General features: G+C 68.0%; 46 protein-coding genes and 1 riboswitch (1 of these 47 only partly in view). Of the genes, 21 read left to right on the forward strand and 25 right to left on the reverse strand.

The window, feature by feature from the left end; genetic code table 11:
- The first annotated feature begins 193 nt into the window (after window positions 1–193).
- Window positions 194–1,084: a VOC family protein gene (locus TSH64_RS11035; RefSeq protein ID WP_109096779.1), complete on the forward strand. Its 891-nt coding sequence runs from the start codon at window positions 194–196 to the stop codon at window positions 1,082–1,084.
- 107 nt (window positions 1,085–1,191) lie between these two features.
- Window positions 1,192–3,147, forward strand: coding sequence for a PAS domain-containing protein (locus tag TSH64_RS36600; protein WP_282188103.1), 1,956 nt, complete (start codon window positions 1,192–1,194; stop codon window positions 3,145–3,147).
- Window positions 3,148–3,170: 23 nt separating this feature from the next.
- On the opposite strand, the gene TSH64_RS11045 is transcribed toward TSH64_RS36600, so the two are convergent.
- Window positions 3,171–5,660, reverse strand: coding sequence for an ATP-binding protein (locus TSH64_RS11045; RefSeq protein ID WP_247872873.1), 2,490 nt, complete (start codon window positions 5,658–5,660; stop codon window positions 3,171–3,173).
- 300 nt (window positions 5,661–5,960) lie between these two features.
- On the opposite strand from TSH64_RS11045, the gene murJ reads away from it, so the two are divergent.
- From murJ to TSH64_RS11060, 3 genes are all read left to right on the forward strand, one after another.
- Window positions 5,961–7,547, forward strand: coding sequence for a murein biosynthesis integral membrane protein MurJ (murJ, locus tag TSH64_RS11050; protein WP_109096781.1), 1,587 nt, complete (start codon window positions 5,961–5,963; stop codon window positions 7,545–7,547).
- A 34-nt stretch (window positions 7,548–7,581) separates the two neighbouring features.
- Window positions 7,582–7,661, forward strand: a riboswitch (SAM riboswitch).
- 80 nt (window positions 7,662–7,741) lie between these two features.
- Window positions 7,742–8,950 (forward strand): O-succinylhomoserine sulfhydrylase, encoded by a 1,209-nt coding sequence (gene metZ, locus TSH64_RS11055; protein WP_109096782.1) that lies wholly within the window; start codon window positions 7,742–7,744, stop codon window positions 8,948–8,950.
- 85 nt (window positions 8,951–9,035) lie between these two features.
- Entirely contained in the window at window positions 9,036–9,551 is a 516-nt protein-coding gene (locus TSH64_RS11060) for a phasin family protein (protein WP_109096783.1), read from the forward strand.
- Window positions 9,552–9,555: 4 nt separating this feature from the next.
- On the opposite strand, the gene TSH64_RS11065 is transcribed toward TSH64_RS11060, so the two are convergent.
- Window positions 9,556–10,578 carry a cation diffusion facilitator family transporter gene (locus TSH64_RS11065; RefSeq protein ID WP_247872874.1) on the reverse strand — a complete coding sequence of 341 codons (1,023 nt, stop codon included), beginning with the start codon at window positions 10,576–10,578 and terminating at the stop codon, window positions 9,556–9,558.
- Window positions 10,579–10,741: 163 nt separating this feature from the next.
- Between TSH64_RS11065 and TSH64_RS11070 the strand changes: the two genes are divergently transcribed.
- Window positions 10,742–11,161 carry an OsmC family protein gene (locus TSH64_RS11070; protein ID WP_109452523.1) on the forward strand — a complete coding sequence of 140 codons (420 nt, stop codon included), beginning with the start codon at window positions 10,742–10,744 and terminating at the stop codon, window positions 11,159–11,161.
- Window positions 11,162–11,281: 120 nt separating this feature from the next.
- Window positions 11,282–13,321: a YjbH domain-containing protein gene (locus TSH64_RS11075; protein WP_109096784.1), complete on the forward strand. Its 2,040-nt coding sequence runs from the start codon at window positions 11,282–11,284 to the stop codon at window positions 13,319–13,321.
- Window position 13,322: 1 nt separating this feature from the next.
- On the opposite strand, the gene TSH64_RS11080 is transcribed toward TSH64_RS11075, so the two are convergent.
- Window positions 13,323–13,742: a PepSY domain-containing protein gene (locus TSH64_RS11080; RefSeq protein WP_109096785.1), complete on the reverse strand. Its 420-nt coding sequence runs from the start codon at window positions 13,740–13,742 to the stop codon at window positions 13,323–13,325.
- Window positions 13,743–14,086: 344 nt separating this feature from the next.
- On the opposite strand from TSH64_RS11080, the gene TSH64_RS11085 reads away from it, so the two are divergent.
- Entirely contained in the window at window positions 14,087–14,251 is a 165-nt protein-coding gene (locus TSH64_RS11085; protein WP_042689062.1) for a DUF1328 domain-containing protein, read from the forward strand.
- A 356-nt stretch (window positions 14,252–14,607) separates the two neighbouring features.
- On the opposite strand, the gene TSH64_RS36295 is transcribed toward TSH64_RS11085, so the two are convergent.
- Complete coding sequence (locus tag TSH64_RS36295; RefSeq protein ID WP_247872875.1) at window positions 14,608–15,423, reverse strand: sigma-70 family RNA polymerase sigma factor; 816 nt, start codon at window positions 15,421–15,423, stop codon at window positions 14,608–14,610.
- 327 nt (window positions 15,424–15,750) lie between these two features.
- On the opposite strand from TSH64_RS36295, the gene TSH64_RS11095 reads away from it, so the two are divergent.
- From TSH64_RS11095 to TSH64_RS11110, 4 genes are all read left to right on the forward strand, one after another.
- Window positions 15,751–17,016 carry a transglycosylase SLT domain-containing protein gene (locus TSH64_RS11095; protein ID WP_247872876.1) on the forward strand — a complete coding sequence of 422 codons (1,266 nt, stop codon included), beginning with the start codon at window positions 15,751–15,753 and terminating at the stop codon, window positions 17,014–17,016.
- Window positions 17,017–17,217: 201 nt separating this feature from the next.
- Complete coding sequence (locus tag TSH64_RS11100; RefSeq protein WP_109096787.1) at window positions 17,218–17,553, forward strand: hypothetical protein; 336 nt, start codon at window positions 17,218–17,220, stop codon at window positions 17,551–17,553.
- 126 nt (window positions 17,554–17,679) lie between these two features.
- A complete protein-coding gene (locus TSH64_RS11105) occupies window positions 17,680–17,991 on the forward strand; it encodes a hypothetical protein (RefSeq protein WP_109096788.1) in 312 nt (103 codons plus the stop codon).
- On the forward strand, window positions 17,988–18,839 hold the full coding sequence (locus tag TSH64_RS11110) for a methyltransferase domain-containing protein (protein ID WP_247872877.1): 852 nt from the start codon (window positions 17,988–17,990) through the stop codon (window positions 18,837–18,839). The genes TSH64_RS11105 and TSH64_RS11110 overlap by 4 nt, the downstream gene beginning before the upstream one ends.
- A 15-nt stretch (window positions 18,840–18,854) precedes the next feature.
- Here the strand turns inward: TSH64_RS11110 and TSH64_RS11115 are convergent, their stop codons facing one another.
- Together TSH64_RS11115 and TSH64_RS11120 are read right to left on the reverse strand one after the other, a co-directional pair.
- Window positions 18,855–23,162, reverse strand: a complete 4,308-nt coding sequence (locus TSH64_RS11115; protein WP_247872878.1) for a translocation/assembly module TamB domain-containing protein — start codon at window positions 23,160–23,162, stop codon at window positions 18,855–18,857.
- Window positions 23,163–23,266: 104 nt separating this feature from the next.
- Window positions 23,267–25,315: an autotransporter assembly complex family protein gene (locus tag TSH64_RS11120; RefSeq protein WP_247872879.1), complete on the reverse strand. Its 2,049-nt coding sequence runs from the start codon at window positions 25,313–25,315 to the stop codon at window positions 23,267–23,269.
- Between the two features lie 193 nt (window positions 25,316–25,508).
- On the opposite strand from TSH64_RS11120, the gene typA reads away from it, so the two are divergent.
- Complete coding sequence (typA, locus tag TSH64_RS11125; protein WP_109096791.1) at window positions 25,509–27,335, forward strand: translational GTPase TypA; 1,827 nt, start codon at window positions 25,509–25,511, stop codon at window positions 27,333–27,335.
- Window positions 27,336–27,447: 112 nt separating this feature from the next.
- On the forward strand, window positions 27,448–29,121 hold the full coding sequence (locus tag TSH64_RS11130) for an iron ABC transporter permease (protein WP_109096792.1): 1,674 nt from the start codon (window positions 27,448–27,450) through the stop codon (window positions 29,119–29,121).
- A gap of 3 nt (window positions 29,122–29,124) precedes the next feature.
- Here the strand turns inward: TSH64_RS11130 and TSH64_RS11135 are convergent, their stop codons facing one another.
- Window positions 29,125–31,014 (reverse strand): potassium/proton antiporter, encoded by a 1,890-nt coding sequence (locus tag TSH64_RS11135; protein ID WP_109096793.1) that lies wholly within the window; start codon window positions 31,012–31,014, stop codon window positions 29,125–29,127.
- A gap of 119 nt (window positions 31,015–31,133) precedes the next feature.
- Window positions 31,134–31,640 (reverse strand): RT0821/Lpp0805 family surface protein, encoded by a 507-nt coding sequence (locus tag TSH64_RS11140; protein WP_109096794.1) that lies wholly within the window; start codon window positions 31,638–31,640, stop codon window positions 31,134–31,136.
- Between the two features lie 161 nt (window positions 31,641–31,801).
- On the opposite strand from TSH64_RS11140, the gene TSH64_RS11145 reads away from it, so the two are divergent.
- Complete coding sequence (locus TSH64_RS11145; protein ID WP_085089555.1) at window positions 31,802–31,984, forward strand: hypothetical protein; 183 nt, start codon at window positions 31,802–31,804, stop codon at window positions 31,982–31,984.
- A gap of 19 nt (window positions 31,985–32,003) precedes the next feature.
- Here TSH64_RS11145 and TSH64_RS11150 read toward each other — a convergent pair whose 3' ends face one another.
- Window positions 32,004–33,041 (reverse strand): patatin-like phospholipase family protein, encoded by a 1,038-nt coding sequence (locus tag TSH64_RS11150; protein ID WP_109096795.1) that lies wholly within the window; start codon window positions 33,039–33,041, stop codon window positions 32,004–32,006.
- A 177-nt stretch (window positions 33,042–33,218) separates the two neighbouring features.
- Here TSH64_RS11150 and TSH64_RS11155 point away from each other — a divergent pair, with 177 nt between their 5' ends.
- On the forward strand, window positions 33,219–35,006 hold the full coding sequence (locus TSH64_RS11155; protein WP_109096796.1) for an ABC transporter transmembrane domain-containing protein: 1,788 nt from the start codon (window positions 33,219–33,221) through the stop codon (window positions 35,004–35,006).
- 21 nt (window positions 35,007–35,027) lie between these two features.
- Here the strand turns inward: TSH64_RS11155 and TSH64_RS11160 are convergent, their stop codons facing one another.
- The 6 genes from TSH64_RS11160 to TSH64_RS11185 form a co-directional block, all read right to left on the reverse strand.
- The gene (locus TSH64_RS11160; RefSeq protein WP_109096797.1) at window positions 35,028–36,110 is read right to left on the reverse strand and encodes an ABC transporter ATP-binding protein; all 1,083 of its coding nucleotides are present in this window, start codon (window positions 36,108–36,110) and stop codon (window positions 35,028–35,030) included.
- Between the two features lies 1 nt (window position 36,111).
- Window positions 36,112–37,134, reverse strand: coding sequence for a Fe(3+) ABC transporter substrate-binding protein (locus TSH64_RS11165; protein WP_109096798.1), 1,023 nt, complete (start codon window positions 37,132–37,134; stop codon window positions 36,112–36,114).
- A gap of 470 nt (window positions 37,135–37,604) precedes the next feature.
- Window positions 37,605–38,999: a ribosome biogenesis GTPase Der gene (der, locus tag TSH64_RS11170; RefSeq protein WP_109096799.1), complete on the reverse strand. Its 1,395-nt coding sequence runs from the start codon at window positions 38,997–38,999 to the stop codon at window positions 37,605–37,607.
- Between the two features lie 41 nt (window positions 39,000–39,040).
- Window positions 39,041–40,423 (reverse strand): PQQ-binding-like beta-propeller repeat protein, encoded by a 1,383-nt coding sequence (locus TSH64_RS11175; RefSeq protein ID WP_109096800.1) that lies wholly within the window; start codon window positions 40,421–40,423, stop codon window positions 39,041–39,043.
- Between the two features lie 8 nt (window positions 40,424–40,431).
- Window positions 40,432–41,076: a tetratricopeptide repeat protein gene (locus tag TSH64_RS11180; protein WP_109096801.1), complete on the reverse strand. Its 645-nt coding sequence runs from the start codon at window positions 41,074–41,076 to the stop codon at window positions 40,432–40,434.
- A gap of 338 nt (window positions 41,077–41,414) precedes the next feature.
- Entirely contained in the window at window positions 41,415–42,056 is a 642-nt protein-coding gene (locus TSH64_RS11185; RefSeq protein ID WP_109096802.1) for a response regulator transcription factor, read from the reverse strand.
- A gap of 951 nt (window positions 42,057–43,007) precedes the next feature.
- On the opposite strand from TSH64_RS11185, the gene TSH64_RS11190 reads away from it, so the two are divergent.
- Window positions 43,008–43,745, forward strand: a complete 738-nt coding sequence (locus TSH64_RS11190) for a LuxR C-terminal-related transcriptional regulator (RefSeq protein WP_247872880.1) — start codon at window positions 43,008–43,010, stop codon at window positions 43,743–43,745.
- A gap of 97 nt (window positions 43,746–43,842) precedes the next feature.
- Here TSH64_RS11190 and TSH64_RS11195 read toward each other — a convergent pair whose 3' ends face one another.
- From TSH64_RS11195 to TSH64_RS11235, 9 genes are all read right to left on the reverse strand, one after another.
- Window positions 43,843–45,789, reverse strand: a complete 1,947-nt coding sequence (locus TSH64_RS11195; protein ID WP_247872881.1) for a cache domain-containing protein — start codon at window positions 45,787–45,789, stop codon at window positions 43,843–43,845.
- Window positions 45,790–46,041: 252 nt separating this feature from the next.
- Window positions 46,042–46,377 (reverse strand): tRNA-binding protein, encoded by a 336-nt coding sequence (locus TSH64_RS11200; RefSeq protein ID WP_109452528.1) that lies wholly within the window; start codon window positions 46,375–46,377, stop codon window positions 46,042–46,044.
- 184 nt (window positions 46,378–46,561) lie between these two features.
- Window positions 46,562–46,996 carry a phasin family protein gene (locus TSH64_RS11205; RefSeq protein ID WP_109096805.1) on the reverse strand — a complete coding sequence of 145 codons (435 nt, stop codon included), beginning with the start codon at window positions 46,994–46,996 and terminating at the stop codon, window positions 46,562–46,564.
- A gap of 173 nt (window positions 46,997–47,169) precedes the next feature.
- A complete protein-coding gene (locus tag TSH64_RS11210; protein WP_109096806.1) occupies window positions 47,170–47,868 on the reverse strand; it encodes a TetR family transcriptional regulator in 699 nt (232 codons plus the stop codon).
- Window positions 47,869–47,946: 78 nt separating this feature from the next.
- A complete protein-coding gene (locus TSH64_RS11215; RefSeq protein ID WP_109096807.1) occupies window positions 47,947–48,429 on the reverse strand; it encodes a YbaK/EbsC family protein in 483 nt (160 codons plus the stop codon).
- A gap of 11 nt (window positions 48,430–48,440) precedes the next feature.
- Window positions 48,441–49,265, reverse strand: a complete 825-nt coding sequence (proC, locus tag TSH64_RS11220) for a pyrroline-5-carboxylate reductase (RefSeq protein WP_109096808.1) — start codon at window positions 49,263–49,265, stop codon at window positions 48,441–48,443.
- A 55-nt stretch (window positions 49,266–49,320) separates the two neighbouring features.
- Window positions 49,321–49,824: a YbjN domain-containing protein gene (locus TSH64_RS11225; RefSeq protein ID WP_098739647.1), complete on the reverse strand. Its 504-nt coding sequence runs from the start codon at window positions 49,822–49,824 to the stop codon at window positions 49,321–49,323.
- 223 nt (window positions 49,825–50,047) lie between these two features.
- On the reverse strand, window positions 50,048–50,425 hold the full coding sequence (locus TSH64_RS11230) for an accessory factor UbiK family protein (RefSeq protein WP_109096809.1): 378 nt from the start codon (window positions 50,423–50,425) through the stop codon (window positions 50,048–50,050).
- Window positions 50,426–50,540: 115 nt separating this feature from the next.
- Window positions 50,541–53,819 carry an AsmA family protein gene (locus TSH64_RS11235; protein WP_109096810.1) on the reverse strand — a complete coding sequence of 1,093 codons (3,279 nt, stop codon included), beginning with the start codon at window positions 53,817–53,819 and terminating at the stop codon, window positions 50,541–50,543.
- 276 nt (window positions 53,820–54,095) lie between these two features.
- Here TSH64_RS11235 and TSH64_RS11240 point away from each other — a divergent pair, with 276 nt between their 5' ends.
- Complete coding sequence (locus tag TSH64_RS11240) at window positions 54,096–54,278, forward strand: DUF4169 family protein (protein WP_109096811.1); 183 nt, start codon at window positions 54,096–54,098, stop codon at window positions 54,276–54,278.
- Window positions 54,279–54,455: 177 nt separating this feature from the next.
- Window positions 54,456–55,268 (forward strand): DUF2189 domain-containing protein, encoded by an 813-nt coding sequence (locus TSH64_RS11245; RefSeq protein WP_109096812.1) that lies wholly within the window; start codon window positions 54,456–54,458, stop codon window positions 55,266–55,268.
- A 63-nt stretch (window positions 55,269–55,331) separates the two neighbouring features.
- Here the strand turns inward: TSH64_RS11245 and TSH64_RS11250 are convergent, their stop codons facing one another.
- Window positions 55,332–55,529, reverse strand: a complete 198-nt coding sequence (locus TSH64_RS11250; RefSeq protein WP_109096813.1) for a DUF1192 family protein — start codon at window positions 55,527–55,529, stop codon at window positions 55,332–55,334.
- A gap of 120 nt (window positions 55,530–55,649) precedes the next feature.
- Between TSH64_RS11250 and TSH64_RS11255 the strand changes: the two genes are divergently transcribed.
- Window positions 55,650–56,666: an NAD(P)H-quinone oxidoreductase gene (locus TSH64_RS11255; protein ID WP_109096814.1), complete on the forward strand. Its 1,017-nt coding sequence runs from the start codon at window positions 55,650–55,652 to the stop codon at window positions 56,664–56,666.
- 285 nt (window positions 56,667–56,951) lie between these two features.
- Window positions 56,952–57,199, forward strand: the start of a protein-coding gene (locus tag TSH64_RS11260) for a DUF1013 domain-containing protein (protein WP_109452530.1). 367 nt of this gene lie beyond the right edge of the window; 248 of the gene's 615 nt are visible here — the first part of the coding sequence; it begins with the start codon at window positions 56,952–56,954; its stop codon lies beyond the right edge, outside the window.

Genomic DNA, 57,199 nt, shown 5'->3' on the forward strand with positions numbered 1-57,199 from the left:
AGAGGCGCCGATCTTCCAGGTCGCCGACTACGGCCTCGTCGCCGACCTGTTCAAGGCCCTGCCGGAGTTGCAGCAGGCGCTGTGACCGAAGGGCCGGGTCTTCCGCTCGGGAGGCCCGGCCGCTTCGCGCTTGCCGCGGCGGGCCGGCTGTTCTATCGCTGGCGGAAGAGAAACCCGACAGCGGCAGGACGCCATGAGCATCGACGGCATCACCGGACTGGACCATCTGGTCATCGCGACCCGCGACCTGGACATGGCGCGCGACGCCTACGCCCGGCTTGGCTTCACCGTGACGCCGCGCGGCCACCACACCCAGTTGAAGTCGGCCAACCACACCATCCTGTTCCCGACCGGCACCTATCTGGAGTTGCTGGGCATCGAGGAACAGAGGCCGGTCAACGCCCATTACTCCGCCTTCCTGCGTCAGCGCGAGGGCATCGCCGCCATTGCACTGAAGACGCCGGACGCCCGCGCCGCCGTCGGGCCGCTGACCGCCGCCGGCTTCCCGGTGTCGGGGCCCGTCGATTTCGGCCGGCCGGTGGAGTTGCCGGGCGGCAGCCGCGATGCGACCTTCACCATCACCCAGATCGACCCGGCCACGACCCCGGCCAGCCGCGTCTTCCTGTGCCAGCATCACACGCCCGATCTGGTCTGGCGTCCCGACCAGCTGGAGCATGCCAACAGCGCCACCGGGCTGGAGGCGCTGGTCATCGCCGCCGCCGATCCCGATGCGGTCGCCGCGACCTATGCCACACTGCTGGGCGGCACCGTCACCGACCGCGGCTCCGCCCGCGTGGTGGTGCCGGCCGGGTCCGGTGACGGTCAGGTGCCTGTGCTGGTCGCCACGCCCGACCGCCTGCATTGGGCCTGGACCGCCGATCCCGCCTTCGCCGCGGCCACCCTGCCCTTCTTCGCCGGCTTCGTCGTGCGCGTCGCCGATCCGGTGAAGGCCCAGCAGGCATTGCAGAAAAGCAAGTTCCCGACCGTGGTCGGAGAAGGCGTGATGCGGGTCGGATCGGGCAGCGCCTGCGGCGCCATGATCGCCTTCGCCCAGGGCTTCGACCTCGACAGCCTGATACCCTGAAATTCGCGACGATTTGCGCCGAATTGGGCATAGGTCCCGCTGAATTGCTTGTGTAGTGTCCGCCGACAGTTGCGCCCATGGATCGGGCGCGGACTGTGGAGATGCACATGACGACAGCGGGTCAGGCGATGGACGTGACGGGGGCTCCGGAGCAGGAGACCGGTTCCGTACCGGCGGCGCCCGGCCCATCCTCCGCATCATCCTCCGTGCTCCCGCTTTTCGATGCCCTGCCCGTCGCCGCCCTGCTCCGCGAGCCCGACGGGCGGCTGAGCGGCAATCGCCGCTTTCTCGACCGCTACGGCAACACCGATGCCTTCACCGCCGACCTTTCCGATGCCGTCCCCGGCGACGAGCGGGACGTCAGCGTCCAGTCAGCTGGCGGCGAGCCCCGCGACCTGCTGGTCCGCGTCGGCGGTCCGCCTTGGATCGCGACGGTGGAGGACGTCACCGAGCAGCGCCGCACCGCCCGCGGGCTGGAACTGGCGACCGAGAATCTCGAAGAGGCCTATCACACCGCCAAGCTCGGCTACTGGGAATACGGCATCCAGTCCGGCGAACTGGTGCTGAGCGACGCCGGGCTGGCGGTGCTGGGCCACGAGCGCGACCGCTTCGCCGGGGGATTCGACGGCCTGCTGGGCATCCTGCACCCCGACGACCGGCCGCGCTTCGGCAACATGCTGGAAAGTGTGGTCGGCAATCCCCAGCGCGTCTATGTCGAATACCGCGTCCACGACCGTGACGGCCGCGTCCGCTACGTCTCCGCCTCCTGCGCGCCGCGGCTGGATGCGCAGCAGCGGCTGACCCATGTCTTCGGCGTGCTTATGGACAGCACCGAGCGGGCGGAGGCCGCGGCCCAGCTTGAGGCCGCCAAGCAGCGCCTGGAGGAGGCCTACCGCACCGGCCATCTCGGCTATTGGGAGTATGGCATCCACAGCGGCACTCTGGTGTGGAACCGCGAGGCCTTCGGCATCTACGGCCAGGATGCGGACCGGTTCGAGCCGACCTTCGACAATCTGCTGGGCATTTTGCATCCCGACGACCGCATGTCCTTCGGCAACATGCTGGAAAGCGTGATCGGCAACTCGCGCCGCGTCTATGTCGAATACCGGGTGATCGATCCGGCGGGAGAAATCCGCTACGTCTCCTCCTCCTGCGCACCGCGCTTCGATCTGGACGGGCGCCTGACCCACCTGTTCGGCGTCATGCTGGACACCACGGAGCGGGCGCGGGCCGCCGACGCCCTGCGCGCGGCCAAGGACCGGGTGGAGCAGGCCTATCGCGAGTTGCAGGCCGCCCAGGACAGTCTGGTCCAGACCGAGAAGATGGCATCCCTCGGCCAGCTCGTCGCCGGCGTGGCGCACGAAGTGAACGGGCCGGTCGGCGTGGCGCTGACCACCGCCTCCCACCTGCTGAGCCGGGCGGAGGACGTGAAGCGCCAGTTCGCCGCCAGCGCCCTGACCCGCTCGGCCCTGGCCGGCTTCCTGGAGGTGGCGCAGGAGGCCGGGCAACTGCTGGTCGGCAACACCGAACGCATCGCCGCGCTGGTCCACATGTTCAAGCAGGTGGCGGCCGACCAGACCGGAGACGAGCGCCGCACCTTCTACCTGCGCGAATACACCGAGGACGTGCTGCTGAGCCTGCACACACAGATCGGCTCCTCCGGCCACCGGGTGGAGCTGGCCTGTCCGGAGGCGCTGCAACTGGAAAGCTTCCCCGGCGCCTTCGCCCGCGTGCTGACACATCTGGTGCGCAATTCGCTGACGCATGCCTTCCGGCCGGAGCAGAGCGGACGGATCACCATCGACATCCATGCCGACGGCGACGACTGGATCGAGGTGGTTCACAGCGACGACGGGCAAGGGATCCTGGAAGCAGACCTGCCCCGGATCTTCGACCCCTTCTTCACCACCGCGCGCCATGCCGGATGCGTCGGGCTGGGACTGCACATCGCCTACAATCTGGCGACACAGACGCTCGGCGGCCAGTTGAGCGTCCGCAACAGCCCCGGCCACGGCGCCGTCTTCACCCTGCGGGTGCCGCGACAGGCACCGGATCTCGGCTGATCCTGGCTGCCGCCCGCCGCCGGTCAGGCGACGGTCTGGCGTTCGCGCCGCAGCGGTTCCAGCGCCTCGGCCACCGCGCGGCGCAGATCCGCGGCGATCACCGGCTTGTGCATCACGCGGAAATTGCCGGCCTCCGCCTCCTGCGCGCGGGCGGGGGCGGTGTCGCCGGTGACGAGGATGCCCGGCAGGATGCGGCCCAAGGCCAGCCGCACCTCGCGGATGGCCTCCGTTCCGGTGCGGCCGTCGCGCAGGCGGTAATCGGCGACGATCAGGTCGGGCGCCGGCCCGCGGTTGGCGAGGTCCAGGGCCTCGGCGCAGGATTCGGCCGCCATGACGCCATAGCCCCACTCGGCCAGCATGGCCCGCAGCCCTTCACGGACGATCATGTCATCCTCGATCACCAGCACCGTCGTGGCGAAAGCCGGACAGGGAGAGCACGGAGCGGGGGCCGGTTTCGCCGCCGGGGGATCGGCAACGGGAAGCTCGACCGCAAAGACCGACCCTTCTCCAGGTGTCGACCGCACTGTCACCTGATGGCCCAGCATGACCGACAGCCGCCGCACCACCGCCAGCCCAAGTCCCAGCCCCTGGTCGCGGTTGCGGCTGGCGTTGCCGACCTGCACGAACTCCTGGAAGATGTCCTCCTGCTGGTCGGCGGGAATGCCGATGCCGGTGTCCCACACCTCTATGCGGAGCATGTGGCCGCGGCGGCGGCACCCGATCAGGATGCGGCCCCTGTCGGTGTAGCGCAGGGCGTTTTCCACCAGATTCTGCAGGATGCGGCCGAGCAGCATCGGGTCGCTGCGCACATGGATGCTGCTCGGCACGATGTGCAGGAGCAGTCCCTTCTGGACGGCGACCGGCCGGCTGTTGGCGGCGACGCGGTCCATCACCTCCGCCAGCGCGAAGACCTCGACCTCCGGCACCACCGCGCCCGCCTCCAGCCGGGAGACGTCCAGCAGCCCGTCGAGCAGCATCTTCAAGGCGCCGAGCGCCCGCTCCATCGTGCCCAGGACATTGCGGGTCATCGGGTCGCTGACGCGGCTCGACAGCACCTCCATCAGCAGCATCAGCGACTGCACCGGCTGGCGCAGATCGTGGCTGGCGGCGGCCAGGAACTTGGACTTGGCGACATTCGCCCGGTCGGCCTCCCGCCTCGCATCGGTCAGCGCCGCCTGGGCACGCTTGTGTTCGGAGATGTCGCGGACGGTGGCGATCAGGCTGACCAGCCGGTTGTCATGATCGCGGACCGGCGACGCGCTCAGCTCCAGGCAGCGCGGCCCTTTCGGGTCCGCCCCCTCCCCGTCCGGGTCGGACCGGGTCAGTTCCACCCGCGCATCGCGTCCGACGACGATGGCGTCGCGCAAGGGCTGCAAGGCAGCACGGTCCTTGGTCGCCCGTTCCAGCGCGGTCAGGGCGCCGCTGCCCATCAGGGCGGAAATCGGTGCACCCAGCAACTGTTCGAGCGCCGGATTGACATAGACGATGGGCATGCCCGGCTGGGTAGCGTCGGCGATCATGATGCCGTCGTTGCTCCAAGCCAGCGCCCGGTTGCGCACGCGCAGCGCCCGGTCGGTGTGGCGGCGCCATTGCAACTCGACGATGAAGGCGATGACGAACAGCAGGATCACCACCGTGGTGGCGACCGCCCAGCCGATGTAGAGGCGGGCATTGTCGCGCCAGGGACCGAACACGGTCTCCACCGATTCACCGACGATGGCGACCACCGGATAGTCGGGCGCCGACCGGAAGGCGGTGATCCGCTCCACCCCGTCGACCGGACTGACCATGCGGATGTGGCCGACGGGTTGCTGCCTGATCGCCTGCCACAGTTCTGTGTTGGTGGTTCCCCGCCCCGTGACGCTGGTGGCCCCCGCGTTGCGGGCGATGATGACGCCGTCCGTCCGCAGCAGCGTCGCCGCACCGTCGGCCGGCAAGCCGAGCACGCGGTAGTAGCGGGCGAAGGATTCGACCGGAATGTCGGCGACCGCAATCCCGGCGAATGTGCCGTCGGCATTCTCCAGCCGGCGCGAAACCGGGATCAGCGGATCCTGCGTTTCGGACGATGCGTAGGGCATGCCGATCACCAGCCCGCGCGGCGCGGCGTCGCGGGCGATGCGGAACTCGTCGCGGTCGGTGATGGCACCTTGAAAGGTGGCACGCCCGCCCCCCATGGTCAGCAGGCCCGAAGTGTCATAGACGCGAACCCCGACCACCAGGCCCTCTTCAAAGGCCCGCCGGGAATCCAGGCGCATGGAGCGGTTGCGCTCGGTGTTGGCGATCAGGTCCAGCAGCAGGTCGTCGACGCGGCGGAAGGTGGAGACCGCATGCTCCTCCACCAGACGGGCCACGACGGCGGTCTTCTCATGGGCGGTCAGGTCGAGCAAACGCTCTTCCCGATGGAGGCGGTCGAGCAGAATCCACCACAGGGCGGCGATGGCCAGCGCAACCGCCATGGCGGGCAGGACCAGACGCCCGCCGAAACCGGAAAAAAGCCAGAGCGCCCGCTTCACGTATACCCCGAACGCAGTGGATCGTCCGCCGGCCGTGTCCATCGCCAGGAAAGCGGACGCCCGCGGCAGGCGGACGCAAGCATGCCGCAACGCAGATGCCGACGCAACGCCGTAACCGGCAAGGTGGCACCGGCGGACAGTTGCTCCACCCATGCAGGCCACCCCCCAATTTCTCTCGTCTACAGCGTTCCGAGACACGCTCCGGCGCACCGGACCGCTGGGGCGCAGGCATGCCCGGCGGCGCCAACCGCGCCGAAAAGCCGGCTTTGCCGCGCTGCCGCAGCCGGCTATACCGCCGCGATGAGCTTCGCACGTGCCATCGCCACCGTCGGCGGACTGACCCTGTTGAGCCGGCTGGCCGGCTTCGCACGCGACATTTTGACCGCGGCGGTGCTGGGCGCCGGCCCGGTGGCCGATGCCTTCTTCGTCGCGCTGAAGCTGCCCAACCTGTTCCGCCGGCTGTTCGCGGAGGGCGCCTTCGGCGTTGCCTTCGTCCCGTTGTTCGCCGCCGAGCTTCAGACCCGCGGGCGCAGCGCCGCCATCCGTTTCGCGGAGGAGGCGCTGGCAATGCTGCTGGCGATGCTGCTGCCCTTCACGCTGGCGGCCATCGTCGCCATGCCCTGGTTGATGCACGGGCTCGCCCCCGGCTTCGTCGACGAACCGGCCAAGTTCGCCCTGGCGGTTGATATGGCGCGGCTGACCTTTCCCTACCTGGCGCTGATCTCGCTGGTGGCGCTGCTGGGCGGGGTTCTGAATGCGCTCGACCGTTTCGGACCGTTCGCCGCGGCCCCCATCGCCTTCAACCTCACGCTTGTCGCCGCCCTGCTGACCGCCCCGCGGCTGGGTCTGGAACCCGGCACCGCCATGGCGGCGGCGGTGACGCTGTCGGGGGTGGTCCAGGTCGCCTGGATGGCCTGGGCCTGCGCCAAGGCCGGGGTGGTGCTGACGCTGCGCCCGCCGCGGATGACGGAGGGGATGCGGCGGCTGTTCCGGCTGATCGGACCGGGCGCCATCGGTGCCGGGGTCATGCAGATCAACCTGTTCCTGAACATCGTGCTGGCCTCGCTGCTGCCGTCGGGCGCGGTGTCGTTCCTCTATTATGCCGACCGGCTGAACCAGATGCCGCTGGGCGTCATCGGCATCGCCATCGGCACCGCCCTTCTGCCGGTGCTGGCCCGCCATGTCGCCGCCGGGGACGAGCGGATGGTCCGCCATTACCTGAGCCGCGCGCTGGAGTTCAGCCTGCTGCTCGGCCTCCCGGCCGCGGTGGCGCTCGGCGTGGCGGGGACGCCCATCGTCGCCGTCCTGTTCCAGCGCGGCGCCTTCGGTCCGGAGGAGGCGCACGCCACGGCGATGGCGCTCGCCGCCTATGCCATCGGCATCCCGGCCTATGTGATCGTGAAGTCGCTGAACGCCGCCTTCTTCGCCCGCCACGACACGGTCACCCCGGTGCGCGTCGCCGTCATCGTGACGGTGGCGACCGCCCTGCTGGCTCTGGTTCTGATGCCCTGGCTGGGCCATGTCGGCATCGCACTGTCCACCGGGCTGACGGCCTGGCTGGATGTCGCCCTGCTGGTGGCGGCGATGCGCAAGCGCAGCCTGTTCGACCTGGATGAGCGCCTGAAGCGCCGCGCCCCCCGGATCGCGGCGGCTGCGCTCGGCATGGGAGCCGCCCTTCTGGCGGGCGGGCATGTGCTGGCCCCCTGGCTGGACGCGCCTTCCACCGCAGTGCGGTTCCTGGCGCTGGCCTTGCTCGTCTCTGGCGGCGCCGCGGCTTTCGGCGCGCTGGCGACGCTGCTGGGCGGGGCCAATCCGGGAGACGTTAAAAGTATGCTGTCGAAATCCTCCTCCCCACAAGGGGCAGAGGAGACGGCACGTCATGGCTAGCCCCTCTTGACGACGGTCATAGGCAGTCGTACAAGCGGATCCACGTGGTGATTTGGTCGACCGGCTTGCGGGCCACGTAAAACAACCCGCTAAAAAGGTCCGAGCCGCGTCCGCGCCTCGACCCGATCGGTCGGGGCTTTTTTTGTTTGCGGCCGGCCTTGCCCCACCGGCGATCATCAGGGGAGAGTCGCGGAATGTCGCGCACCGATCATCGCAATCCGAACGTCACGGGGCTGCGCCCCCGCTCCAAGCTGGTCCATGGCGGCATCCGCCGCTCGCAGTTCGACGAAACCTGCGAGGCGCTGTACCAGACCTCCGGCTTCGTCTACGGCTCGGCGGAAGAGGCGGAGAACGCCTTCGCCAACGACGGCGCGCGCCACGTCTATTCCCGCTTCCGCAACCCGACCTCGGCGATGTTCGAAGACCGGCTGGCCGAATATGAGGGGGCGGAATGGGCCTATGCCACCGCCAGCGGCATGGCCGCGGTGCATGGTGCCCTGATGAGCGGCCTGCGCACCGGCGACCGGGTGGTGGCTCCGCGGGCGCTCTTCATCTCCTGCTACTGGATCCTGAAGGATCTGTGTAGCCGCTACGGCATCGAAACGGTGTTCGTCGACGGCACCAACCTGGCGGAGTGGGAAGAGGCGCTGTCGAAGCCGGCCAAGGCGGTCTTCCTGGAAACCCCGTCCAACCCCGGGCTCGAGGTCGTCGATCTCCGGGCGGTCTGCGATCTCGCCCACAAGGCGGGCGCGGTGGTCGTCGTCGACAATGCCTTCGCCACGCCGGTGCTCCAGCGTCCGTTCGACTTCGGCGCCGACGTCATCATCTATTCGGCGACCAAGCACATCGACGGCCAGGGCCGCTGCCTGGGCGGCGTCATCCTGGCCAAGGACAAGAAATACGCCTCGGAGGTCATCCATCCCTTCCTGCGCAACACCGGGCCGACCATCTCCCCCTTCAATTCCTGGCTGCTGCTGAAGGGGATGGAGACGCTGGAGTTGCGCGTCCATGCCCAGTCGGCCGCCGGGCTCCAGGTCGCGGAGTTCCTGGAAAGCCACCCGAAGGTGGCCCAGGTGCTGTACCCGCTGCTGCCCAGCCACCCGCAATACGATCTGGTGCGCAAGCAGATGACCGGCGGCGGCAACATGCTGTCGGTCTTCCTCAAGGGCGGCAAGACCGAGGCGTTCAACACGCTGAACGGCCTGCGCATGGTGATGATCTCCAACAATCTGGGCGATTCGAAGAGCCTGATCACCCATCCCGCCACCACCACCCATTGCAAGCTGACGGACGAGGAGAAGGCCGCCGCCCGAATCGAACCTGGCCTGCTGCGCCTGTCCGTTGGTCTAGAGGATCCCCAGGACATCATGGAAGATCTCGACCGCGCGCTCGCCGAGGCGTAAAGATCGTGCCGGAACTTATGTTGCAGTGCAGCGTTGACCCTGCAGTCAGGTTCCGGCAACGATTTCCAAGAGAGAGGCGACGCCCATGTCACGAGAGAATGCCGGCAATGGCCACCCCACCGACAGGCTGATGGCGGTGGCGGGCCAGCTCACCAAGACCGGCCTTCGCGGTGGCGAAATGGGCGTCGCGGCGGCGCAGACCATCGGATACCGCACCGCGATGATGACCGCGGCGCTGTCGAACCCCATCGACTTCGCCAATCCGGAATTCATCCGCATGGGTGCTGAAAAGGTGGAGGCGGCAGTGGAAGCCTTCCACGCCGTCGCCACCGGCATCGGCGAGTTCGGACAGGCCTGGATCACCATGATCACCAAGCAGACCCAGGCAGCCGCCACCACCATCGGCGGCCTCGCCAGTTGCAAGAACCCGGTGGAGATCATTGATGTCCAGCAGCGCCTGCTGGCGGATGTCGTCGATGCCGGCATCCATGCCAACCTGCGCCTGATCGAGGCGACGGCCTCCCTCGCCGCCGCCGGCATGAACCCCGCTTATCGCAAGGTGCGCGCCAACGCCCGCCGCCTTGCCCGCGAACAGGCCTGACCGATCAAACCACGTCCGCGGGAGCAAGACGGCAACAGCTGCCGTCATGCTCCACCTGGATGGTAGCGTGGCCGATGCCGAAGCGGTCCTTCAGCACCGTCGAGATGCCCAGCAGCAGCGCGTCGTCCTGCCCAATGCCTGGACGGACGAGATGGGCGGTCAGGGCGGTTTCGGTCGTGCTGATCGGCCATATGTGCAGGTCATGCACGGCGGTGACGCCGGGCAGTCCGGCCAGATAGCGCTCCACCCCCGTCCGGTCGACGCCGTCCGGCACCGCGCCCATCGCCAAGCGCACCGAATCGCGCAGCAATCCCCAGGTGCCGGCGACGATGACCAGGGCGATGAGGATGCTGGTCACCGGATCCAGCCATAGCCAGCCGGTGAAGCGGATTGCCAGCGCCGCCACCACCACGCCCAGCGACACCGCCGCGTCGGCCGCCATGTGCAGATAGGCACCGCGCAGGTTGATGTCTTGCTTCTGACCGCCCATGAACAGCCAGGCGGTCCAGCCATTGATGACGATGCCGACCGCCGCAACCACCATCACCGTCGTTTCCACGACCGGTTCCGGATCGGCAAGGCGGTTGACCGCCTCCAGCAGGATGGCGCCGACGGCGATCAGCAGGATCATGGCATTCAGCAGCGACGCCAGGATCGAGGCGTTGCCGAAGCCGTAAGTATAGCGTCCCTGCGGAATTCGCCGCCCGAGCCACACCGCTCCCCAGGCCAGGAGCAGTCCCATCACGTCGCTGAGATTGTGCCCGGCGTCGGCGATCAGGGCGGTGGAGTTGGCGATCAGTCCATAGACCGCCTCCACCACCACGAAGCCGATGTTCAGCAGCGCCCCAACAGCGAAGGAGCGGTCGTAGCGCACCGGCCCGTGATGGTGTTGATGGCCGGCATGGCCGTGATCGGAAGGGCCGTGATCGGGATTGTCATGCCCTGCATGATCATGGTCGAGGTTGGTCGAACCGCCGTGGGAATGGCCGTGCGGCATGATGATGGGTCCCGTCGTCGGATTGTGCATCGCAGCGCACCGGAGTCTGGGCGCTCATGGTCCCTTGGACAAGCCCGACATGGAAGGCACGCCCCCTTGTACGGAACGGCGCAGCGCGCCTCTTGCGCAGATCCATCGCGGCGCCTAGCTTCGCGCGGTCACTCACGATCAACAGTGAACGAAGGAAATGGTCATGAAGGCGCGCGTCACCTGGGTGGACGGCAAGATGTTCGTCGGCGAATCCGGCAGCGGCCATGCCGTGGTGATGGATGGCGCCGTCGAAGCCGGTGGCCGCAACGCCGGCATCCGGCCGATGGAAATGCTGCTGATCGGCATGGGCGGCTGCACTTGCTTCGACGTGGTGATGATCCTGGAAAAGGGCCGCCAGCAGATCACCGACTGCGTCGCCGCCATCGAAGCGGAGCGGGCGGAAACCGACCCGAAGGTCTTCACCAAGATTCACGTCCACTTCACCGTGGCCGGCCGCAAGCTGGATCCGGCGAAGGTCGAGCGCGCCATCGCCCTGTCGGCGGAAAAATACTGCTCGGCTTCCATCATGCTGGGCCAGACCGCGGCCATCACCCACGACTTCGACGTGGTAGAGGCGCCGTAACGAGGCGACTCAATAGCTTTTCAGTTGCATCCATACGCATGACTCGCGAAGGATCGGACATCTGCTCCGAACTTTCGCGATCATCGCGTGCGCCCCTTCCTTATCGCTTTCCTTCTTTCAATGCTCACCTCCCCCGCTTTCGCCGGAGAGACAGGGGTCAGCCTGTCCGACTGGGGTGGGATCGGGCTGTTGCAGATGCCGAACGCCCGGATGGCGCCCGACGGGTCGATGAGCGGCGGGTTGACCGCGCTCGGCGATCTGCATCGCCATTACTCGATCTCGGCCCAGCTGCTGCCCTGGTTGGAGGTCACCGGCCGCAATAGCGCCTATCCCGGCTATTACGGCCTCAGCGAACCCGGCCTGGACCTGAAACTCCGCCTGCGGCGGGAGGATGAGCATGGGCCGGCAGTCGTGGTCGGCGCACGCGACGTCACCGGCTCGGGGTTGGACCTGCCGGGCAAGGGCCGCTTCGCCGGCGAATACCTCGCCCTGTCGCGCCGCTGGTGGGATGTGGACCTGACGCTGGGCATGGGGTGGGGGACGCTGGGAGAGGCCGGCCAGCTGCGCAACCCGCTGCGTTTCCTGGGCGGCCGGTTCCGCCGTGACCGCGACCCCTCCGCCTGGCCGACAACCCGCGGCCCCAAGGCATGGTTCAGCGGCGAGCGGGTGGCGCTGTTCGGCGGTGCCGAGTGGCATTTGCCGGTCGACGGTCTGAGCCTGAAGCTGGAATCCTCCGGCGACCGCTTCCGCGCCCAGCGGCAGGATGAACCGGGCTTCGATCCCGGCAGCCGCTACAGCGTGGGCCTGTCCTGGCGCCCCACCTCCTGGGCCGATCTGGGCGCGGCCTACGAGCAGGGACGCCGCTTGATGCTGCGGCTGTCGGTCCGCTTCGATCCGGCGGTGGATGCCGACAAGCCCGACCGCCCTCCCCCTACCATCGGCCCGCGCCCCTCCGCCGGATCGGCCTTGTCCGCCGATGCCATCGCCCTGGTGGCCCGCAGCCGCGGCCTTCCCGTCCGCTCGGCCCGGATCGAGGGAGAGCTGGCGACCCTGTGGCTCGACCCGGCCGGGAGCGGACGGATGCCGTTGGCACGCGAGGTCGGCGATGCCGCCCGCCTGCTTGCCGATCTCGCTCCGCCCGGAGTCGAACGGCTCCGCATCGTCACCGGCGCCACAGGTCTCGACGCGGCGGCCGTGACCTTGTTCCGCCGCGACCTTGAACGGGCCGCAAACCATCGCGGCAGCGCCGAGGAGATCTGGCAAACCACGCAACTTGCCCCGGCAGCCGAACCGCCGCCCGACTGGCGCCCCTCCCTCGATCTCTCGACCCGGCTTGTCGCCACCTTCGATCTGGCGGAGCTGGGAACGCCATTGGTCCAACGCACCCACACGGACGTGATGCTGCGGGCAGAGCCGATGCGCGGGCTGGTGCTGGGCGGCGGGCTGCGCATCAACGCGCCGAGCGATCTGCAACTGCTGGACACCAATGCCCTGCCGGCGGAACAGCCCGTGCGCAGCGATCTGCCGCGTTACGCCGACCGTCGGATGTCGCTCGACCATGCCTATGGGGCTTGGCTCGCCCGCCCGGCGGATGGACTGACCACCCGGCTGTCCGCCGGCCATCTGGAGGAGATGTATGCCGGCATCGGTGCCGAGGCGCTGGTGCAGCCGCTCGCCGCCCGCTGGGCGCTGGGCCTCGACCTCAACCATGTGTGGAAGCGGCGGCCGGACAGCCTGCTCGGCTTCGACCGCACCGACGCCCGCGGCACCGGCCATGCCAGCGTCTATTGGGAATCGCCGGGGGCCGACACCACGACCGCGCTTCGGCTCGGCCGCTATCTCGGCGGCGACTGGGGTGGCACGGTGGAGGTGATGCGCCGCTTCGACGGCGGCATCGGCCTGACCGCCCATGCCACCTGGACAGAAGGGCCGGACGGCGCGCAAAGCCGGTTCGGCGGAAGGATGGATTGGGGATTGGCGCTGGTGGTGCCCATCGCCGCTTCAGGCTGGCTTCCGGTCGGCGGCACGGTGGAGACGGCGGTGCGTACGCTGGGCCGCGATGCCGGGCAACGCCTGCAACAGCCGCTGCCGCTCTACGATCTCCGTGTGCCGGGAGGCGTCGGCCGCCTCGCCGGCACATGGGCGCGACTGCTCAACTAGATCAACGGATCGGCTTGCTGCCCGGTGTTACGACTGGATTGGCGGCCGGCGTCGTCGAGGAGTTGCGCGGGTCGAGCACCACCGTCGTCCACTGCCCCTGCGGGGTCATTGCATTGGCGACATAGCGGTCCCCGTCCTTGCGGAAGTCGCGCACCGAGACATAGCCGGCGGCACTGAGTTGGTTGAGCAGCGTCGTCTGTTGCAGTTCGATCGGCTTCTGCCCCCGGCCGCGGCGTCCTGCGAGATCGGAAGAGCTTCCTCCCGCGGAGCCGGTCAGGCTGGAAAGATCGCTGCCGGTGCTGCCCGAATGGTTCTGGCTCGAATAGGTGGAATAGCTTTGCGAATAGGTCTGCTGCGCCATCGCCGCCGGAACCATAGCGACTGAGGCGGCCATTGCCGCCAGGATCAATCCGGTCTTCATCGGGTCCTCGCTCGTTGTCGTCCCCCATGGCCGGCGGGTGCCGGACCTCTCAGCAAACGGAAACGCGCAGACAGCCCCGTTGTTGCATAAATGCCAGTCCGCACCAGCCCTGCGGCGCTACGATACTCCGGCCGATCAGATACAGGGAACATCGTGCCTACGGCGTTGTTCTGATCTTCGAATGCCGCCGCACCGGCTCTGCTTACCCTCACCCCGCCCCGACTTGCATGCCCAAGCAGAGGCCAGGAGATGGAGACGACGGGACGGCGGATGCGGCCACGACTTGTCTCATGCGTGACGCCGGCGGTCCTTGGTGACTATTCGGCCGAGCGAGGGAGGGTATGATGCTCTATTGGGCTCTCGTTTTCTTCGTCATCGCGCTAATCGCCGGCGCGCTCGGGTTCGGTGGAATTGCGTCGGCCAGCTCCGGTATCGCGCAAATCCTGTTCTTCCTGTTCCTGGTCCTGTTCGCCATCAGCCTGATCATGGGTCTGGTCCGGCGACGCTAGGCAGGCTGCCGAACCGGCCGGCCTAAGGTTCCCGCGGTACGGAACCTCTTTCGGGCCGGCCGGTTGATCGCAGTGTCTCCTGAGGCTGCAAGACTTTCTCCTCCAGAGATGCCGTCGGTGCAGCTATGCCCCGACATCGTCTTGATCGTCCCCGCCTCCGGCGGCGTCCGTAAGGGCGCCGCCGTACTTTTTTGCTTGCGGTCTTCCATCCACGGCCGACTGCGACGGACAGAAGACGGACAGACATGGAAACGGGACGCCCGGCCACCGGGCGCCCCGCAGAAATCAACACATGCCGGAAGTTGACGAAGACGCGCCCGCCACGATCACGCGTTGGGCAATCAGGCGTCGGGCAATCAGGCGTCAGCGGCGTCCGACGGGCTTTCCCCTTCCATCAGCAGGCGGAGGGCGCGGCGGCCGCGCGACAGGCGCGACTTTACCGTGCCGATGGAAATGCCCAGGATGTCGGCCGCCTCGTTGTAGGAGATCCCTTCCAGCCCGATCAGCAGAACCACCTCGCGCTGCTCGTTCGGCAGCAGGGCCAGCGCCCGGCGGAGGTCGCGCAGCTCCATCCGCACAAACTGCGATCCCGGGGCGGCACCGATCGCGGCCTGCGCCTCCGCATCGATATCGACGACCGGCTGGCGGCGGCGCACACCGTTGATGTGCAGGTTGCGCAGGATGGTGAACAGCCAAGCCCGCAGGTTGGTGCCGGGGCGCCACAGATGCAGGCGCGACAGGGCGCGTTCAAGGCATTCCTGCACCAGATCGTCAGCCAGGGTGGCGTCGCGCACCATCGCACGGGCGAAGCGGCGCAGGCGCGGGATTTCCTCCTCGATCTGGCGGATCACCGCCGGGTCGGGCGGTGCGTTGGGGTCGGGGCGGAAATCGTCCTCCGCAGCGGCCTGGACAACCGTGTCGGCGGTGTCGGCACGATCAACATCGGTATCGACATCGGCCGGGGCTTCGTCGATTTCGGTGTTGGCTTCGGCCATCTCGGCCTCCGCATGGGCAGTCAAATGGGTCTCCATCCCGGCATCGGCTGTGTCTTGGTCAAGATATGTCGGCAGGCGGTCCGAACGGGTCCGGCCAACGGCCTCGGCGCCGAAGGGCACCGGCCCGGCCGGGACCAGCTGTCGGTGGCTCAAGGTGGTCGCGACGTGGTTCGCCATCGGTGAAACGATGCCTCCTTCAATGCCGTTCGCCACGGCTGCTCTCCGCGTCTTCATGCGGATGGCTTTGCCGGGGCCTCCGGCGCGACGGCCCCGGACAATGGATGGTCTCCGTCGTCCGGGGTCGTCGAATTCGCAGCCGATTATCTGGCCCGATCCGTACTTAATGAGCGCACAAAGGAGCTGCCAGTTGGGAAAAAGGCTAATGGGTCATACAATGGAGACAGCTAACCCCTAGAGTACCCCCGCTATCCCACACCAATCACCGTTAGGGCATTGGCTTAAAACATGGTCGTTCGTTATTTCTCCAATTCGATTGGAGGACGCATGACCAACGCGAAAAGAAAAAGACCGACCGACAGCAGTCGATCGGCCTATGTATTTTTTATTGGCGGCGCCACATCAACCTCTTACGGTGATGTATTCTCCGGCAGCCGGCCTTCCGTTTCGGCTTATGCCGCTATGCCTGGCACCCGGCCAATTGGGTGCGGCAGCGTCCTCCCTGAAAACTGTGCTTTTGACCTTTTGATGGTCTCCGAAAGCTCGAAGAAAATCATACAGGGGGGTCCGGTGGAAGACCACACGAACCTTTGCGGTACACCGTCCGCGTTTCGCGCTTCATCACCCCTGCAGGGCAATGCCAGCCGGCGACCCCGCGGTGCGCGCATGTCGGCACTTGCCGCAGCGGTACTCCTGCCTTGCCTGCTGGCCTCGGCACCGGCCAGCGCCGGGATTGCAGAGAAAACCGTCGCCGCGCTGGAGGCGTTGGCCAATAAGGGCAGCGCGCGTGCCCAGTATGAACTGGCACAGCATTACGAACGTGCCGACGGGGTGAAGGCCGATCCGCGGCTGGCCTTATCGCTCTATTGCCGCGCTGCCCGCCAGGATTACTCCGATGCCGCGCTGATGGCCGGGCGCATGCACATGGCCGGCCTGGGCGGCGTGTCCAAGGACGCCGACCTCGGCCGTGCCTGGCTGCGCAAGGCCGCGGCACTGGGCAACGAGCAGGCGGAACGTCTGGTCGGAAGCGCCGGAGGCACGGTGAAGACGCCCGACCGCTGCGAGCCGCCCAATCTGCGCTGGGGCATCATCCGCAAGCCGCCGGCGGAAATCCGCGCGATGGTTCAGAAGATGGCGCCGACCTACGGCCTCGATCCCGATCTGGTACTCGCCGTCATCGCGGTGGAATCCGGCTATCGCGTCGATGTCGTCTCGAACAAGAACGCCCAGGGGCTGATGCAGTTGATCCCGGAGACGGCGGAGCGCTTCGGCGTGTCCGACCCGTTCAATGCGGAACAGAACATGCGCGGCGGCATGAAGTACCTGCGCTGGCTGCTGGCCTACTTCAACGGCAACGTCGCCTATGCGCTGGCGGGCTACAACGCCGGCGAAGGCGCCGTGCTGCAATACAAGGGCATCCCGCCCTACCGCGAGACGCAGGATTACGTGACCAAGATCCGCGGGATCTACGCACAGACCTATCACCCGTTCAACCGCGACATCGTACAGTCTGCCGGTCTCGTCAGCAGCGCGCGAGAGGAAGTGGCCGAGCTGTCGCTTTCGACCAAGGCGCGCAGCAGCGGAAAACGATGAGAACGGAAGATTGCGACTCGGAAAAATGCGACTCGGGCGACTCGGGCAGCGCTTGGTTAACACTTTGGTTATAAACTGACGATTACCCTCGGGGAACGACGGATTTCGCAAGCGCTGGCGCCCTTCGGGACGCCTTCCCGCGTCACCCGCCAGTGTCTCACCCGCAACGTTTCATCCGAACGTTTCCCGAGGACCTGCCCGATGCCCATGGCCGCCGACGTCGACACCATCGAACGCACCTCCATCGTCGCCTACACCCTGCTGAACGAGCTTCATGAAGTCCTGGCCCTGCCCAAGGCTCCGGACGACGTCACGCTGGGCATCCTGATGGGCATGGCCATGTTCCTCGACGACAAGGTCGGTCCGATGCGCGCCAAGCGCCTGATGGCCGAGGCGCCGACCATCGTGCTGAAGACGGATGCCCACGTCACCGCCGACCAGACCCAGCGGATCATGCCGGTCCTGCGCGCCTTCGGCGATCACCTGAAGGAACTGCGCATGAAGGCGGAACGCCCGGTCACCGGCTCCGTCGGCTGACTGCAGCAGCCTCCCCGGTTGTTTCTTCGACAGCGGACCCGGCGCCAGCTCGGCGCCGGGTCCGTTGCGTCCATGGATTGTCAGGCTGCTTGACCATCGGGTGAAATGGGCGGAAGCTTCGCGCCCATGGACTGGTTCACCGGGATCAGCATCGTCGCCATCGCGGCCGGCGTGACCATCAGCCTTGTGGTGCTGGTGGCCGTCGGATCGATCAGGCGCAGCCAGAACGAGGCGGCATCCCGCCAGTCCCAGCAAATCCGCAAGCTGACGGAGACGGTGGCGACCCTGTCCCAGCAGCAGCAGGCGGCGCAAACCCGCATCCAACAATTGACCGACGCAAACCGCAAGCTGTCCGACGAGCTGTCGGCCCTGGGCGAGCGGTTGAGCGATGCCGACACGGTCCAGCGTGTGGCCGGCACGGCGAGGCTTCTCCATTGACCGCAACCACCCGTCCCGATGCCGCCATGCCTGATGCCGGTCGCGAGCGAGACCGCTGGGCCGCCAGTGCCGATGCCTGGGACCGCTGGGCCGATCCGATGGCCGATCTGGCCGACAAGCTGAACCGCTCGCTGCTCGATGCGGCGGGGCTGGTCGAGGGGCACCGCCTGCTCGACCTTGCGTCGGGTGCGGGGGAGCCCGCCTTGAGCGCCGCGCGCCGGGCCGGTGCCGATGGGTTGGTGGTCGGAAGCGATCTGGTGCCAGGCATGATGGCCGGCGCCGTCCGCCGCGCCCGGAGCGTGGAGGGGCCGGCACCCGCCTTCACCGCCGCCGACATGACCGCCCTGCCCTTCGCCGACGCCGCTTTCGACGGGGTAACCTGCCGCTTCGGCATCATGTTCGTGCCGGCGGTGGACTCTGCCCTGCGCGAGGTGCGGCGTGTCCTGCGTCCCGGTGGCAAGGCGGCCTTCATGGTGTGGGGACCGCGCGCCGGGAACGGCCTGTTCGCGGAGATCGGCGACGCGGTGGCCGACCATCTCGGCGACGATGGCAGCCTGGATCCGCTGTTCCGCTTCGCGGCACCGGACCTTCTGTCCGACCTGATGCGCGCCGCCGGCTTTGCAGAGACATCGGAAACAGAGCTGACCCCGGTGCGCAAGGCGCCGGCCGGCCAGCCCTTCTGGCGTGCCGCCCTCGACATGAGCTTCGGCCACCGGCTCGGCGGATTGACTGCGGAGCAGCGAAATGCGCTGGAGACCGACATCGCCCGTCGCTTCGACGCCAGGGCGGTGGACGGCATCGTGCCGGTGCCGTCGCATGCGCGGATCGTGGTCGGGGTGGCGGGTTAGCGCCGCCCCCTCCCGTCAGTAATCCTTCTCGTAGACCACGCCGAACTTCGTCTCGGAGTTGGCGCCGACGGATGCCGTGCCCTTGAGGTTCTTGGTGATGTCGACCTCGACCTTCGCCCGGCTCTGGTTGGCGCCGATTCCCTGCTCGACACCGACATAGACGCGGTCGCTGACATAGCGGCCGGCCTGCACCGCTCCGCCCTTGCCGTTCTCACCCTGGGTGAAGTCCAGCCGGTCGACGCCAAGGCCGCGGCGCACCTTGTCCAGGATGCCGCCGCCTCCGCCGCCGACTCCCGCCAGCGCCGCCGCGGACTGAGCAAGCTGCACCGCCTCCGCCGCGCTCAGATCGCCCACCGACTTGCCGAAGAGCACGCCGGCCAGCACCTCGTCCTGCGGCAGTCCCTGGGGCGAGGTCAGCTCGATCTTCGGCTGGCGGGCGGTGCCGCTGACCACCACGTCGGCGGTGATGCCGTTGGCGGTCGCCTCGGCCAGCAGGTCGAGCCGCGGGTCGATGGGCTGGGTCCCGTCGAAGTCGAAGATGCCGCGCTTGAACTCGAAATTCTTGGCCAGCAGGTTCAGGCTGCCTTTGAGGATGTTGAAGCGGCCGGTCACCTCCGGCGCCGCAGCCGTTCCCTTGACGCGCAGATTGCCGGCAAGCTCCGCGTCCAGCCCACGGCCGCGGACGAAGATCTGGTTCGGCGCGTTCACCGTCATGTCCAGCGCCAGGACAAAGGGTGTCGCGGCCGGCGGCGCTTCCGCCGGCTGGGGCACGCGGCGGGTGCCGCCGGCGGTGGACACCTGGGTGGTCCCACGGGCGCGACGGCCCTTGCCGACCTCCGTCACCTTCAGGTCGACGACGTTTGCCGGCATGCGGTCGGGCACTTGGATCTCGGCGCGGCGGATGTCCAGCGGCCCCGCCAGCCGGGCGTTGGCGAAGCCGCCGGTCAGGGTCAGGTTCGCCCCGATCTCCGCAGTCACCAGATCGATCTCCACCAGCCGGGCATTGTCGGCCTGGACCGCGATGTCGAGCTGGCGGTCGGCGGGAGCACCCGGACGGATGACACCGCTGGCGCTGATCGCACCACCGTTGCGCGTCCGGCCGCGGAAGCTCTGGATGGTGAAGACGTCACCGTCGCCGACCAGCCTCGCCTCGATGTTGGTGATCACCGCACCCGATGCCCGGTTCTCGTAGCGTCCGTTCGCCAGCACCACCGACCCGCCAAGCGACGGCTTGCCCACCGTCCCGCCGGCCCGCACGTCGAGCTGCAGCGATCCGCGCGCCCGGTCGCCGGAGGCGGCGAGCAGGTCGTTCGCCAGCGACAGATCCACCGTGCCGTTCACTGTCGCCTCAAGCGCCCCATTGGACGGCACGCTGACGGCATAGCTGTCGGGGTTCATCACCAACGGAAGCGCGGCGCTGGCGGTCAGCGTGCCGGCATTCTTCGGCATGGCGATCCGGCTGTTCAGCGACAGCCGGCGGTCGCGCCATTGGGCGTCCAGCGTCGCGTCGATGCCCGGAAGCCCGGCCTGCGTCGTCTGCTGCGCTTTCAACCCGCTGACCCGCAGGGTGGCGTCGGCGCGCGGGTTGCGCAGGGTGCCGCCCAGCGACGCCCGCGCGTTGGCGACGCCGTCCAGCGCCAGCGTCGGGCTCGCCAGCTTCGCCAGGGCGAGCGGCAGGCGGTCGATGGTCAGCTCGCCGCTCAGCCGGTCGCCGTTCAGGCCGAGGTCGGCGGCCAGCCGGGCATTGCCCGACGACAGCCGCAGCTCCTTCACCTCATACCGGCGGTCGGCCAGCAGGATGGTCGCCGGGGCGGTGGTCCGCAGATCCTCTCCGGCATAGCGCGCCTGCAGGCGGTCGAGCCGGATACGCGTCACCTGCCCTTCCCGCGTCAGATTGCCGGCAAGATCGAGCGCAACGGGCTGGGCGCCCGCTCCGGCGGCATTGGCCTGGAAGCCGGCCTTCGCCAGCGACCCATCGAGAGAGGCCGTGACGCTGCGCAGCTCGGTGCCGGCGGCATTGCCGTCGGTCATCTCCACCCGTGCCTTGCCGCTCGGGGTGCCGAGCGCATCGGCCACATCGGCCTTGGCCGTCAGCCGGCGGGCGGTGAGCAGTGGTCCGCCTTCCCCCTCGACCCGCAGATCGCTGGCGTCGGCGGTCAGGTTGGCCGCCTGCTTGCCGCCCTTGCCGTCCAGCGCCAGGGTGAAGCTCGCCCCGCCGCCCAGCGGCATGCCAGCCAAAGCCGACAGGCCGTTCAGGTTGGGCAGCTTGCCCTCCAGCCGCCCGGTCGCGAGCAGCGTGTCGAGCGCCACCTGCGCCTGTCCGGTGATGCGGTTGTTCCCGTTGGCGACGGTCAGCCCGTCAAGCCGCAGCGTCTGCTCCCGCAAGGCATAGCGCCCGTCCACCGACAGCGGCGTCTTGTCCAGGTTGGTCCGCGCCGAAACCGTGCCGTTCGGCGTTGCCGGCAGTCCGGCGGCGGTCGCCTTGACCTCCGTGGCGCCCAGCCGGCGCCCCTGCACCACGAGGTCGCGGGCGGTCAGCGTCGCCTGCGCCTCGATGGCGTCGAGCGGGCCGCGGGCGGTCGCCTCCAGAGTCGCCGCTCCCTCCATGGGTGTGCCGAGCGCGCCGCCCAGCGGCTCCAGCTTCGCCACGGTCAGGGTGGTGCGGGCATCGACCTTGTTGTCGGCCAGCGCCGCGTTGCCGGTCAGCTTGCCGTTGCGGCCATCGACCGTCAGGTCGGTCAGGCGCATGGCGCCGTCCGGCTCCATCCTGGCGGCCAGCGCCAGCGTCGCCTTGTCGCCCAGCACCGCATCGGCAGGCGTGCCGGTGGACAGCCGGTCGAGGCTGCCGGTCAACTCGGCGGTCAGCGTGCCATCTGCCCCGCGCTTCACCGGCCCCGACAGCGCCACCGCACCGGCCAGCGGCCGGCCGGCGAGGCCCGACAGCGGGGCGAGGTCGTCGGCGTTCGCGCCCAGCGTCAGGTCGACCGTCTGGCCCCAGCCGCCGACGGTACCTTTCGCTTCGGCCCGTGCCGCCGCAGCGGTCACCGCCAGCGTCTCCAAGCCGATCCGGCCGCTGCCGGTGTCGAGCTGTGCCTTGGCAACCAGAGTCGTCTCCGGTCCGGTCAGGCGGGACAGCGCCGGATCGTCGGCAGCAAGGTCGCGCAAGGTGGCGTTCACCGCGACGTTCAGCGCACTCAGCGCCCCTTCCGCCGAGCCTTCCACCACGCCTTCGCGCCAGGACAGCGGCACCAGCGGATGCAGGGTGGAGTCCGGCCCGGCCTGCAAGGTCCAGCGCAGGTTCAGGTTCTTGTAATCGGCGGCGACATCGCCGTTCACCGTCGCGTTCGCCGCGGCGACGGTCAGCGCCAGCGGACGCAGGCTGATGGCCCCGGACGGCGCCCGCAGGACGGTCGCGTTCAGCGTCGGGCTGGGGCCGATCAGCGGCACCACCGTATCGCCGGTCAGCCCGGCGATCAGCGGCGCGACGTTGCCGCCGGCCGCCAGCGTCAGTGCATGCCCTTCCGGCCCCTTCTTGATGGTCGCATCGGCATTCAGCGTGCCGGTGGGCGATGCCGCCTCGCCAGCCATGGCGGTCAGCTTGCCCGCCCAATCGTCCAGCGTGCCGTCACCCTTCAGCGTCAGTTCGACCGGCGGCAGGCCGGGAATCGACAGCGCACGGGCCATGACGCCGCCTGCGGGTTCGGACGCATCGACCGACAGGTTCAGCGTGTTCTTGCCGGGGTCGAAGACGGCGACCAGATCGGCCTTGCCCGGCTTGTCGTCGATGCGCGCCACGGACAGGTTGGTGTTCAGCGCTCCGCCACTGTGCTCCAGAGCCAAAGCCCCGGCGATGCGCAGCACCGCCGGCTCGCCAAGCAGCGCCGGCGCCAGCTCCAGCCGCTCCACCACCAGCTTCTTCAGATCGATGTCGACAGGCAGGCTGGGCAGCAGCGGGGCGTTGGGATCGGACGGTGCGGCCGGCTGGGTGCTGACCGGCGCGCGGGTCACCACCACGGACGCCGCCTCCAGCGCGTCGATCCTGGCGCTGCGCAGGAACAGGGCGGACGGCGACATCACCACATGCAGCCTGTCGATGGTCAGCCAGACTCCCTGGCTGTCGGACAGCGTGACGGTCGCAATGGTGAAATCGGTGGGGATGCTGCCTTCGATGGCGCCCAGCTTCAGATGCATGTCCGGCGATTCTACGGCACCCTCGATCTTCTCGACCAGCCAGTCGCGGGCGGTATCGCCGGCGAACAGCGAGAAGGCCCGAGCGGGCTGCGGACCGGCCAGCAGGCCGGCAAGGATCGTCAGACCGACCAAGAATAAGCGAACCGCCGTCACACCATGCCCTTTCACCAGCACCATCTTCGTCTCAACCGCAATAAACGCTCATCGTCCCAAAGGATTGGGACGAAAATGCGCCATCAGAACGCCTGACCCAGGCTGAGATACAGCTGCCAGCGCGAATCGCCGCTGGCGGGATTGAGCGGAACGCCGACATCGACGCGCAGCGGGCCGAAGTCGGTGTAGTAGCGCAGCCCCAGTCCGGCGCCGACGCGCAACGGCTCGCTGAAGTCGGGATAGGCCTTGTCATAGACGGTGCCGGCATCGACGAAGGGCACCACGCCGATGCTCTCCGTCACCTTGATGCGCAGTTCCGCCCCGACCTCGAACAGCGACCGGCCGCCGACCGGATCGTCGTAGCGGTCGCGCGGCCCCGCCTTCTGGAAACCGTAGCCGCGCACCGAACCGCCGCCGCCGGCATAGAAGCGGTGATCCGGCGGAATGTCGCTCAGCGACGTGCCGAGGATGCTGCCCAGACCGATCCGGCCCGCGGCGACATAGCGCCCATCCTTGCCGAGATCGTAGTAGGTGGAGCCGTTCAGCAATATCGAGGTGAAGGGCGACTTGGTGTCGCCGCCCACCGGGAACCAGGGCGTCACCTGCAACGACGCCCGCTGGCCGGAGGTCGGGTTCAGCAGATTGTCGGTGCCGTTCCAGGCCGCCCCCAGCGGCACGCCGATGAAGGAGGTCTGATAGGTGGTGTCCTCCGTCCGCACCCGGCCGCGCTCGCCGGCCACGCCATAGCTGACGGTCAGCTGGTCGGTTAAAGGCCGCTCCAGCTTCACCGTCAGTTCGGACGCGACGCGGCTGTAGGCCGGCGGCTGGTCGTTCACCACGGCGAAATTGACCACCAGCGACTGCTTCACCGCCAGGAAGTCGGGCTTGCGGAAGTTGACGCTGAAGCGCAGGTCCGGCAGGTCGTTGCCTTTGCTCGACGTACCGCCGCTTGAGCCGGCGACGCGGCCGACATCGACGCCGACGCGAAGCTGCTCCGCCCCGCCGAACAGGTTGCGGTGGCCCCAATAGGCGTTGGCGCCCACCCCGTCCTGCGTCGAATAGGTGACGCCGCCGCCGATGAAGCGGCGCTTGCGCTCACTGACCGAGACGATGACCGGCGTCACGCCGTCCGGCCCCGGCTCGTCCGCCATCCGCACCCGCACGGTGTCGAAGACCTGGAGGGCGGCGATGTCCTGACGCGCCCGGTCGGTGGCTCCGGGGTCGTAGACCTGCCCCTCCTTCCAGGCGAGACGCCCGCGCACCAGATCCTCGTCGACCTTCTCCAGCCCTTCGACGCGGGTGGCGCCATAACGGGTGAGCGGACCGGGATCGACGCTGTAGGTGACATCCATCGTGCGGTCGGAATGGTCGACCACCACCTCGCGGTCGGGCACCTTGGCGAAGGCATAGCCGCGCTTGCTCAGCCGGCCGACCAGTTCCGATTCGGCGTCCAGCACTTTCTGCGCGATTGCGGGGGCACCGGCGACGAGGCCGAGATCGTCGGTCGCGACCTCCTTCGGCAGGGTAGAAGCACCCGTGGCGTTGGCCGCGCCGCGCACCGTCACCGACTTTATGTGATAGAGCGGCCCCGGCGTCACCGCGACCGTGACCTTGACCGGGGGAGCCTGTCCGCCCGCAGGCAGGGTGCCCGCCGCCGGATCGTCGATGCGGATGTCCAGCTTGGCGTCATAATAGCCGGCGGAGCGCAGCGCCGTCTGCAGACGGTCGCGGTCGCTGTCGGCCCGCCGCTCCAGCCCGATGAGCGAGGGCGGATGGTCGTCCTTCAGCTCCACCAGGGTCGAGGCGTCGCGCAGCGTGCCGCGCAACCCCTCATCCTCGACGCCCGTGATCTCCACCTCATAGGCGATGCCAGCCGGCCTCACCTCCTCGTCCGGCGGCACGGCGTCCGGCAGGGCACCCTCAGGCGGCGCCGCGGGCACGGCGCCGGGGACGCTGTCGGGCGGCGAATCCTGGGCATAGCCGGCGTCGGCCGGGCCCAGCATCAGCAGGGCGGCGACCAACGGTGCGGCGATCGGGGCCTTGAGCGGAGCGGCTGCAATCCTCGTTGCAGCGGCCGCGCGGCGGCGGGAAGCGGAAGCGAAGCGGATCATCGTCCCCAATGTAAGGGCCATTGACGCATGGCTCCATCCCGGAAATTCGCCCTAGACCAAAGGGTACAACGCTTGCGTTTTTGCCACGGATCCATATATTGCGCCGCAACAGTTTCCCCGACAGCGCCCACCGATTTCTTTCGGCGGGCCTTTTTGTTGTTTGTGGCATGACGCTGCTGCGTGTCGGGGGTGCCCTTGCGAGACCGAAGGCTCCATGAATCTCCGTAACGTCGCTATCATCGCCCACGTCGACCACGGCAAGACCACGCTGGTCGATCAGCTCCTCAAGCAGGCCGGCTCGTTCCGCGAGAACCAGCAGGTCGCCGAACGCGCCATGGACTCCAACGACCTGGAGCGCGAGCGCGGCATCACCATCCTGGCCAAGTGCACGTCCGTTCTGTGGAACGACCTGCGCATCAACATCGTCGACACCCCGGGCCACGCCGATTTCGGCGGCGAGGTGGAGCGCATCCTCTCCATGGTCGACGGCGTCGTCCTGCTCTGCGACGCGGCCGAAGGCCCGCTGCCGCAGACCAAGTTCGTGCTGGGCAAGGCCCTGAAGCTCGGCCTGCGTCCCATCGTCGTCATCAACAAGGTGGACCGTCCCGACGGCCGTCCGCACGAGGTGCATGACGAGGTGTTCGACCTGTTCGCCTCGCTCGACGCCTCGAACGAGCAGCTGGACTTCCCGACCCTGTTCGCCTCGGGCCGCAACGGCTGGGCGACCACGGATCTGGAGAACGGCGCCCGCGAGACGCTGACCCCGCTGTTCGAGCTGATCCGCGACCATGTCCCGGCCCCGAAGGTCGAGGAAGACCTGCCCTTCAGCATGCTGGCGACCACGCTGGAAGCGAACCCGTATCTGGGCCGCATCCTGACCGGCCGCATCCTGACCGGTTCGGTCAAGGTCAACATGGCCGTCAAGTCGATGAGCCGCGACGGCAAGCTGATCGAGAACGCCCGCATCAGCAAGGTGCTGGCCTTCCGCGGCCTGGAGCGCGTTCCGGTGGACGAGGCGCATGCCGGCGACATCGTCGCTCTGGCCGGCATGACCAACACCACGGTGGCCGACACCATCTGCGCGCCTGAAGTAGCCGAGCCGCTGTCGGCCCAGCCAATCGACCCGCCGACCCTGGCGATGACCTTCTCGGTCAACGACAGCCCGCTGGCCGGCCGCGAGGGTGACAAGGTCACCAGCCGCATGATCCGCGACCGCCTGTTCCGCGAGGCCGAAGGCAACGTGGCGCTGCGCATCTCCGACACCGAGGGCGGCGACGCCTTCGAGGTGGCCGGCCGCGGCGAACTGCAGCTGGGCATCCTGATCGAGACGATGCGCCGCGAGGGCTACGAGCTGGCGATCAGCCGTCCGCGCGTGCTGTTCAAGACCGATCCGCTGAACGGCCAGCGCCTGGAGCCGATTGAGGAAGTCGTCGTCGACGTCGACGAGGAGTTCTCGGGCACCGTCGTCCAGAAGATGTCGGAGCGCAAGGCCGACCTGATCGAGATGCGCCCGTCGGGCGGCAACAAGACCCGCATCGTCTTCCATGCGCCGTCGCGCGGCCTGATCGGTTATCAGGGCGAGTTCCTGACCGACACCCGCGGCACCGGCATCATGAACCGCCTGTTCCATGGCTACGCCCCGTTCAAGGGCGCCATTGCGGCTCGCCGCACCGGTGTCCTGATCTCCAACAGCGACGGCACCGCGGTGGCTTACGCCCTGTGGAACCTGGAAGATCGCGGCCCGATGCTGATCGATCCGGGCGTGCCGGTCTATCAGGGCATGATTATCGGCGAGCACACCCGCGGCAACGACCTTGAGGTCAATGTCATCAAGGGCAAGCAGCTGACGAACATCCGCACCACCAGCAAGGACGAGGCTGTCCGCCTGACCCCGCCGATCCAGATGACCCTGGAAAAGGCGCTGTCCTACATCTCCGACGACGAGCTGGTGGAAGTGACGCCGAAGTCGATCCGCCTGCGCAAGCGCTACCTCGATCCGAACGAGCGCAAGCGCCACTCGCGCGCCGCCGAAGCCAGCTGATAACCGTTCGCATATAGGTTAGAGTACCGGCGGCGCTTGCCCCCTGACAGGGAGCAGGCGCCGTCTTCTTTTTGCACCCTGATTTTTTGAACCGATGCGAGGATGTTTCCGCATGGCGATGGCGACAGACGCGAAGTCCCCCGGCTCCCCGTCCTTCTCACCCCGCCATCTCTGGGCACGCATCGGCACGACGGGGCTGTTCGCCCTGATCCTCGCGTTGCTGATCGCCCTGCCGATGCTTGCCGTCTTCGTCCAGTCCGCCGGCGTCTCCACCGATCTGTGGGGGCACATGGCGCGGACGGTGCTTCCCGGCTATATCCTCAACACGGTGATCCTGCTGGGCATCGTCGGAATCGTCACGCTGGTGACCGGCGTGGCCTGCGCCTGGACCGTCACCATGCACGACTTCCGCGGTCGCGGGATCCTGCAATGGCTGCTGCTGCTGCCGCTGGCGATGCCGGCCTATGTGCTGGCCTACACCTACACCGACTTCCTGCAATTTGCCGGACCGTTGCAGTCCTTCCTGCGCGCCACCTTCGGCTGGCGGCGCGGCGACTATTGGTTCCCGGACATCCACACCGCCTGGGGCGCCGGACTGGTGCTGTCGTCTGTGCTGTATCCTTACGTCTATGTCCTGACCCGCGCCGCCTTCCTCGAACAATCGGTCTGCGTGCTGGAAGCCAGCCGCACGCTGGGCTGCACCGCCTTCGGCGCCTTCCGCCGGGTGGCACTGCCGCTCGCCCGCCCGGCGCTGGTGGCCGGGGTCGGCTATGCGCTGATGGAGACGCTGGCCGACTTCGGTGCGGTCCGCTATTTCGGCATCGACACCTTCACCGTCGGCATCTACCGCACATGGTTCGCGCTGGGCGATCCGGCCGCGGCGGCGCAGTTGGCGGCCGTCCTGCTGCTGGTGGTGCTGGCGCTGGTCGGGCTGGAACGGCTGTCGCGCGGCAAGATGCGCTTCCACCAGACCACCGGCCGCTACCGCGCCCTGCCCGCCCCGCGCCTGTCGGCCCGCGGCACAACGGTGGCGTGGATCGTTTGCCTGACGCCGGTGCTGTTCGGCTTCCTGCTGCCGGGTGCCGTGCTGATCCGCATGATCCTGCGCGGCGGCACCGAACTGACGCTTGCCCGCTTCACCGACCTGACCGTGAACACCTTCATCCTGGGCGCCAGCGGCGCGGCTCTGGTCGTCGCGGTGGCGCTGATGGTGATCCATGGCGTGCGCCATGATCGCAGCGGCTTCGCCACCGGCGCCGCACGCCTCGCCTCGCTCGGCTATGCCACGCCGGGCACGGTGATCGCCGTCGGCATCCTCATCACCGTCGGTCTGACGCGCGACTGGACCGGCTGGCCGATGGGGGCGATCCTCGGCACCACCATCGCCGGCATCCTCTACGGCTACCTGATCCGCTTCTTCGTCGTCGCCTATGGGCCGCTGGAGTCGGGCTTCGCCAAGATCGGCCCGAATCTGGAAGGGGCGGCGCGCTCGCTCGGGCACACGCCGTTGCAGGTGTTGCGCCGGGTCCATCTGCCGCTGCTGCGCCCCAGCCTGCTGAGCGCCGCCATGCTGGTCTTCGTCGACATCACGAAGGAGCTGCCGGCGACGATGATCCTGCGGCCCTTCAACTTCGACACGCTGGCGATCGAGGCCTTCCGCATGGCCTCCACTGAGCGTTTGGACGATGCCGCCCTGCCCGCCCTGGTGATCGTTCTGGTCGGCCTCGCCCCGGTCATCTATCTCAGCCGCACCATCGCGGCGTCGCGGCCTGGGCACCGCGACTGACCGTCAGACCTCCGTGCGGCTTTCCACCCGCTCTTCATGACGAGCCTCCGCCGCCGGCATGCCCTGCCGGCACGCCCGCTGCTTTTCGCGTTCCTTCCAGCGGCGAAAGGACTGCTCGTTCCACCAGCCGCGCAGCCGCCCGCCGATATCGATGAGCCGCTGATAGAGCGGCCGGCGGCGGCTGGTCACGCGGGCCGGCTCCAGCGCCAAGCCGACGGAGGTGATGATGTTGTCCTCCATGTCGCGCACGATCAGCTCGACGCCGCCCATGCGCACCCGGTCGCCCAACTCGCAGGAGCCGCCGAACTCGTTGCGCAGCAGATCGCTCAACGTCAGCCGCGCGTTGGGCAACGACAGCGGCAGCCCGTACATCTCGGCGATCTGCTCTACCGTCGCGTCCGGGCTCAGCACCAGATCGCCGTAGAATTCCCGGTCGTTCTGGTCGAGCGCCCGGCTGCCGCCATAGAGCCTGTCGATCAGGGTCAGCCGGTGCTGCGGCGTGAAGAGATAAACATGGTCGCCGGGCTGCAACGGCTTCGCCTTGTGCAGTGGCACCACCGCACCCGAGCGGATGACCAGCGACGGCTTGGCCCAGCGCGGCATGCGCTGCCCCCTGGCCGCCGGGCTCTTGGCGTGGACGGTGTAGGCGACCAGTTCCTGGTCGGCATTGCCGGGAAGCTCCAGTTCCACGCGCTCCACCGGGCCGCGGCGCGGCGGCACGATCAGTTCCAGCGCCCGCGCCATCGTACCGATGGTCGAGCCCTGCACCAGCAGCGACACCACCACGACGATGAAGGCGGTGTTGAAGATCAACTGCCCGTTCTCCAGCCCGCCCAGCACCGGCACCAGCGCCAGCAGGAGCGATACCGCACCGCGCAAGCCGACCCAGGCGATGAAGCTGGTCTCCCGCACCGAGAAGCGGAAGGGCAGCAGGCACATCCACACCGCGGCAGGGCGGGCGACGACGATCAGCACGAACGCCACACCCAGCGCCGGCAGGATCATCCCGGCGAATTCCCGCGGCGTGGCGAGCAGCCCCAGCATCACGAACATGACGATCTGGCTGAGCCAGGTCAGCCCGGCATGGAAACGCCGCAGTTCAAGCGCACCGCGCAGCTTGACGTTGCCGGCATAGAGCCCGGCGGCATAGACGGCGAGATAGCCGCTGCCGCCCATGACGTTGGTGACGGCGAAGATGAACAGGGCGAAGGTCAGCGTCACCACCGGATTCAGCCCGGCTTCGAAATTCGCCTTGTTGATGAAGGTCACCAGCAGCCAGCCGCCGGCCAGCCCCATCACCCCGCCCAACGAAAAAGCCAGCACCAGCTCGCCGACAATGGCGATTGGGGACGCCAGACCGTGGGTCGCCGCCTCCACCAGCAGGATGGTCACCATGATGGCGACCGGGTCGTTGCTGCCCGATTCGATTTCCAGGGTGGAGCGGACACGGTCGCGGAGCGTGATGCCGCCAACGCGCAGCAGGAAGAAGACCGCCGCCGCGTCGGTGGAGCTGCACGCTGCTCCGACCAGCAGCGCCTCCCCCCAGGCCAGCCCCATCAGGTAATGGGCGGCGATCCCCACCACGCCGGTGGTCACCGCCACCCCGACCGTCGCCAGCGTCATCGCCGGCCAGGCTGCGGCCTTGTAGCTGGCGAGCTTGGTATCGAACCCGCTTTCAAACAGGATCACGGCCAGCGCCATCGATCCGATCAGGAAGGCGGAGCCGGCATCGTTGAAGGAGATGTGGCCGATCCCGTCCTCGCCGGCCAGCAGGCCGATGCCGAGGAAGATCAGCAGCAGCGGCGCACCGACCCGCAAAGCAAGATAGCTGGTCAGCACACTGACGATCAGCAGGGTCGATCCGATGAGGATGATGTAGCTGACCGCCTCCATAAGCCCCGCACGCCGTTCTTATTGGGCCGCCATCCGGCGGAACTCCTTGATTTTGACGGCAACTCCCCACATCCGCAAGGAGTAGGACCCGGAGGCGGTCATTCGGATAGGCTGTACGCTTACGATACCAGTCTCCAGCTTCCGTCAGCCTGACGGCAGGCCGTGCCGCGCGCGACCTCGGTCCTGCCCTCGATAACGACCGTATGATTGTAGTCGCGGCAGGTCTGGCCGTCGGTGCCCTGATAGGTCCTCACCGGCTGGATAGTGCCGCTGTTGCCGGACTGCGGGTTGTTCCAGGTGATGGTCTGGTTGTTGGCGACCGCGCGCTCCTCCGCGTCCGACGCGCGGTTCTGGTCGGCGGGACTGAAGTGCCGGGCCAGCTGCTGTCCGGCATAGGCACCGACCAGCGTGCCGATGGCCGTCGTCGCCAGCTTGCCCGCGCCACCGCCGAAGCGCGAGCCAAGCAGGCCGCCGGCGACGGCGCCACCCAGCGTGCCGACGGTCTCCGACGTGTTCATCCCGCCGATGCCGCCGCCGCTGTTGTTGCCGGTCTGGCAGGCGCCGAGCGACAAAGCCGCGACCGCGGCGATGGCCGTGACGCGCAACCTGTTGGTCATGGTCCGCATGGTGGTTCCCCCGTATCAACGTTTCACGGTTAAAGTCCGGTCAACGCTTATGGAGAGAAGAAGTTCCCCCAAAGAAGCAGGACCAAAAGATCAGGGGGCGATGGAAGCAAAATGCGTTTTCGCGTGTTTAGAGACCGAACAGTCAACACGTGGAGGGTAGTATGATGTCCCGTTTGCGTCTGATCGGTGCGGTGTTCGCGCTCCTTTCCGTCACCGCCTGCTCAACTGGCGGCGTGGTCGGCGGTGCGGCCGGTGCGGCCGGCGGATACGCCGTGGACGGTACCCGCGGCGCCGTGATCGGCGGTCTGGGCGGTGCGGCGCTGGGCACCGCCATCGATCACTAAGACTGGCCGCCAAAAGGCCTCAGTCGCGCACCGGTGCACGCGTCGATTCGCGCGGACCGGTGGCGAAGACGGCGAGCGCGTCGTGCAGTTCCGGCAGGACGCGCTCCACCGCCGCCTCACCCTCGCGGATGCAATCGTCGGCCCGGTCGAACTCGGTCAGCCCGATGTGACCCAGCCGCGGCACGATGTGCACGTCCGGCGGATCGCCGGCAAGCCGTGACCGGGTGATGCGGTCGGTGACGATGCTGAGCGACGAGACCATCACGCCGAACAGGCTCGGCCCCTCATAGTCGCGGCGGAAGATCCGCCGCGTCAGGGCGCCGATGCCGCTCGGCGCGCGATGGCCCGGCGTCTCGTCCTCGACCAAGCGCAACAGGTCGAAACCGGCGGCGGTCGGCACGCTCGATCCGGGCTTGCGCGCCTTGCCGAGGATATCGCCGGCCAGATTGACGGCGATCACCATCTGCGCGCCCAGCGCCCGGCAGGCCGACACCGGCACCGGGTTGACCAGCGCACCGTCGATCATCCAGCGCCCGTCGATGGACGCCGGCGGAAACACCCCCGGCAGCGAGAAGGACGCCCGCATGGCGTCGACCAGTTCGCCGCGTTGCAGCCACACCTCGTGGCCGGTCACCAGATCGGTGGTGACGGCGGCATAGGGGCATGGCAGTTCCTCGATCCGTACGTCGCCCAGATGCAGGCGCAATTCGGCCAGCAGCCGGTCGCCGCTGATCAGTCCGCCGCTCTGGCGCAGCCGCAGATCCAGATAGCCGACGATCTTCATCCGGGTCAGCGTGCGCACCCACTCTTCCAGCGTGTCGAGCTTTCCAGCCAGATGGACGCCCCCCACGAGCGCCCCGACAGAGGAGCCGCAGACGATGTCGGCCTCGATGCCATAGCGCTTCAGCGCCCGCAGCACCCCGATATGCGCCCAGCCGCGCGCCACGCCGCCGCCCAGCGCAAGACCGATGCGCGGACGCCGCGCGCTCCCGCCACCATTGTTACCGGCAGTGTTGACGCCATTGATGCCGCCATTCAGGCTGGTTCCATTCGGCATTGGCCTTCCCCCCATCCCCGGCGGCACCGATGTTCGCCGCCCCGATCGTCAGCATCCTCGTACGGAATCGGTAAAGGAAGCCTGTAACCAGCACCGGCGGCGGCACGTCGACCGGTGGACAAAGCCGAAGCCCATGGGCTAAGCCATCCCCATCGGACAAGATGATCGGATGCGACCGTGACGAACAAGAGCGGCAAGCCCCTGCGCCTGGATGCGGCGACCGAACGGCTGGCGGCCCGGATGTGGCGCGAATGGGTGCGGCCCTATCGCGGCAAGCTGCTGATGTCCTTCGTACTGATGGCGGTGGTGGCGGCGACCACCGGCGCCTATCCGCTGCTGATCGACCGGTCCTATGCCATGTTCTCCGCCCAGGACCGCGGCATGCTGCTGGTGATCCCGCTCGCCATCGTGGCGGTGACGATCATCAAGGGCGTGTCGCTCTATTCCCAGACGGTGGTGACCAGCGACATCGTCCAGCGCATCATCGCCGACGTCCGGCTGGCGATGTTCACGCACCTGCAAACCGCCGACATGGCGCAGCTTCACGCCACCCCCACCGGGTCGCTGACCTCGCGCTTCATCAACGACGTCGATCTGATCCGCAACGCGCTGACCCGGACGCTGACCGGGCTGGTGCGTGACATCCTGACGGTGATCGCGCTCGTCGGGTCGATGTTCTATCTCGACTGGCTGCTGTCGCTGATCGTCTTCATCATCTATCCCATTGCCGCCGTTCCCATCGTGCGGATCGGCAAGCGCCTGCGCCGTGTCTCCCGCGACACCCAGGCGCAGATGGGCGACATGACCTCGCTGCTGACCGAAAGCCTGTCGGGCGCGCGCATGGTCAAGACCTACAACCTCGAAGACTATGAGCGCGCCCGCGCCGGCCGCGCCTTCCACGAGAACTATCTGCTGACGATGAAGGCGGTGCGCGCCCGGTCGCGCATCGACCCGATGATGGAGGTGCTGGGCGGCGTCGCGGTGGCCGGCGTGATCGCCTTCGCCGGCTATCGCATGACGATGGGCGAAGGCTCGGTCGGCGCCTTCTCCGGCTTCGTCGGCGCGCTGCTGATGGCGGCCCAGCCGGTGCGCGCCATCGGCACGCTGAACGCCGCCTTGCAGGAAGGGCTTGCCGCCGCCCAGCGCATCTTCGAACTGCTGGACCAGCAGCCGACCATCATCGAGCAGCCGGGCGCCAAGCCGCTCTCCGTCTCCACGGGCGCCGTTGCGCTCCGCGGCGTCCGCTTCTCCTACGAGGCCGGGGCCGACACGCTGAAGGGCATCGACCTCGACGTGCCGGCCGGCAGCACGGTGGCGCTGGTCGGGCGCAGCGGCGCCGGCAAATCGACTGTCTTCAACCTGATCCCCCGCCTCTACGACGTGACGGGGGGCGAGGTGCTGATCGATGGCCAGGATGTCCGCGGCGCCACCCTGCGCAGCCTGCGCGGTGCCGTGTCCATCGTCAGCCAGGACACGGTCCTGTTCAACGACACGGTGCGGGCGAACATCTGCTTCGGCCGGCTCAATGCCGGGATGGATGATGTGATCGCCGCCGCCAAGGCAGCCGCCGCGCACGACTTCGTGTCGAAGCTGCCGGAGGGCTATGACACGGTGATCGGCGACCGCGGCGTGAAGCTGTCGGGCGGCGAGCGCCAGCGTCTGGCGCTGGCCCGCGCCTTCCTGAAGGACGCGCCGATCCTGCTGCTGGACGAGGCGACCAGCGCGCTGGACAGCGAATCGGAACGTCTGGTGCAGGCGGCGCTTGAACGTCTGACGGAGGGGCGCACGACGCTGGTGATCGCCCACCGTCTGGCGACGGTGCGCAATGCCGACCGGATCGTGGTGATGGAAGGCGGCCGCATTATCGAACAGGGCCCGCACGAGGCACTGCTGGCCGCCGACGGGGCCTATGCCCGGCTGTGCCGGCTGCAATTCGGCGAGGACGAGGTGCGGGCGGGGGCCTGAGGCCTCCCGCCCACATCCCCGTTACCCTGCCGGAAACACCATCGCCCGCTCGGCGGCCATCGCGGCGGACAGTTCCTCGCCGGCCCGCACGTCGACATGGCCGGGCAGGCGCGCATGGATCTCCGATCCGGCCAGATCCAGGCACACCCGCGTCGCCGGCCCGAGGAAGCTGGAATGGCGCACCCGCACCGGAACGGCGTCGGGCCGTGTGCCCGGTGGAAGCAGTTCCAGATCCTCGACCCGGCAGGCGACCTCGACCTTCGTTCCACCGGGCAGGCCGGGGGCCATGATCCGGCCGAGCGGTGTGACGATCTGCCCGTCGCGCACCGTCGCTTCGAAACGGTTCACTTCGCCGAACAGGCGGGCGACGAAGCTGCTGGCCGGGCGCTGATAGAGGGTCACCGGCGTGTCGGCCTGGACGATGCGCCCGGCCTCCATCACCACGACGCGGTTGCCCATCTCCATCGCCTCTTCCGGGTCATGGGTGACGACGACGGTGGCGATGCCGCTGGCACGGATGATCCGCACCACCTCCTCCCGCACCGACCGGCGAAGCTGCTCGTCCAGTGCGGAGAACGGCTCGTCCAGCAGCAGGACCTTGGGGTCGCGCGCCATGGCGCGGGCCAGCGCCACCCGCTGCTGCTGGCCGCCCGACAGGGTGTGCGGGTAGGCGTTGGCATAGCGGGCGAGCGCCATGGTCTCCAGCAACTCCTCCACCCGGCGCTTCCGTTCGGCGCGCGGCCGGTCGGTCTGACCGAAGGCGATGTTGCCCGCCACCGTCAGGTGCGGGAACAGCGCGAAGTCCTGGAACATCATGCCGACCGGCCGCTTTTCCGGCGGCAGCGACCGGCCCGCGGTGGCGAGCACCTGCCCATCCACCGCGATCTCGCCCTTCTGAACCGCCTCGAGCCCACTGATCAGGCGCAGCAAGGTCGACTTGCCGCAACCGGACGGGCCGACGATGCACACCACCTCGCGCGGGGCGACCGATAGCGAGACGCCGTCGACCGCCGTCACGCCGCTGTCGGCGCGACCGTAACGGTGGGTGATGCTGGAGAGGACGACCGAGGGGGACAGGGCGGACGGGGAAAGGGCTTCTGTCATCTTACTTCCAGCCGGCACGGTCCATGATGCGCAGCGCCTGCGGCGTGTGGGCGGCGAAGGAGGCGGCATTCACCTCGGCCGCCTTGAAGCTGCCGAGCTTCACCAGCTCCGGATGCGGCTGGACCGCCGGGTTGACCGGATATTCCATGTTGCCGTCGGCGAACTGGCGCTGCGCCTCCGGGCTCAGCAGATATTCCAGCAGCTTGCGGGCATTCTCCTGGTTCTTGGAGGTCTTCACCACGCCGGCGCCGCTGAGGTTCACATGGGTGCCGCGGTTGCCCTGGTTGGGGAAGATGACGCCGATCTTGGACGCGATCTCACGGTCCTCCTGCTTGGCCGAGGTGATCATCTTGCCGACATAATAGGTGTTGGCGATGGCGAGATCGCCTTCGCCGACCGCGACCGCCTTGATCTGGTCGGTGTCGCCGCCCTGCGGCGGGCGGGCGAGGTTGGCGACGAGGCCCTTCACCCACTCCTCCGTCTTCTCCTCGCCCAGCGCTTCGATCATCGAGGCGGTCAGGGCCAGGCTGTAGGGATGGGTGCCGCTGCGGGTCAGCACGCGGTGCTTCCATTCCGGCTTGGCGAGATCCTCGTAGTCCTTGATCTGCTCCGGCTTCACCCGGTCACGGGCATAGACGACGATGCGGGCGCGGCTGGACAGGCCCCACCAGGCGCCGTTCGGGTCGCGCAGGTTGGCCGGGACCTTGATCGCATCGAGCTGAGGCGAGGTGACGGAGCCGAGCAGCCCTTCCTTGGCGGCAGCGGCCAGACGGCCGGCATCGACGGTGATGAACAGATCGGCCGGGCTGCTGGCGCCTTCCGACTTCATGCGCTGGATCAGTTCGTCGTGGTTGCCTTCAATAATGTTGACCTTGATCCCGGTCGACTTGGTGAAGGTTTCATAGATCGCGCGGTCGGTATTGTAATGTCGGGAATTGTAGACATTGACTTCCTGCGCTTGCACGGAAAAGGCGGTCAAGGCACCGACGGCAAAAGCGACCCCAGCGATCTTATCGATGAACATCCATCACTCCCGGACTGCGAATGGCTCTCAATTTCATGAGAATGGATATCAGTTGCAGGCTTCGCTGTCGAGACGGGATTTATCCTGAGGACGGGCAATCGCATGGCGCGATGCCGGCCCCCCATCACAGAAGGCCGCTATCAAATCGGTTGTAGCGATGATCGATGGCGAGGCCCGGACGGCTTGGCGACCGCAATGAAGGGGTTGGATCGGGCTATTGAGGCGGCGGCGTCCAAATTTCAGGAGCAGGCCGGCGGACAATCGCCTTTGGGTAGCCGGGACTGGGCGGATACCAGCGCCTGCCCAATCAACGGGGACGCTTCCCATCGACACCATGTAATGCCGTCCGACAGGCGGACGCAGGTCATCGCGACACTTTGTGTGGAGCGTGACCGTATCAGATCGCGCTCCACAATTTTACCAGTGCTGGTCGTAGCCCTCTTCCCATCGGGAAAAAAGGAACATCGGGATCAATCGTCCGCGTACGGATTCTTGCCCTTGCGCAGCAGCAGGCGCACCGGCACACCGGGCATGTCGAAGCTCTCGCGCAGATGCGTCGTCAGGTAACGCTGGTAGCTTTCCGGCAGGTCCAACGGCTTGTTGACGAAGAGTGCGAAGGTGGGCGGACGGGTCTTCACCTGGGTGACGTAGCGGATCTTCACCCGGCGGCCTTCCACCAGGGGCGGCGGATGGTGGTCCAGAACGCCCTCGATCCAGCGGTTCAGCTGGGCGGTCGGGATGCGGCGGTTCCAGACCGTGTAGGTCTCCAGCACACCGTCCAGCAGCGTGTCGAGCTTGTGGCCCTTCAGCGCCGAGATGGTGACGACCTTCACGCCCTTGATGTAGCCGAGCGCGGCCTCAAGCTTGTCCTCGACCTGACGCAGCGCCATGGCGCGGTCCTCGACCGCATCCCACTTGTTGACAGCGATCACCAGGGCTCGGCCCTCGGAGATCACCAGCCGGGCGATGGTCAGGTCCTGCTTGTCGAGGATGGCGGCGGCATCGACGACCAGCACCACGACATTCGCCATGCGGATGACGCGCAGGCTGTCGGCGACCGCCAGCTTTTCCACCTTCTCGTCGACGCGGGCGCGGCGGCGCATGCCGGCGGTATCGACCAGTTTGAAGCGCCGGTCGCGCCACTCCCAGTCGACGGCGATGGCGTCGCGGGTCATGCCGGCCTCGGGACCGGTCAGCACGCGTTCCTCGCCGAGCAGGCTGTTCAGCAGCGTCGACTTGCCGACGTTCGGACGGCCGACGATGGCGATCTGGATCGGTTTGCTGCGATCCTCCTCCGGCTCGGGCTGGTCGCCGATGGGGATGGAGGGGTCGAAGCCGTCATCGGCATCCTCGGCCTCGTCGGACTCCTCCGGCGGAGCGTAAGGCAGCAGGGCCTCGACCAGATCGGCCATGCCCTCGCCATGCTCGGCGGACAGCGGGATCGGATCGCCCAGGCCGAGTTCGTAGGATTCGAACATGCCGGGCTGGCTGGCCTTGCCCTCGGTCTTGTTGGCGACCAGCAGCACCGGGGTCTTGCCCCGGCGCAGCAGCTTGGCGAAATGGCGGTCCAGGGGGGTGATGCCGGCGCGGGCGTCGATGATGAACAGCGCGACATCGGCACGGGCCAGGGCCTGCTCGGTCTGGCGGCGCATACGCGCCTCCAGGCTGTCGTCGGTCACATCCTCCAGACCGGCGGTATCGACCACCGTGAAGGACAAGCCGCCGACATGGGCCGGGGCCGAGCGCCAGTCACGGGTGACGCCCGGCGTATCGTCCACCAGGGCCAGCTTCTTGCCGGCCAGACGGTTGAAGAGGGTCGATTTGCCGACATTCGGCCGACCGACGAGGACCACGGTGAACGACATGGGGCCAAAGGCCTTTCACAACAGACGGAGGAAATCCGCGATCAGCGGAACGCGACGAGCGTTCCGTTGTCGCACAGCACATAGAGAGTGTTGTTGGCAACGACCGGAGACAAGTAGGAACCGGTGGGCAGCGAACGGGTCACCTCGACCTTGCCGTCGGACGGCGACAGGCCGAGCAGCTGGCCGTTGGAACCGGCGACCCACAGGCGGCTGCCCGCCATCACCGGGCCGGACCAGACGATCGGACCGGACCTGTCCTCCGGATCCTTGAAGCGGGCGAGCGGCGCCACCCAACGGACCTTGCCGTTCTGGCGGGCCACAGCGACAACTTCCTGGTCGTTGGTGACGGTGAACAGGTAATCGCCGGCCAGCCAGGGGGTCTGGACGCCGCCGATCTCCGTTTCCCAGATGCGGGCGCCGATGCGCTCGTCGATGGCGACCATGCGGCCGGAATGGCCGATGGCATAGACGGCGCCGCGGTCGACCACCGGCAGGCCGCGGATGTCGGCCAGATTGCTCAGCGCACCGGTGCGGCGGATGTTGGCGAGGCTGTCCTGCCAGGCGACACGGCCGTTTTCCGGACGCAGGCCGAACAGCTCGCCCGAGGAATAGGGGGAGACGACCAGTGTGCCGGTCGCGGCCGGGCTGGCGGCGCCGAGCAGGCCGGCGGTCTCCAGGATGCCCTGCTGCGACCACTGCACCGCACCGTCATCGGTGGACAGCGCGATGGTCTGGTTGTCCAGCGTGATGACAAGCACACGGCCGCCAGCAACCGTCGGCGCACCGCGGACCGGGCCGGCGATGCGCTTGCGCCACAGCACCTTGCCGCTGCCGGCGTCGAAGGCCAGCACCTCGGCGAAGCCGGTGGCGGCGTAGACGCGGCCGTCGGCATAGGCGACGCCGCCGCCGGTGGCACCGCCGCGCTCGTTCTCCGGACGGGTGTCGAAGCGCCACAGCGACTGGCCGCTGCGCTCGTTCAGCGCGGTGACGTGCGAATCGGCATCCATCGCGAAGATGCGGCCGTCGGCGATCACCGGCGTGCCGAGCAGAGCGCGCGAGCTGCTGGACCCGGCGCCGATATCGGCGCGCCAGGCGTCGGACGGGCTGGCCGACAAGGCGAGATTGCCCAGCACATGGTCCGACGTGCCGCCCGGCTGCGCCCAGGCCGCATTGGCGACCGGCGGCGGCACGGTGACGGCGGTGGCGGCGAGCTGGGCGTCCGGCTCCACCTTCCGTTCGCGCTGGAGCACGGCGACCCGCTTGCCCGGCAGGGGAGGATCGGGCGTTTTGCCCATCCAGCTGTCGATGGTGTCGCAGCCGGCGAGCAGGACGGTCAGCAGCGATGCCGAGAGCAGCGCGGCGCGGCGGATCGAACCGGCCATCGCGGTCTTCGCGGTCTTGGTCTTCTCGGTCTTGGTCTTCATGGCGCGGGTCAGCCCTTGCCGTAGAGGGAGGCGAGATCGGCGGCGCGGCCGCGCACGCCCGACGGGGCCTGCTGGTCATCCGCCAGTTGCTTGTAGAGCGTGCGCGCCTTCTCGGTGTCGCCGGCACGGGCGGCCAGCATCGCCGTCAGCTCGCGCGCCGAGAAGCGCCAGGGGCTGGTGTCGGCGGTCAGCGGCTGCAGCTTCGCGGTCAGCTGCGCCGGGTCGCCGCTGTCGGAACGCTGCATCACCCCCATCAGGGTGGCGAGGTCGCGGTACTGGGCAGGCACGGAGGCATTGCCGGCGATGCCGTCATAGACGGTCGCGGCATCGGCGCCCTTGCCCTGACGGATCATCAGCGCCGCGGCGTTGAACTGGGCGATGGCGGCGAGGCTGGGATCGGCGGAACCGGCGAACGCGGCAAGCGCGTCCATACCCTTCTCCGGCCCCTGGCCGCTCTGCGAGATGGCGGTGACGAGGGCGGCGGTCTGCTCCTGCTTCTTCTGTGCCTGCCAATGGCGCCAGAAGCTGTAGCCGCCGGTGCCGGCGACGACCAGGACGGCCGCGGCGATCATGGCGCCGCCATACTTCTTGAACAGGTGCTCCGCGCGGTCCCGGCGCAGATCCTCGTCGACTTCGCGGAAAATATCGCTCATGGCGCTGCGGTGGCGTCCTTGCGGTGGCGGCTTCGCGCACGGCCCGGATGGCGGCGCGGGTCAGGCGGAACCCTGCCGGACGGCAAGCCGGACGGACGATTCCACGAGATCAAGAGGGGCGGATAGCATCGGGCAACCCGCCCGGTCAAGAGGCAGGCTGTCTCGCGGGCCGGGGATGAGGTCGCAGGCAAAAGAAAATGGGCCGCGAAGGCGATGCCCCGCAGCCCAGTCCCACGATCCGGACGTGCCCCGGACCGGTCGATTCCCATTGGAACGCTTCGGTGCGGCATACGCCGACCTGATCTTGGCGGCTTACGCCGACATGGGATCTTGACGGCTTACGCCGACATGGCGGCGGCGGCGATGACGGCCTGGGTGCGGTTCTTGACGCCCAGCGACTTGAAGATGGCGGTGACGTGGATCTTCACCGTGCCTTCCGACAGGCCCAGCTCATAGGCGATCTGCTTGTTCGACTTGCCGAGGCGCAGGCATTCCAGCACTTCGCGCTGGCGCTGGGTCAGGCCGTAGCCGGCGTTGCGGTCGGACATGTCGACGGTCCGGCGGCGCGGGGCGGCGTCCATGCTGGCGGTCAAGGCGCCAGGCGGCAGGTAGATGCCGCCCGAGAACACGAGGTTCAGGGCACCCATCATGACCTTCACGCTGCTCGACTTCGGGATGTAGCCGGTCGCGCCATGGTCGAGCGCGCCGCGGATGTCGCCCAGCGCTTCCGACGCGGAGATCACAACCACCGGCACACCCGGCTGCAGAGCCTGGATCTCGCGCAGGCCGTCGAAGCCCGGCCAGTTCGGCATATGCAGATCCATCAGGATGATGTCGAAGGTGCCGCTGGTGCGGCACTGCTGCAGAACCTCGTCGAAGGTGCCGGCTTCCACGAAGCTGGCATCGCCCTGCAGTTGTTCCAACAGACGCCGCAGGCCTTCGCGGAACAGCAGATGGTCGTCCCCGATCAGAATCTTCATGGTCCCCGTCATCCTCGCTCGCCGGCCCTTGCCGGTGCCGTCCGCTTTGCGGACGACCGCCCGTCAGGGCTTGTTGTCAATCTCGGCCCGGTGCGCCCCCGCGGCACCCGGGTAACCGATTTCATTCCGCCTGCACGGCTTGGTGGCCGATTTTTGCTTCATCCCCTTCGGGCATCGGCCGGAAGGCTGTCTGCCGTTGTGGGGCTGTTCTTCTCTGTGTTGAGTATCTGATACCACGATCGGAAGGGGCGCTGTATCCCGACAAGGGCCATAGGTCATTCGAAGCCGCCACCTTCCTTCGAGGCACCGTTCGTCATGCGACCCACAAGAAACGGCTCTGCCTAAGGTCATAGAGTCTATTGCGTCTGCGAATAGAGTTATCGCGCACATCCATTGGATTCATTCGATCCGGACGGGTTCATTCAAACAGAGACCCGCTCTCTCCATTATCGACGGGAATTTATCTGGAACCTTGCCATCTTTGCGGCGTTCGTGTGGCAGGGATGCGGCTAATCCCGATTCGAGCACGCAATAGAGGAGGAAAAAGCGGTTGCAAAACCGAAAGGATAGCCCTGAAGGATGCCTGTACCAACGCGCATTCCCGTGTGACCCGGCCAGCACACATCATTCCATAGGTGTTACCGTTTCGAAACCTGAGACGACCAACAAGGAGACGGGAAGCGATCTTGGCTGATCATCCATCGCCTGATTTACGAAGAGCACCAATCATTTCTAAATCACGCGGTGCGAACAGGACTTCCCGAACCCCGACAAGGAGGGAGTGTGCAGTCCGCACGCAAATACTTTCATCCCTGCAATATTCCCCAACGACGTGACCCAATCCATGACGTGCCTGGGCCAACCGGCCGGTTCCTCATCAACCCTTAGACGCAGGCGGCAATGCCCTGAGCCGGGCCGGCCGTGGATGCCTCCTCCAGACAGAGCTGACCCATGCACACACACCATGAGTACGCCCATGAGAAAGCATCTCACCAGACCCGCAACGCGGTGACTCCCATGCATGTCTGCCTGATCCTCGACAACAACGCGCTGACCGAGAACGTGGTCCAGCAGCTCGACCGGGGCGGCCGCCATCGCGTCACGGTCCTGCACGACATCGGGGAGCTGACCCAGAGCGCACTGACGCCGGATGCGATCCTGATCGGGTTGCAGCAGTTCACGGCACTGCGCGAGAATGAACCGATGGTCTATCTGCGGCTGTCGCGCCGCTCACGGATCGTCGTCGTGCTGTCTTCCCGCGAGCTGCTGGACGCCGCCCATATCCTGGCCTTCGCCGACGCCTGGGTGTTCGAGGATCTCAACGTCGACCGCATCAACGAATTGCTGGACCTCGGGCTGGAAGGCCATTGCCTGATGCCCAAGCAGTTCCTGTCGCGCCTAGGCGTAGACGAGATCCGGCTGACGCTGCTGCCACGCCTGTCCGATCCGGAATTCGAGACTCTGCGCCTGCTGGGCGAGGGCATGAACAACCGGACCATCGCCAACGCGCTGGACCTTTCGGAAGCGGTCATCAAGTCGATGGTGCGCAGCGTGCTGTCCAAGCTGCATTTCCGCAACCGCACGGAGGCGGGCGTCTTCGCCGCCCGTCAGCAAGCCGCCCTCGAGCAGGCGCGGACCGGCATGACCCCGCCGCACGTCCACGCCGCCGTCCGCCGGGCCGGGGCCTGACTGCCCCCGAAACTGAGATCGGAACCGCGCCGGGGCCGTCAGGGATCCGCGCGGTCCGTCACCGCTCCCCGGGCGCGACCCATCCGGACAGCCGGCATCAGGCCGTCAGGCGGCGCCCGGCCATCGCCCCTTCGAAGCGGTCGAAGCGGGCATCGAAGGCCTGCCGGTCGATCTCCGACAGCCGGAAGCGGATGCGCACCACCCCCTCCTCACGGTTGAAAGCCTCGAAGGGCAAGGCCACGCCCAGGCTGTCGAACAGCAGGGTGCCGCGGGTGCCGACCGCGTCGGCCTCGGCAAGCGCAGCACCATGGCGGGAGATGTCAAGCAGCCTGACGGTCAAACGGCCCTCCGGCGCCTCCACGGTGCAGGGCGCCTCGACGCGGTAGCGCGGCAGGCTGCGGCGATCGACATCGTCGGTCGCCGTGCGCACGGCGCGGACCAGCACATGCATCAGCTCGTCGATGCTGTGGGTCACCTCCGACGCGCCGGCGCGCAGCACGTCGGCCCGCTCCTCCGTCACCTTGGCCTCGCGCGACACCTCGTCGATGCGGGTCGACACATCGGTTGCGGCACCGGCGGTCTGGGCGACGTTGCGCGAAATCTCCTGAGTGGCGGACGCCTGCTGCTCCACCGCGGCGGCGACCGTGCCGGAAATGGCGTCGATCTCGCCGATGGTGCGGCTGATGTCGCGCACCTCCTCAACGCTGCGGGCAGTGACCGACTGGATCTCGGCGATCAGTCGCGAGATCTCCTCGGTCGACCGAGAGGTCTGGTTGGCGAGATTCTTTACCTCTCCCGCCACGACGGCGAAGCCCTTGCCCGCCTCCCCTGCCCGCGCCGCCTCGATGGTGGCGTTCAGCGCCAGCAGGTTGGTCTGGGCGGCGATGCCCTGGATCAGTTCGGCCACATCACCGATGCGGCCGACGGCCGAAGACAGCGACTCGATGGTGGCCTCGGTCCGGTCGCTGGCGGCGACGGCGGCGCGGGTGACCCCGGCCGCATGGCTGACCTGGGTGCCGATCTCCTCGATGGAGGCGGAAAGCTGCTCGGCGGCCGACGACACCGCCTGGGCGTTGCTGAGTGCCTGGGCCGCGGCGGCGGCGACGTTCTGGGCGTTGGCGCCGACCAGCCCGGCCGACTTCGCCATGGCGCCGGCATTGTGGTCCATCTCCTGGGTGCGGGCGGCGACCCGCTCCACCGCATGGCGGCTTTCCGACTCCACCGTATCGGCCATCGACTGCAGGGCCCTGCGCTTCTGTGCCTCCCCTTCGACGCGCTGGCGCTCCTGTTCGGCGCGCAGGCGCTCGGCCTCGGCCATGCCGTCACGGAAGACCAGGACCGAGCGCGACATGGCACCGATCTCGTCCAGCCGGTCGGCGCCCGCCACCGTGGCGGTCAGGTCGCCCGACGACAGGGCGGTCATCACATGGCTGAGCTGGCCCAGCGGACGCAGCAGTCGGCGCGACACCAGATAGCCCGGAACAGCCAGCACGACGGCGCACATCACCACAAGCATGGTGGCGAAGCGCATGCTGTCGTCAAAGGTCTTGAAAACCTCCGCCTTCTTGATGCCGACATAGAGGATGCCGACCGGGTTGCCGGACGCATCCTTGATCGGATCATAGGCGGCATAGTAGGGCTCGCCCAGGATCTCGACCATGCCGCGGAAAGGGGTCCCCCGGCGCAGCACCGAATCGTAGGCCGGCCCCTGCGCCAGCGTCGTGCCGACGGCACGGCTGCCATCGGCGGCGGTGACGTTGGTGGCAATCCGGCGGTCGCCCAGGAACAGCGTGGCGGTGCCGCCGGTGATGCGCTTGATTTTGTCGACCACCAGATTGTTGTCGTTCATCACGACACCGTCCAGCAGCAGCTTCCCGTCGGCGACGGAGAATCGGCCGCCGCGCTCCTGCAACGACGACCAGGCGATGTCCATGCTGAGACGCTGCATCTCGATCGCCTGCCGTTCCAGATCGCGGACGATCACCTGTCCGATGGCGAACAGGATCGCAGTGCTGAGGACCAGCATGCCGACAAGATTCAACACGGTGACTTTCGTGGAAATCGAAAGCCGGCCGACGAAGGAGCGCATGACGTTCATCATTACCAACCACCGGATGATCATGTTGCAAATGCTGGTTCACAGTCACGTGCAGCATGTCATCCGGAATTGGATTGGCGTCATATGATTTAAATCAAATGCAGCACTTCGCCTGTCACGATTATGTCATATATCTGCGAGCCGCCGCCGTTCGGTTCTTTCTAACCCACATGCTTTGCAAAAATGACTTAACCGGTTTCAGAACAGCCGGGCTCCGTCCGGCACCGCGTGATCCGGGCCGACCAGAACCACTGCACCCTCGGCATCGGGCAGGCCGAGGCACAGCACTTCGCTGGTGAAGGGGCCGATGCGTTTGGGCGGAAAGTTCACCACGGCCAGCACCTGCCGGCCGACCAGGGCATTGGCTTGATAGTGGCTGGTGATCTGGGCCGAACTACGCTTGGTGCCGATCTCGCCGCCGAAATCGATGGTCAGCTTGTAGGCCGGCTTGCGCGCCTCAGGAAAGGCTTCGACGGCGCGGACGGTGCCGACGCGGATGTCGACCTTGGCGAAATCGTCGTAGCTGATGGTCATGACGGGTCCGATGCGGTTCTGGCAATCCGCGCCAGGGTAGCGCGCCAGGGCCGGCATCGGAATGGGCAAGCGCACGCGGCCTCCATCAAACCAAAGCGGAGGCCGACCGAGACTTACGCCGCGAACGAAAAAGGGGCCGCCGATGGCGACCCCTCTTCGTGAAAATCCGGCTGACCGGAAAGGATCAGGCCTTCGCCTTGGCGATGGCGGCCTTGACCTCGTCCAGGCTGTCCGAGACGCGCTTGGTCAGGATCTCAGCGGCTTCGGTGTTCGACTTGGCGATCATCTCGCTCAGCTCGCGAATGTTCGACAGAGACTTCTCGAAAGCGGCCTTCACCAGATCGGCCTGCTTGGCGGCCTTCTCCTCCGGGGTACCGGCAGCCGTCAGCTCGCCGACGGCGCGGTTCACGTCCTCGGCGACGGTGCGCAGAACCTCGGCCTGACGGCGGACGATGGCCTGGAAGCCTTCGAAGGCGAGCTGGTTGGCGGCGGTAACCGCCTCGATGTTGCGACGCTGGCTGGCGATGATGGACTCGACGTCCACACCCGGAACCTTCAGGTCGCCCATCAGCTTGGACGGATCGAATTCGAGGAAGGGGTTACCGCTGATCTTGGCCATGTTTCTCATCCCAGCATCGGTGTTTGCTGCCCGCATCTGAATACGGGCATGTTGCGTCGCAACATTACAGAAGCAGACTATGCAGAGTGCCGAAAAGTTAGTCAATCCGCTTTTTTGCGCCGCAGCATAACCTTGGCGGGAAAAACTCCCCGCCTCGGATCGCCGCGCCGTTGCTAAATGCCTGATGCCATAGACTCTGTTCCCGCTTGCTTGCCGAGCGGCCCGGGCCGCTTGGTCCAGCGGCAGAAGGTCGCGCCCCAGCGTTCCGCCCCGCGCAGGGCGTTGTCCAGCGCCGCCATGGTGCGCGAGAGGTCGGCGGTGTCGTCGTCGAGAAACACCCGCATGACGCGGGCATGGACGGTGCCGAGGCCGGCCACGAGTGCCGCCCCGCCACGCCGGTCGGGATCGATCCCCGCCGCACGCAGCATCCAGGCCATGGAGCGGCCGAAGGTGCAGGTGAAGGCAAGTGCCGCCGCCGGATCGGCCGGCAGGTCGCGCACGACGGACCGCAAACCCTCACGGTACGGACGAAGCGCGTCGAAGCGGCGCATCATCACGTCGAACAAGCGGTCGCGGGCCGATTCGGTCGGATCGACGGGAGTGTCGCCGGCCAGAACGGTGGCGTCGGCGACGCGCGATACCGCCGCCAGCACGTCGGAGCGCCCACGATAGCGATGATGGAATCGGGACAGCGGGATGCCGGCGGTATGCGCGACCTCCAGCAGGCCGACGCGCCGCCAGCCCTTCTCGGCCGCCAGCCCCATCGCCGCCGCCGCAACAGAGCGGTCGAGCGCATCGGAGTCCGCCAGATCGACTGTTGGATCGGAGCGGAAGCTGTTGTCTTCAGGCTTGTCGGACGACATGTCGGACATGGCACCACCTCCAGGCGACAGGGATTGCCTTATAAGGTGGTGCGTGGACGGGCGAACGTCACCCGTCCAACCGTTCAATCATGCCTTGCGGACAGCTTCCACCCGGCCACCGGTCATGCTGACCAGATCGGCGGGGGTCAGGCGGAAAACTGCATTGGGCGTACCGGCTGCTGCCCAGATGATTTCCAGCCGCAGCAGGTCGTCATCGATCATCACCAGCGGCGGCACGGCATGGCCGATGGGCGGAACGCCGCCGATGGCGAAGCCGGTCGACTCGCGGACGAACTCCGGATCGGCACGCTCGATCTTCTCGCCGATCAGCCGGCTGACCACCTTCTCGTCCACCCGGTTGGCGCCGCTGGCGACGACCAGAACCGGGCGACCGGTCTCCTTCGTGCGGAAAATCAGCGATTTGGCGATCTGCGCCACCGTGCAGCCGACGGCGTTGGCGGCATCCTCCGACGTGCGGGTGCTGCCTTCATGCTCGACCACGCGATGGCCGAGGCCGATGCTGTCGAGCAGGGCCTGGACGCGGGCGGCGGACGGGCTGAGCGCCGTCATGGCCGCGCCTCTCAACCGGCCAGTTCGCGCGACCGCCGGGCGGCGGCAGCGATGGCGGCGGTCATCACCGGCTGCACGCCCTCCGGCGCCATCAGCACTTCCAACGCTGCCTGGGTGGTGCCGTTCGGGCTGGTCACCGCCTTGCGAAGGTCGGCGGCCTCCTGCTGCGGCGAGGCGTCGAGCAGGGCGCCGGCACCCGACACGGTGGTGCGGGCCAGCCGCATCGCCAGATCGGCCGGCAGTCCGGCGGCCTCGCCGGCCTTGGCCATCGCCTCCACCAGGAAGAAGACATAGGCCGGGCCGCTGCCCGACACGGCGGTGACGGGATCCAGCAGCCCCTCGTCCTCCACCCAGGCGACATCGCCGACGGCCCGCAGCAGGCGGTCGGACAGGGCGCGCTGGCCGGTACTGACCCGGGCATTGGCGACGGCGACGGTCATGCCGCGGCCGATGGCGGCCGGCGTGTTCGGCATGGAGCGGACGACGACCGCCGCCTCCCCCAGCAGCCGTTCGAAATATGCGATGGTCTTGCCGGCGGCGACCGACAGGAAGACCGTACCGGGGCCGACCAGGGCGCGGTAGGACGGCAGCGCGTCCTCCATCACCTGCGGCTTCACCGCCAGGACGACCACGTCGGGAACGAAGCCGGCCGGTAGGGCGTCAGCGGCGGATGCCAGGGTGACACGGGCGTCGCCCGCCACCGATTGCGGCAGGCCGGCGCGGTCGACCACCACGACGCGCGACGCGATCCCGGCGGCGAGCCAGCCGTCCAGCATCGCCCCACCCATCTTCCCGCAGCCGACCAACAGCAGCGACGCACCCGATTCCGCCGTCATGACCCCTGCCCCTCTCCGGTTCGCCAGGGCTTTCCCGCCCAGGCTTCTTGTCTTGTCACGCTTCGCCCATGGTGTCGAGAATGGCGGCGGACACCGCCTCCGACGCCGACTTTCCGCCCCAGATCACAAACTGGAAGGCGGGATAGAAGCGCTCGCATTCCGACAGGGCGATCTCCACCAGATCCTCCAGCTGCTCCACCGCAGCGCCGCGCGCCCCGCGCAGCAGCATGGTCTGGCGGAACATCGGCGTATGCTCCTCCGAGCAGACGTCGAAATGACCCAGCCACATGCGGCCGTTGACCTCGGCCAGCAGCTCGGCGACGGCGGTGCGGCGGGCGGCCTGGACCTTCATGTCGAACTGGCAGGAGAACTGCATCGCGGCAACGTCCGGCTGCCAGACGAAATAGAGCCGGTAATCGCACCAGCGCCCGCCGATCTCAACGACCAGCTCGTCGTCGGTGGCGCGGTCGAAGGGCCATTCGTTGGCGGTGACGATCTCCTCGACCACGTCGAGCGGATTGTGGGCGGAAGTGGTGGTCTCTACGGCGACTGCCGACATGTCCGCGTCCTCCTGTGAAGGCGCTATGGGCGGTACCGTTCACCCGGACCGAAGAGACGCGCCGACGATAGCGCGCGGTCCGGGCCAATACCCCAAGATGATGAAAAAACGGGCTGAATCGAGGGCGAGACTGGCGCCGGCGCACACCCATCCGGCCGCGGGACGCGGCGCGGACAGGGACGACGGGAGGGGGCGTCGGGTATGCGGACGGCGGCGGCGACGCTCAGGCGGCCGGGGTGGCCTTGCTGCCGGGCTTGCCCTCTTCCGGCGTGACACTGGCCGGATCGGCCTCGACCACGGCAGGGACACCGGCGGCCTCGACGGCGACCGGCAGCGGTGCCTTCGCGGCGCTCAGCGATGCTACGGTCGCCTCAAGGGCGGCCAGCCGCTCGGCCATCACCTCCTGCTCCTCGCGGGCCTTGGCGGCCATGGCGCGGACAGCCTCGTATTCCTCGCGGCTGACGACGTCCATCCGCGACAGAATACGTTCGAGCTGGGCACGGAGCTGGCCTTCGGCCTCTTCGCGCAAGGACGAAAAGGCGCCGAGCGCGCCACCCGCCACACGGGCGAGATCGTCCAAAATCCTGTTGTCCACCTGCATCGCTCTGACTTCCGGTTACCGTTCGTTCATTATGGACGCCGCACGCGGCGACTTCAACGCCCTTGGCCGTGTGGGCAGGCCGTCAATTTCGCTGGGGCATTACTCGCGCCGGCCGTCATTTCGCAGGCGCCGCGTTGAAGCGGTCGCGCAGCGCCTTCAGGTCCAGGGTCTGGGTCGGGGCAGCCCAGGGGCCGGTCATGCGCAGGGTGAGCGGCGGCAGGTCGCCGTCCGTCTTTACCTTCAGGGTTAAACCCAGATCCACCTGCTCCTCGGCCAGCGAGACGGTGCCGGCCAGCGTGCCGTCGGCCGGCGCGGTGGTCAGACGGGCGTCCTCGGTGCGGATCACCCCGTTGTCGATGGCGAAACGGGCGTCGAGCCGGTCGAGCTTCGTTTCCCCACCCTGGAGCGCACCGGCGACCGCGGTCAGCACCTCCTGCGTGCGTTCCACCCCGGCAAGGCGGCTGCGCAACGCCGCAAGGTCGACGCCGCGCAGCACGCCACCCGACGCCACCGCCCGGCCGCGGCCGGTCAGGCTGCGCAGCAGCGCGTCGCCATGGCCGCTGCCCGACAGGGTCACGTCGAGGTCGACGGTGCCGCCACTGAGGCCGAGCCCGGTTAGGCCGGACAGCGCATTGCCCGTGTCGGCCTTGATGACGGTGAGATCGGCGTCGAGCTTGGGCGCCTGCCCGGCCGCAGTGGCGAGACGGCCGCTGAGACCGATCTGGCCGCCCTGCCACTCGCCGTCCAGTTGTTCCAGGGTCGCGACGCCCTTGGACAGGGTTGCCCGCAGCGCCGGCTGGGCGATGCGCTGCCCGCCCACCGTCAGGGAGGTGGAGGTCAGGCCGAGGCGGCCGTCCAGCGACTGCATCCAGGCGAGGTCGGACAGCGGGTCTGCCGGCGTTGCGGCGGGATCGGCAGCGGCGTTGGCGGGACGCCCGGCACCGTCGCCGACCAGCGGGGCGTTGCGCAGCCGGTCGAGGTCGAGGTCGCCGGTCTGGATGTCGGCCTGGAAGGCAGGGCGTTCAGCCTTGTGGTCCAGCACCAGCTTGCCGCGCAGGGGCACGCCGGCGACCAGCCCCTGGAGATTGTTCAGGGCAGGAGACGCCGCAGAACCCGACAACTCGCCGTAAAGATCGAGCGGGCCATAGGCACGGGCCAGCCCGGTGTCGGTGAACAGGGCGGCGATCCGCCCCATCTCCGGATGGGTGAGGCGGAGCTTGAGGTCGGCGCTGGGCGTGCGGTCCAGCCCGAGCAGAACGCCGCCGGCCTCCAGCGTGCCGCCGAGCATGCCGGCCGAGGCCTCCACCGCCAGCCGCTCGCCGTCGCCGGCCAGCCGCGCCTTGGCGCTGACGGCGCCCAGCCGCTCCGGCACCGGCAGGCCGCGCGGCCAGGACACGGCGCTGGGCAGGCCGCCCAGCGACTTGGCGTCGGCCGTCAGGGCGAGATTCACGCCGCGCAACGGGATCAGGCTGGCGACCTGGCCGTCGATGCGGGCCTGGAGACCGGCGATGTCGTCCACCTTGGCCTCGCGCACCGTCAGGGCGCCGGAGGCGACCGTGGCGTCGAGGCGCAGCCCCTGCACCGGCAGTCCGCCCACCGTCAGCTGCCCGACCCGCAGGTCGAGGTTGGCGTCGGCAATGCCGATCATGCGCTGCGGCGTCTGGGCGGAACCGGCAGAGCCGTTTGCGCTCCCATTGCGCGGGCCGACGGCGCGATTGGCCGGCTGGGCAGCGGTCTGGGAGGGCGCCAGCGAGGGCGCCTGGGCGGTCGCGGGATCGGCCGGCAGGTAGCCGTCCAGATTGAGGCGGTCGAGTTCCAGCCGGGCGCCGAAGGCGGGACGGCCCCGGTCGACATAGGCGATGGCACCGCTGAGGCGGCTGCTGTCGAAGCGGAAATCGAGGCCCGACAGTTCGAAGCGGTCGGCATGGCCCTGGAGACGGCCCGACAGCGAGGCGCGGCGCAGCCGGTCGGCCGGAACGCCATGCAGGTCGAGCTTCGCCCAGTCCAGCAGGGCGCGCAGGTTGTCGGCGTTCGCCTCCATCCGCACGTCCAGCGTCGGCTGCCCCCCCGGCGTCGTCACCTCCCCCGCCGCGACGAAGTCGGAGCCGCCGGGCAGCAGCGCGCTGATCCGGTCGATGTTCAGCCGGCCGCCGGACAGGCTGGCCTCGATCCGGCCCTGGCGCACCACGCCGCGGTTGTAGGCGATGGCATCGACGGCGACGTCCAGCTTGGCCTCCACCCCGGCCGGCAGCACGACGGACAGGGCCGGTGCCTTGGCGGCGCCGGACGAGTCCGCGGTGCCGGACGCGGCGGATGGGGTGGAGGCGGTTTTGCCGCCGTTGCGCGCGCCCTGGGCCAGCCAGGCATCGAGGTCGAGGCGGTTGACGGCGAGGGTCAGTTCGGTGCGCGGCTCCTCGCGCTTGGCGGGATCGCCGGCGCGGAGCGTTGCGTTGCCGGTGGCGCGCGTGTCGCCAAGCTGCGCTTCCAGCCCGGAGAAGGTGGCGAGGCTGGTCCCCGCTTCCACCGTCGAGCGCAGGCTGAAGGGCTGGGCCAGCGCCGCCGGAGCCCAGGAGGATTTCTGGGAGTCGATCAGCTTGGCGAAGTCGCTGCCCTCGGCGCGCAGATCGCCCTGGACCTTCGACCCGCCTCCGCCACTGCCCCCGCTGTTGCCGCCGCCGGTCAGGATGCCGGCGAAGCGCAGGGTGGCGTCAGTGTGCGGCATCGACAGGGTGGCGCGCACCGGCACCGCCGCTCCTTCGGTGAAACGGCCGGCGGTCGCCTCGCCATGCAGGGGCAGGCCGCGCAGGCGAAAATCGCCCTGAATCTGGAAAGGGCCGTTCAGGCTGCCGGCGGCGATGCGGGCGCTGAGGCCCGCCACCGTCTCGGTCCGGCCGTTGCGGTCGTCACGGTAGATGATCGTGCCGTTGTCGATCAGCACCTGATCGAAGCTGACGGCGGAGACCAGCCCCTCGGCCGCCCCCAGCCCGTCGCCGCCGCGGGTACCGGCGGTGGACAGGTCCCAGTTGATGCGGCCGTCCTTCAGCACCTCGACCACGAAGGTAGGTTCGACCAGAGCGATGCTTTCGACCTGGATGCGGCCGCCCAGCAGCGGGCCGAGCGCCACCCGGGCGTCGAGCTTCTTCAGGCGCACCATGTCGGGTTCGGCGGCACCGGCGGCGTTGGCGAGCCGGGCGTCGCGCACCGTCAGCGCCGGCGACGGCAGCAGGGTGAAGCCGACGTCGCCCCGCAACTCCACCTGCCGGCCGGTCGCCTGCGACACCCGTTCGGCGATGATGCCCTTGTAGGCGTTCCAGTCGATGAGGCTCGGCGCCGCCAGCAGCAGACCGGCCGTAACCGCCAGTCCGGCCAGTGCAGCGATCAGGATCTTCTTCACCGGGTTTCCGCCTTCCCTGCGACCGGCCCTGTCGTCGGCCGCGCCCCTTTGCCACGTCTATACAAAGACCAGTTCCCCCACCCACCGCACCGTCCGCTTCCGGTGCGCGCCATCCTTCGGTAAGCTAGCGCCCGCAGAAGAAACAAGCAATTTGGGCAATCCCACGGCCAAGTCGGGATCTGCCCGGATTTTTCGCAAAGTTTTTTCGTTCCGCCGCCCGCCGGAATCGGCCGTGCGGCGCCGAACCCCCCGAAAACAGCCACCGGAGACCGTGCCATGGGCGACGTGGTCAACCTCAACCGTTTCCGCAAGACCCGCGACAAGGCGGAACGCACCAGGGAAGCGGAGGCGAATCGGGCCCGATTCGGCCGCACCAAGGCGGAGAAGGAGCGCGACCGCAAGGATGCCGAGCGACGCACTCAGGCTTTGGATGGGCATAAGCTGGATGGGGAGGACTGACCGCATAAGCCGAAAGCGCGGCAAAGACCAAGCTGGGGAGTGGGAATAACCTCCGCTTTTTTGTTACTATTGGATATGCCGATAGTTCCCTATTGCGACTATCATGGCGGCTGTGTGACAGTGCCGGTCATGGGCGCCGGCGGGCGCTTTCCTAGGCTGATGGGGAGGGCCGTCTTCATGGTCGACATGACGTCTTTTCGCGGTTCGGTGCAGACGCCTCAGACGCAAACCCCCAACTGGCTGCCGGCGATCCGCTCGGTCGAGATGGACCGGCCCTGGGTCTGGCTGGCGTCGGCTTGGCAGGACATGATGGCCGCCCCCGGCATCAGCTTCGCCTACGGCGCTCTGGCGGTGATCTCCAGCCTGGTGCTGGTGGTCGGGCTGGCGACGCTGGACATGGAATATCTGCTGCTGCCGATGGCGGCGGGCTTCATGCTGGTCGGGCCGCTGTTCGCCGTCGGGCTCTATGAGACCAGCCGCCTGCTGGAACTGGGGGAACGGCCGACCTTCGGCAAGGTTGTCGCCGCCTATCGCCGCAACGGGGTCCAGATCGCCGGGATCGGCATGGTGCTGATGCTGGCGCTGCTGGCCTGGATCCGGGTCGCCTTCCTGATCTTCGCCCTGTTCTTCTCCGGCGAACCGCCGGCGCTGGACCAGCTGGTCGACCGCATCTTCTTCTCGGCGGAGACCATCCCCTTCCTGCTGACCGGGACGGTGTTCGGCGGGATCATCGCGACGGCGGTGTTCTCCATCGCCGTGGTGTCGGTGCCGATGCTGCTGGACCGCGAGACCGACGTCTTCACCGCCATGGCAACCAGCATCGCGGTGGTGCGCGCCAACGCCAAAGCGATGATCGCCTGGGGCTTCCTGATCGCCCTGTTCATGAGCGCCGGGATGGTCACCGGCTTCCTCGGGCTGGCCATCGCCCTGCCGGTCGTCGGGCATGCCTCCTGGCATTGCTACCGCGATCTGGTCGGCATCGGGCGGTAAAGTGGGGCAACCCTCTCCGCAAGCAGACAAAGCCCCTCTCCCCCGGCGGGAGAGGGGCTTTTTTCACCCCTTCTTGAAGAAGGCCTCGGCCGCGGATTTCTGCGCCTGCTTGGCGGCGATGGCCGCGCGGGCCCGGGTGATTTCCGCTTCCAGCGCGGCGATGTAGGCCTCGATCTCGGCCACGCCCATCACGGTCAGGTCCTTGGGTGCCGGCTTGGCCTTGCGCGGCTCCAGATCCTCGAAACGCTCGTCGATGGCCATGATCGGGCCCCTCCCCCTGCCGTGTTCTCAGCTCTTGGTCCGGCTTGTCAGGCCGGTTGCGCAAATCTACCTTTCGGGCCTGACATTGCCAAACAGACAAAAACGGAAGGGACGACCGCCATGGGTCTAAGCTTGCCCGACAGCATGCGCTGCGTCGAGATCACCCAGCCCGGCGGGCCGGAGGTTCTGCGCCCCGCCCGCCGGCCCGCCCCGGTGCCCGGCCCCGGCGAAATCCTGGTGGAAGTCGCCGCAGCCGGCGTGAACCGCCCAGACACGCTGCAGCGCCAGGGCCGCTACGACCCGCCGCCGGGTGCATCCGACCTGCCGGGGCTGGAACTGTCCGGCACGGTGATCGCCATCGGCGACGGGGTGGAGAGCTGGGCCAGCGGCGACAGGGTCTGCGCGCTGGTTGCCGGCGGCGGCTATGCCGAATATTGCGTGGTGCCGGCGGTGCAGGCCCTGCCCGTCCCAAGCCCGCTGTCGATGGTCGAGGCGGCGGCAGTCCCTGAAACCTTCTTCACCGTCTGGACCAACGTGTTCGAGCGCGGTGCCCTGAAGCGTGGCGAGACCCTGCTGATCCATGGTGGATCGAGCGGCATCGGCACGACCGCCATCCAGCTGGCCAAGGCCTTCGGCGCGACGGTGTTCACCACCGCCGGCAGCGACGACAAGTGCCGCGCCTGCGAGGAGTTGGGGGCCGACCGCGCCATCAACTACAAGACCGAGGATTTCGTCGCGGTCATCCGCGAAGCGACCGGCGGTCGCGGCGTCGATGTCGTTCTGGACATGGTCGGCGGCGACTACATCGCCCGCGACATCGACATCATGGCGGTGGACGGCCGTCACGTTTCCATCGCCTTCCTGCAGGGGGCGAAGGTGTCGCTGAACATGGCGCCGGTGATGACCAAGCGGCTGACGCTGACCGGATCGACGCTGCGCGCCCGCCCGGTGGCGGAGAAGGGCCGCATCGCCACGGCGCTCCGCGAGCATGTCTGGCCGCTGCTGGAGACCGGCGGCATCAAGCCGCAGATCCACGCCACATTCCCGCTGGACCAAGCGGACGAGGCGCACCGGCTGATGGAAAGCAGCGCGCATATCGGCAAGATCGTGCTGACGGTGGGACCGGACGCCGCCTGATTTTGCGCTTTTCTTCGCCGCTGCGGCGCCGTCGGGCTTGCCATCCGCTGCCAAGACAGGTTAGCAGAGGCGAGCGGGCGGCCGGGATTTCCCGGTGCGCCTGCGCAAGCATGCTTACGCGGACCGGTATTCGCCCTATATCGTGGTGACGAGAATGGGGCGGCCGCCCCCGGAGTCGCGAAGCCGGGTCGCGAAGCCGCCCCCGCGCCGCATAACCAGTTAGAACGGCCGGCCGCACCACCCGCCAGCGGGTGCGGCCGGTAAAGAAGTTTGTCAGGAGGGATGATGGCTCTGCCCTTGATGCCGAAAGCGACAGCCGTCTGGCTGGTCGAGAACACGTCCTTGTCCTTCGAGCAGATCGCCGCCTTCTGCGGCATGCATTCGCTGGAAGTCCAGGCCATCGCCGACGGCGAGGTCGCGGTCGGCATGGTGGGGCTGGACCCCATCGCCAACGGCCAGCTGACCAAGCAGGAGATCGAGCGCTGCGAGAAGAATCAGGATCTGCGCCTGAAGCTTCTGGTCGCCGACCTGCC

The sequence above is a fragment of the Azospirillum sp. TSH64 genome (genome assembly GCF_003116035.1).
In the GTDB taxonomy this organism is placed as follows: Bacteria; Pseudomonadota; Alphaproteobacteria; order Azospirillales; family Azospirillaceae; genus Azospirillum.

What these genes read in the sequence shown, in the direction of transcription:
- TSH64_RS11035 (WP_109096779.1), top strand. Translation starts at nt 194, where the DNA reads ATGAGCATCGACGGCATCACCGGACTGGACCATCTGGTCATCGCGACC.
- TSH64_RS36600 (WP_282188103.1), top strand. Translation starts at nt 1,192, where the DNA reads ATGACGACAGCGGGTCAGGCGATGGACGTGACGGGGGCTCCGGAGCAG.
- murJ (WP_109096781.1), top strand. Translation starts at nt 5,961, where the DNA reads ATGAGCTTCGCACGTGCCATCGCCACCGTCGGCGGACTGACCCTGTTG.
- metZ (WP_109096782.1), top strand. Translation starts at nt 7,742, where the DNA reads ATGTCGCGCACCGATCATCGCAATCCGAACGTCACGGGGCTGCGCCCC.
- TSH64_RS11060 (WP_109096783.1), top strand. Translation starts at nt 9,036, where the DNA reads ATGTCACGAGAGAATGCCGGCAATGGCCACCCCACCGACAGGCTGATG.
- TSH64_RS11065 (WP_247872874.1), bottom strand. Translation starts at nt 10,578, where the DNA reads ATGCACAATCCGACGACGGGACCCATCATCATGCCGCACGGCCATTCC.
- TSH64_RS11070 (WP_109452523.1), top strand. Translation starts at nt 10,742, where the DNA reads ATGAAGGCGCGCGTCACCTGGGTGGACGGCAAGATGTTCGTCGGCGAA.
- TSH64_RS11075 (WP_109096784.1), top strand. Translation starts at nt 11,282, where the DNA reads ATGCTCACCTCCCCCGCTTTCGCCGGAGAGACAGGGGTCAGCCTGTCC.
- TSH64_RS11080 (WP_109096785.1), bottom strand. Translation starts at nt 13,742, where the DNA reads ATGAAGACCGGATTGATCCTGGCGGCAATGGCCGCCTCAGTCGCTATG.
- TSH64_RS11085 (WP_042689062.1), top strand. Translation starts at nt 14,087, where the DNA reads ATGCTCTATTGGGCTCTCGTTTTCTTCGTCATCGCGCTAATCGCCGGC.
- TSH64_RS36295 (WP_247872875.1), bottom strand. Translation starts at nt 15,423, where the DNA reads ATGGCGAACCACGTCGCGACCACCTTGAGCCACCGACAGCTGGTCCCG.
- TSH64_RS11095 (WP_247872876.1), top strand. Translation starts at nt 15,751, where the DNA reads ATGACCAACGCGAAAAGAAAAAGACCGACCGACAGCAGTCGATCGGCC.
- TSH64_RS11100 (WP_109096787.1), top strand. Translation starts at nt 17,218, where the DNA reads ATGCCCATGGCCGCCGACGTCGACACCATCGAACGCACCTCCATCGTC.
- TSH64_RS11105 (WP_109096788.1), top strand. Translation starts at nt 17,680, where the DNA reads ATGGACTGGTTCACCGGGATCAGCATCGTCGCCATCGCGGCCGGCGTG.
- TSH64_RS11120 (WP_247872879.1), bottom strand. Translation starts at nt 25,315, where the DNA reads ATGGCCCTTACATTGGGGACGATGATCCGCTTCGCTTCCGCTTCCCGC.
- typA (WP_109096791.1), top strand. Translation starts at nt 25,509, where the DNA reads ATGAATCTCCGTAACGTCGCTATCATCGCCCACGTCGACCACGGCAAG.
- TSH64_RS11130 (WP_109096792.1), top strand. Translation starts at nt 27,448, where the DNA reads ATGGCGATGGCGACAGACGCGAAGTCCCCCGGCTCCCCGTCCTTCTCA.
- TSH64_RS11135 (WP_109096793.1), bottom strand. Translation starts at nt 31,014, where the DNA reads ATGGAGGCGGTCAGCTACATCATCCTCATCGGATCGACCCTGCTGATC.
- TSH64_RS11140 (WP_109096794.1), bottom strand. Translation starts at nt 31,640, where the DNA reads ATGCGGACCATGACCAACAGGTTGCGCGTCACGGCCATCGCCGCGGTC.
- TSH64_RS11145 (WP_085089555.1), top strand. Translation starts at nt 31,802, where the DNA reads ATGATGTCCCGTTTGCGTCTGATCGGTGCGGTGTTCGCGCTCCTTTCC.
- TSH64_RS11150 (WP_109096795.1), bottom strand. Translation starts at nt 33,041, where the DNA reads ATGCCGAATGGAACCAGCCTGAATGGCGGCATCAATGGCGTCAACACT.
- TSH64_RS11160 (WP_109096797.1), bottom strand. Translation starts at nt 36,110, where the DNA reads ATGACAGAAGCCCTTTCCCCGTCCGCCCTGTCCCCCTCGGTCGTCCTC.
- TSH64_RS11165 (WP_109096798.1), bottom strand. Translation starts at nt 37,134, where the DNA reads ATGTTCATCGATAAGATCGCTGGGGTCGCTTTTGCCGTCGGTGCCTTG.
- der (WP_109096799.1), bottom strand. Translation starts at nt 38,999, where the DNA reads ATGTCGTTCACCGTGGTCCTCGTCGGTCGGCCGAATGTCGGCAAATCG.
- TSH64_RS11175 (WP_109096800.1), bottom strand. Translation starts at nt 40,423, where the DNA reads ATGAAGACCAAGACCGAGAAGACCAAGACCGCGAAGACCGCGATGGCC.
- TSH64_RS11180 (WP_109096801.1), bottom strand. Translation starts at nt 41,076, where the DNA reads ATGAGCGATATTTTCCGCGAAGTCGACGAGGATCTGCGCCGGGACCGC.
- TSH64_RS11185 (WP_109096802.1), bottom strand. Translation starts at nt 42,056, where the DNA reads ATGAAGATTCTGATCGGGGACGACCATCTGCTGTTCCGCGAAGGCCTG.
- TSH64_RS11190 (WP_247872880.1), top strand. Translation starts at nt 43,008, where the DNA reads ATGCACACACACCATGAGTACGCCCATGAGAAAGCATCTCACCAGACC.
- TSH64_RS11200 (WP_109452528.1), bottom strand. Translation starts at nt 46,377, where the DNA reads ATGACCATCAGCTACGACGATTTCGCCAAGGTCGACATCCGCGTCGGC.
- TSH64_RS11205 (WP_109096805.1), bottom strand. Translation starts at nt 46,996, where the DNA reads ATGGCCAAGATCAGCGGTAACCCCTTCCTCGAATTCGATCCGTCCAAG.
- TSH64_RS11210 (WP_109096806.1), bottom strand. Translation starts at nt 47,868, where the DNA reads ATGTCCGACATGTCGTCCGACAAGCCTGAAGACAACAGCTTCCGCTCC.
- TSH64_RS11215 (WP_109096807.1), bottom strand. Translation starts at nt 48,429, where the DNA reads ATGACGGCGCTCAGCCCGTCCGCCGCCCGCGTCCAGGCCCTGCTCGAC.
- proC (WP_109096808.1), bottom strand. Translation starts at nt 49,265, where the DNA reads ATGACGGCGGAATCGGGTGCGTCGCTGCTGTTGGTCGGCTGCGGGAAG.
- TSH64_RS11225 (WP_098739647.1), bottom strand. Translation starts at nt 49,824, where the DNA reads ATGTCGGCAGTCGCCGTAGAGACCACCACTTCCGCCCACAATCCGCTC.
- TSH64_RS11230 (WP_109096809.1), bottom strand. Translation starts at nt 50,425, where the DNA reads ATGCAGGTGGACAACAGGATTTTGGACGATCTCGCCCGTGTGGCGGGT.
- TSH64_RS11240 (WP_109096811.1), top strand. Translation starts at nt 54,096, where the DNA reads ATGGGCGACGTGGTCAACCTCAACCGTTTCCGCAAGACCCGCGACAAG.
- TSH64_RS11245 (WP_109096812.1), top strand. Translation starts at nt 54,456, where the DNA reads ATGGTCGACATGACGTCTTTTCGCGGTTCGGTGCAGACGCCTCAGACG.
- TSH64_RS11250 (WP_109096813.1), bottom strand. Translation starts at nt 55,529, where the DNA reads ATGGCCATCGACGAGCGTTTCGAGGATCTGGAGCCGCGCAAGGCCAAG.
- TSH64_RS11255 (WP_109096814.1), top strand. Translation starts at nt 55,650, where the DNA reads ATGGGTCTAAGCTTGCCCGACAGCATGCGCTGCGTCGAGATCACCCAG.